Origin of the sequence: Pseudonocardia humida (assembly GCF_023898865.1) — a bacterium.
Taxonomy (GTDB): Bacteria; Actinomycetota; Actinomycetes; order Mycobacteriales; family Pseudonocardiaceae; genus Pseudonocardia; species Pseudonocardia humida.
In genome coordinates this window covers 1-55926 of the sequence record NZ_JAGSOV010000051.1, presented here as the reverse complement: position 1 = coordinate 55926, position 55926 = coordinate 1, and the positions used below count along the sequence as shown (strand labels likewise).

Annotated in this window: 55 protein-coding genes and 1 pseudogene (1 of these 56 only partly in view); 19 read left to right on the top strand and 37 right to left on the bottom strand. The window is 74.1% G+C overall.

Annotation, left to right across the window (positions count from 1 at the left end):
- A protein-coding gene (locus KDL28_RS24520; protein ID WP_252441872.1) for a CehA/McbA family metallohydrolase crosses the window boundary here: on the bottom strand, positions 1–729 show its 5' portion. It extends 519 nt beyond the left edge of the window; the window shows 729 of its 1248 coding nt (coding positions 1–729); its start codon is at positions 727–729; the stop codon falls past the left edge of the window.
- A gap of 199 nt (positions 730–928) precedes the next feature.
- Here KDL28_RS24520 and KDL28_RS24515 point away from each other — a divergent pair, with 199 nt between their 5' ends.
- The 3 genes and pseudogenes from KDL28_RS24515 to glgB all read left to right on the top strand — a co-directional run.
- Positions 929–1696, top strand: coding sequence for a pectate lyase (locus KDL28_RS24515; protein ID WP_252441869.1), 768 nt, complete (start codon positions 929–931; stop codon positions 1694–1696).
- A 2-nt stretch (positions 1697–1698) separates the two neighbouring features.
- A complete protein-coding gene (locus KDL28_RS24510; RefSeq protein ID WP_252441868.1) occupies positions 1699–2250 on the top strand; it encodes a sigma factor-like helix-turn-helix DNA-binding protein in 552 nt (183 codons plus the stop codon).
- A gap of 82 nt (positions 2251–2332) precedes the next feature.
- A pseudogene (gene glgB, locus KDL28_RS24505) lies at positions 2333–4522 on the top strand (1,4-alpha-glucan branching protein GlgB); the annotation flags it as partial.
- A 1013-nt stretch (positions 4523–5535) separates the two neighbouring features.
- On the opposite strand, the gene KDL28_RS24500 reads toward glgB, so the two are convergent.
- Entirely contained in the window at positions 5536–6738 is a 1203-nt protein-coding gene (locus KDL28_RS24500) for a glycosyltransferase family 87 protein (protein ID WP_252441867.1), read from the bottom strand.
- Positions 6739–7022: 284 nt separating this feature from the next.
- Between KDL28_RS24500 and KDL28_RS41145 the strand changes: the two genes are divergently transcribed.
- A complete protein-coding gene (locus KDL28_RS41145) occupies positions 7023–8381 on the top strand; it encodes a neutral zinc metallopeptidase (protein ID WP_308216055.1) in 1359 nt (452 codons plus the stop codon).
- Positions 8382–8420: 39 nt separating this feature from the next.
- Here KDL28_RS41145 and KDL28_RS24490 read toward each other — a convergent pair whose 3' ends face one another.
- A complete protein-coding gene (locus KDL28_RS24490) occupies positions 8421–9398 on the bottom strand; it encodes a tetratricopeptide repeat protein (protein ID WP_252441866.1) in 978 nt (325 codons plus the stop codon).
- 72 nt (positions 9399–9470) lie between these two features.
- Complete coding sequence (locus tag KDL28_RS24485; protein WP_252441864.1) at positions 9471–10352, bottom strand: SCO6745 family protein; 882 nt, start codon at positions 10350–10352, stop codon at positions 9471–9473.
- Between the two features lie 263 nt (positions 10353–10615).
- Between KDL28_RS24485 and KDL28_RS24480 the strand changes: the two genes are divergently transcribed.
- Positions 10616–10909, top strand: a complete 294-nt coding sequence (locus KDL28_RS24480; RefSeq protein WP_252441863.1) for a hypothetical protein — start codon at positions 10616–10618, stop codon at positions 10907–10909.
- Positions 10910–11067: 158 nt separating this feature from the next.
- Here the strand turns inward: KDL28_RS24480 and KDL28_RS24475 are convergent, their stop codons facing one another.
- Entirely contained in the window at positions 11068–11415 is a 348-nt protein-coding gene (locus tag KDL28_RS24475) for a thiamine-binding protein (RefSeq protein ID WP_252441862.1), read from the bottom strand.
- Positions 11416–11485: 70 nt separating this feature from the next.
- On the opposite strand from KDL28_RS24475, the gene KDL28_RS24470 reads away from it, so the two are divergent.
- The gene (locus tag KDL28_RS24470) at positions 11486–11989 is read left to right on the top strand and encodes a MarR family winged helix-turn-helix transcriptional regulator (protein ID WP_252441860.1); all 504 of its coding nucleotides are present in this window, start codon (positions 11486–11488) and stop codon (positions 11987–11989) included.
- 20 nt (positions 11990–12009) lie between these two features.
- Here KDL28_RS24470 and KDL28_RS24465 read toward each other — a convergent pair whose 3' ends face one another.
- Positions 12010–12201, bottom strand: coding sequence for a hypothetical protein (locus tag KDL28_RS24465; protein ID WP_252441858.1), 192 nt, complete (start codon positions 12199–12201; stop codon positions 12010–12012).
- Positions 12202–12282: 81 nt separating this feature from the next.
- Here KDL28_RS24465 and KDL28_RS24460 point away from each other — a divergent pair, with 81 nt between their 5' ends.
- Complete coding sequence (locus tag KDL28_RS24460) at positions 12283–13452, top strand: helix-turn-helix domain-containing protein (RefSeq protein ID WP_252441856.1); 1170 nt, start codon at positions 12283–12285, stop codon at positions 13450–13452.
- Positions 13453–13466: 14 nt separating this feature from the next.
- Here the strand turns inward: KDL28_RS24460 and KDL28_RS24455 are convergent, their stop codons facing one another.
- The 3 genes from KDL28_RS24455 to KDL28_RS24445 all read right to left on the bottom strand — a co-directional run bounded on the left by KDL28_RS24455 (position 13467) and on the right by KDL28_RS24445 (position 17233).
- Positions 13467–14957 (bottom strand): purine-cytosine permease family protein, encoded by a 1491-nt coding sequence (locus KDL28_RS24455; protein ID WP_252441854.1) that lies wholly within the window; start codon positions 14955–14957, stop codon positions 13467–13469.
- 80 nt (positions 14958–15037) lie between these two features.
- A complete protein-coding gene (gene meaB, locus KDL28_RS24450) occupies positions 15038–16012 on the bottom strand; it encodes a methylmalonyl Co-A mutase-associated GTPase MeaB (protein WP_252441852.1) in 975 nt (324 codons plus the stop codon).
- Between the two features lie 27 nt (positions 16013–16039).
- On the bottom strand, positions 16040–17233 hold the full coding sequence (locus KDL28_RS24445) for an acetyl-CoA C-acetyltransferase (RefSeq protein ID WP_252441848.1): 1194 nt from the start codon (positions 17231–17233) through the stop codon (positions 16040–16042).
- 155 nt (positions 17234–17388) lie between these two features.
- Between KDL28_RS24445 and mce the strand changes: the two genes are divergently transcribed.
- Positions 17389–17868, top strand: a complete 480-nt coding sequence (gene mce, locus KDL28_RS24440; RefSeq protein WP_252441845.1) for a methylmalonyl-CoA epimerase — start codon at positions 17389–17391, stop codon at positions 17866–17868.
- Positions 17869–18047: 179 nt separating this feature from the next.
- Complete coding sequence (gene ccrA / locus KDL28_RS24435; RefSeq protein WP_252441842.1) at positions 18048–19379, top strand: crotonyl-CoA carboxylase/reductase; 1332 nt, start codon at positions 18048–18050, stop codon at positions 19377–19379.
- A 57-nt stretch (positions 19380–19436) separates the two neighbouring features.
- Here ccrA and KDL28_RS24430 read toward each other — a convergent pair whose 3' ends face one another.
- The gene (locus KDL28_RS24430) at positions 19437–20078 is read right to left on the bottom strand and encodes a hypothetical protein (protein ID WP_252441840.1); all 642 of its coding nucleotides are present in this window, start codon (positions 20076–20078) and stop codon (positions 19437–19439) included.
- Between KDL28_RS24430 and KDL28_RS24425 the strand changes: the two genes are divergently transcribed.
- Complete coding sequence (locus KDL28_RS24425) at positions 20041–22083, top strand: hypothetical protein (protein ID WP_252441838.1); 2043 nt, start codon at positions 20041–20043, stop codon at positions 22081–22083. The two genes, KDL28_RS24430 and KDL28_RS24425, sit on opposite strands and share 38 nt — an antisense overlap.
- An 84-nt stretch (positions 22084–22167) precedes the next feature.
- On the opposite strand, the gene KDL28_RS24420 is transcribed toward KDL28_RS24425, so the two are convergent.
- From KDL28_RS24420 to nucS, 3 genes are all read right to left on the bottom strand, one after another.
- Positions 22168–22476, bottom strand: a complete 309-nt coding sequence (locus tag KDL28_RS24420) for an Rv1322 family protein (RefSeq protein WP_372497058.1) — start codon at positions 22474–22476, stop codon at positions 22168–22170.
- 44 nt (positions 22477–22520) lie between these two features.
- Complete coding sequence (locus KDL28_RS24415; RefSeq protein WP_252441837.1) at positions 22521–24305, bottom strand: 3-hydroxyacyl-CoA dehydrogenase family protein; 1785 nt, start codon at positions 24303–24305, stop codon at positions 22521–22523.
- A gap of 157 nt (positions 24306–24462) precedes the next feature.
- Positions 24463–25122 (bottom strand): endonuclease NucS, encoded by a 660-nt coding sequence (gene nucS / locus KDL28_RS24410; RefSeq protein ID WP_252441835.1) that lies wholly within the window; start codon positions 25120–25122, stop codon positions 24463–24465.
- 65 nt (positions 25123–25187) lie between these two features.
- Between nucS and KDL28_RS24405 the strand changes: the two genes are divergently transcribed.
- Positions 25188–25715 (top strand): NUDIX domain-containing protein, encoded by a 528-nt coding sequence (locus KDL28_RS24405; protein ID WP_252441833.1) that lies wholly within the window; start codon positions 25188–25190, stop codon positions 25713–25715.
- A 36-nt stretch (positions 25716–25751) separates the two neighbouring features.
- Here KDL28_RS24405 and KDL28_RS24400 read toward each other — a convergent pair whose 3' ends face one another.
- A complete protein-coding gene (locus tag KDL28_RS24400) occupies positions 25752–26972 on the bottom strand; it encodes a cytochrome P450 family protein (RefSeq protein WP_252441831.1) in 1221 nt (406 codons plus the stop codon).
- Between the two features lie 31 nt (positions 26973–27003).
- Positions 27004–27711 carry a TetR/AcrR family transcriptional regulator gene (locus tag KDL28_RS24395; protein WP_252441830.1) on the bottom strand — a complete coding sequence of 236 codons (708 nt, stop codon included), beginning with the start codon at positions 27709–27711 and terminating at the stop codon, positions 27004–27006.
- A 64-nt stretch (positions 27712–27775) separates the two neighbouring features.
- Here KDL28_RS24395 and KDL28_RS24390 point away from each other — a divergent pair, with 64 nt between their 5' ends.
- The gene (locus KDL28_RS24390; protein WP_252441829.1) at positions 27776–28549 is read left to right on the top strand and encodes an enoyl-CoA hydratase-related protein; all 774 of its coding nucleotides are present in this window, start codon (positions 27776–27778) and stop codon (positions 28547–28549) included.
- 99 nt (positions 28550–28648) lie between these two features.
- Positions 28649–29608 carry a methyl-accepting chemotaxis protein gene (locus KDL28_RS24385; RefSeq protein WP_252441827.1) on the top strand — a complete coding sequence of 320 codons (960 nt, stop codon included), beginning with the start codon at positions 28649–28651 and terminating at the stop codon, positions 29606–29608.
- An 873-nt stretch (positions 29609–30481) separates the two neighbouring features.
- Here KDL28_RS24385 and KDL28_RS24380 read toward each other — a convergent pair.
- The gene (locus KDL28_RS24380; protein ID WP_252441825.1) at positions 30482–32482 is read right to left on the bottom strand and encodes an ethylmalonyl-CoA mutase; all 2001 of its coding nucleotides are present in this window, start codon (positions 32480–32482) and stop codon (positions 30482–30484) included.
- Positions 32483–32614: 132 nt separating this feature from the next.
- Here KDL28_RS24380 and KDL28_RS24375 point away from each other — a divergent pair, with 132 nt between their 5' ends.
- Positions 32615–32944 (top strand): hypothetical protein, encoded by a 330-nt coding sequence (locus KDL28_RS24375; RefSeq protein ID WP_252441823.1) that lies wholly within the window; start codon positions 32615–32617, stop codon positions 32942–32944.
- Between the two features lie 3 nt (positions 32945–32947).
- Here the strand turns inward: KDL28_RS24375 and KDL28_RS24370 are convergent, their stop codons facing one another.
- From KDL28_RS24370 to KDL28_RS24360, 3 genes are all read right to left on the bottom strand, one after another.
- On the bottom strand, positions 32948–33769 hold the full coding sequence (locus KDL28_RS24370; protein WP_252441822.1) for a DUF1206 domain-containing protein: 822 nt from the start codon (positions 33767–33769) through the stop codon (positions 32948–32950).
- A 58-nt stretch (positions 33770–33827) separates the two neighbouring features.
- Entirely contained in the window at positions 33828–34505 is a 678-nt protein-coding gene (locus KDL28_RS24365) for a DedA family protein (RefSeq protein ID WP_252441821.1), read from the bottom strand.
- Positions 34506–34642: 137 nt separating this feature from the next.
- A complete protein-coding gene (locus KDL28_RS24360) occupies positions 34643–35254 on the bottom strand; it encodes a TetR/AcrR family transcriptional regulator (protein ID WP_252441820.1) in 612 nt (203 codons plus the stop codon).
- 66 nt (positions 35255–35320) lie between these two features.
- Between KDL28_RS24360 and KDL28_RS24355 the strand changes: the two genes are divergently transcribed.
- The gene (locus KDL28_RS24355) at positions 35321–35923 is read left to right on the top strand and encodes a peroxiredoxin-like family protein (protein WP_252441819.1); all 603 of its coding nucleotides are present in this window, start codon (positions 35321–35323) and stop codon (positions 35921–35923) included.
- Between the two features lie 96 nt (positions 35924–36019).
- Here the strand turns inward: KDL28_RS24355 and murA are convergent, their stop codons facing one another.
- Together murA and KDL28_RS24345 are read right to left on the bottom strand one after the other, a co-directional pair.
- Positions 36020–37288, bottom strand: coding sequence for a UDP-N-acetylglucosamine 1-carboxyvinyltransferase (gene murA, locus KDL28_RS24350; protein WP_252441818.1), 1269 nt, complete (start codon positions 37286–37288; stop codon positions 36020–36022).
- Positions 37289–37319: 31 nt separating this feature from the next.
- Positions 37320–37934: a TetR/AcrR family transcriptional regulator gene (locus KDL28_RS24345; protein WP_252441814.1), complete on the bottom strand. Its 615-nt coding sequence runs from the start codon at positions 37932–37934 to the stop codon at positions 37320–37322.
- Between the two features lie 53 nt (positions 37935–37987).
- On the opposite strand from KDL28_RS24345, the gene KDL28_RS24340 reads away from it, so the two are divergent.
- The 3 genes from KDL28_RS24340 (at position 37988) to KDL28_RS24330 (ending at position 41031) form a co-directional block, all read left to right on the top strand.
- Positions 37988–38728: an SDR family NAD(P)-dependent oxidoreductase gene (locus tag KDL28_RS24340; protein ID WP_252441812.1), complete on the top strand. Its 741-nt coding sequence runs from the start codon at positions 37988–37990 to the stop codon at positions 38726–38728.
- Positions 38729–38753: 25 nt separating this feature from the next.
- Positions 38754–39341 (top strand): cob(I)yrinic acid a,c-diamide adenosyltransferase, encoded by a 588-nt coding sequence (locus tag KDL28_RS24335; protein ID WP_252441810.1) that lies wholly within the window; start codon positions 38754–38756, stop codon positions 39339–39341.
- 85 nt (positions 39342–39426) lie between these two features.
- Positions 39427–41031, top strand: coding sequence for an SLC13 family permease (locus tag KDL28_RS24330; RefSeq protein WP_252441807.1), 1605 nt, complete (start codon positions 39427–39429; stop codon positions 41029–41031).
- Positions 41032–41035: 4 nt separating this feature from the next.
- On the opposite strand, the gene KDL28_RS24325 is transcribed toward KDL28_RS24330, so the two are convergent.
- The 13 genes from KDL28_RS24325 to glyA form a co-directional block, all read right to left on the bottom strand.
- The gene (locus tag KDL28_RS24325; protein ID WP_252441805.1) at positions 41036–41512 is read right to left on the bottom strand and encodes a DUF2550 domain-containing protein; all 477 of its coding nucleotides are present in this window, start codon (positions 41510–41512) and stop codon (positions 41036–41038) included.
- Positions 41513–41523: 11 nt separating this feature from the next.
- Entirely contained in the window at positions 41524–41907 is a 384-nt protein-coding gene (locus KDL28_RS24320) for a F0F1 ATP synthase subunit epsilon (RefSeq protein ID WP_252441804.1), read from the bottom strand.
- Between the two features lie 2 nt (positions 41908–41909).
- Positions 41910–43349 carry a F0F1 ATP synthase subunit beta gene (gene atpD, locus KDL28_RS24315; RefSeq protein ID WP_252441803.1) on the bottom strand — a complete coding sequence of 480 codons (1440 nt, stop codon included), beginning with the start codon at positions 43347–43349 and terminating at the stop codon, positions 41910–41912.
- Positions 43346–44332 carry a F0F1 ATP synthase subunit gamma gene (locus tag KDL28_RS24310; RefSeq protein WP_252441802.1) on the bottom strand — a complete coding sequence of 329 codons (987 nt, stop codon included), beginning with the start codon at positions 44330–44332 and terminating at the stop codon, positions 43346–43348. The genes atpD and KDL28_RS24310 overlap by 4 nt, the downstream gene beginning before the upstream one ends.
- 10 nt (positions 44333–44342) lie before the next feature.
- A complete protein-coding gene (gene atpA, locus KDL28_RS24305) occupies positions 44343–45998 on the bottom strand; it encodes a F0F1 ATP synthase subunit alpha (RefSeq protein WP_252441801.1) in 1656 nt (551 codons plus the stop codon).
- Between the two features lie 46 nt (positions 45999–46044).
- Entirely contained in the window at positions 46045–46923 is an 879-nt protein-coding gene (locus KDL28_RS24300) for a F0F1 ATP synthase subunit delta (protein WP_252441800.1), read from the bottom strand.
- Positions 46923–47495 (bottom strand): F0F1 ATP synthase subunit B, encoded by a 573-nt coding sequence (locus tag KDL28_RS24295; protein WP_252441799.1) that lies wholly within the window; start codon positions 47493–47495, stop codon positions 46923–46925. The genes KDL28_RS24300 and KDL28_RS24295 overlap by 1 nt, the downstream gene beginning before the upstream one ends.
- Before the next feature lie 38 nt (positions 47496–47533).
- Positions 47534–47752 carry an ATP synthase F0 subunit C gene (gene atpE, locus KDL28_RS24290; RefSeq protein ID WP_252441798.1) on the bottom strand — a complete coding sequence of 73 codons (219 nt, stop codon included), beginning with the start codon at positions 47750–47752 and terminating at the stop codon, positions 47534–47536.
- A 71-nt stretch (positions 47753–47823) separates the two neighbouring features.
- Entirely contained in the window at positions 47824–48603 is a 780-nt protein-coding gene (gene atpB, locus KDL28_RS24285) for a F0F1 ATP synthase subunit A (RefSeq protein WP_252441797.1), read from the bottom strand.
- Positions 48604–48661: 58 nt separating this feature from the next.
- Entirely contained in the window at positions 48662–48877 is a 216-nt protein-coding gene (locus tag KDL28_RS24280) for an AtpZ/AtpI family protein (RefSeq protein ID WP_252441796.1), read from the bottom strand.
- Positions 48878–49069: 192 nt separating this feature from the next.
- Positions 49070–49501, bottom strand: coding sequence for a Cg1360 family ATP-synthase-associated protein (locus KDL28_RS24275; RefSeq protein ID WP_252441795.1), 432 nt, complete (start codon positions 49499–49501; stop codon positions 49070–49072).
- A 66-nt stretch (positions 49502–49567) separates the two neighbouring features.
- Complete coding sequence (locus KDL28_RS24270) at positions 49568–50785, bottom strand: glycosyltransferase family 4 protein (protein ID WP_252441794.1); 1218 nt, start codon at positions 50783–50785, stop codon at positions 49568–49570.
- A 13-nt stretch (positions 50786–50798) separates the two neighbouring features.
- Positions 50799–52079: a serine hydroxymethyltransferase gene (gene glyA, locus KDL28_RS24265; RefSeq protein ID WP_252441793.1), complete on the bottom strand. Its 1281-nt coding sequence runs from the start codon at positions 52077–52079 to the stop codon at positions 50799–50801.
- A 101-nt stretch (positions 52080–52180) separates the two neighbouring features.
- On the opposite strand from glyA, the gene KDL28_RS24260 reads away from it, so the two are divergent.
- On the top strand, positions 52181–52855 hold the full coding sequence (locus KDL28_RS24260) for a TetR/AcrR family transcriptional regulator (protein WP_252441792.1): 675 nt from the start codon (positions 52181–52183) through the stop codon (positions 52853–52855).
- Positions 52856–53005: 150 nt separating this feature from the next.
- Here KDL28_RS24260 and KDL28_RS24255 read toward each other — a convergent pair whose 3' ends face one another.
- From KDL28_RS24255 to prfA, 3 genes are all read right to left on the bottom strand, one after another.
- Positions 53006–53656: an L-threonylcarbamoyladenylate synthase gene (locus KDL28_RS24255; protein ID WP_252441791.1), complete on the bottom strand. Its 651-nt coding sequence runs from the start codon at positions 53654–53656 to the stop codon at positions 53006–53008.
- A 125-nt stretch (positions 53657–53781) separates the two neighbouring features.
- A complete protein-coding gene (gene prmC / locus KDL28_RS24250) occupies positions 53782–54660 on the bottom strand; it encodes a peptide chain release factor N(5)-glutamine methyltransferase (protein WP_252441790.1) in 879 nt (292 codons plus the stop codon).
- A 91-nt stretch (positions 54661–54751) separates the two neighbouring features.
- Positions 54752–55813 (bottom strand): peptide chain release factor 1, encoded by a 1062-nt coding sequence (prfA, locus tag KDL28_RS24245; protein ID WP_252441789.1) that lies wholly within the window; start codon positions 55811–55813, stop codon positions 54752–54754.
- Positions 55814–55926: the final 113 nt, after the last annotated feature.

The following is a 55926-nucleotide window of genomic DNA, read 5'->3' as shown; positions in this document are numbered from 1 at the left end:
GACCCGCCAGCCCGAGTCCAGGCATTCGACCAGCGGTGACGTGCCCCCGACGTCGACCCGCTCGAACAGGTAGTCGTCGCCGCGGTTGAACATCTCCAGCCCGACCACCCGCTCGACGATCCGCCCGTCGAAGCGGAAGCGGCCGAAGCGGGCGCGCTCGCGGCCGGGGTGGTTGAACGACACCAGCGCGTCGCTGCCGCCCCCGGCGGCGTCGTCGGCGTCGGCGTGCAGCCAGTCGTAGAAGGCGGCGACGGCGGTCGGGTCCTCCGGCGGGCCCGCGGGCACCGCGTAGCCGCGGCGGGCGCCGTCGGCGGCCAGCGGGAGCGGGCGGGTCCAGTGCCGGCCGCCCCACACGTTCATGTGCCCGAGGGTCGGGCTGGTCCACTCGAAGCCGCGGATCGCGACGAACGCGCCGGGCTCGTCGGCGGCCTCGGCCAGCTCGCCGAGGTAGTGCCAGTCGGCGTCGTCGATGGTCAGCCTGGACACGCTCGGGCCGTGGGCGTGGTCGGTGAGCGCCGCGACGTCGAGCCCGGCAGCGCGCATCGACCCGAAGGCGTCCTCCGGGCGGCCGGCGCCGTCCGACAGGAGGGTGTGGTTGTGCAGGTCGGCGTGCAGCAGCCGCTCGCCGGAGCCGGGCAGCACGAGCGAGCGGCGATCGTCGTCGGCGTGCTCGGCCGGGGTGGCCGCGATCAGTAACCCGTCCGACGCGTCCTCCGGCCCGTTCACCACGGCCCCATCGTGCCTTGCAGCGTGCCGCACCCGGGACACCGGGAGGCCACCCGCACCCCTCTCGGAAGGCGCTGTCCGATCACGACAGCACCCGCGGGCAACCTTTCCGGCGCGCCGGTCGACCGGTCGGTGGGGCGCCCGGCCGGGCGCCCACCGCGCGGCCCTCGGCGCGGACCCACCCGATCGAAGGACTCCCCCCATGTCCCGACAGGCACGCGCCCGGCTGACCGCCGTGGCCAAGATCACCACGGTGGCGGCCCTGCTGGGCGGCTCGCTCGTCGGCCTGAGCGCCGTGGCCGGTGCCGCGGTGGGCGACGGCCCGCCCGCGGCGACCGGGCAGGTCGCGGTGGCCGAGACGATCGTGGTCGACGGCGAGTTCGACGGCGGGCTGCAGCAGTTCTCCGGCGTCGGCGACGGCGGGCAGGACGAGGGCCAGGACCCGCTGTTCGAGGTGGCCGACGGCGGCGTCGTGCGCAACGTGCTCATCGGCGCGCCCGGCGACGACGGCATCCACTGCCTGGGCAGCTGCACACTGGACAACGTGTGGTGGATCGACGTCGGGGAGGACGCGCTCACCGCCGTCGGCGACTCGGCGGACACCGTGGTGACGATCGAGAACGGCGGCGCGTTCCTGGCGTCGGACAAGGTGTTCCAGCACAACGGCGCCGGCACGATGATCATCCGCAACATGGAGTTCGCCGACGTCGGCAAGGTCTACCGCTCCTGCGGCAACTGCTCCACCCAGTTCGCCCGCACCGCGGTGATCAGCGACATCGTCGTGCGCGGTGAGGTCACCGCGGTGGCCGGGGTGAACACCAACCTGGGCGACCGGGCCACGCTGTCGGGCATCACCCTCGACACCGACGACGACGTCGACCTGTGCGAGCTGTTCCTCGGCAACGACACCGGCGACGAGCCCGAGCTGGTCGGCACCGAGCCCGACGGTGTGAGCTGCACGGTCTCCTGAGGGTGAACCGCCGCCCCGCGGCGGCGCGTGTGCCGGGTGTGCGCGGCGCGGAGTTCGAGGTCTTCTTCGCGCGCCACCGCGGCGAGCTCGACCGGCTCGCCCGCCGGCTCGCCGAGGACGGCGCGGCCGACGACCTCACCGGGGACACCGTGCTCGCCGCGTGGCGGCAGTGGGACCGGATCCGCTCGCTCGACCACCCGCTGGCCTACGTGCGGCGCATCATGCGCAACCTCGCCGCGACCCGGGTGCGCCGCCGCGTGCGCGAACGGCGGTCGCTGGAGGTGCTCGGCGCCGCGGCGGCGGGCGCCCCCGGGCCCGACCCGGTCGCCCTCGTCGCGGTCCGCGCGGCCCTCGCCGGCCTGCCCGCCCGCCGGCGCGCCTGCGTGCTGCTGCGCTTCGGCTACGACCTGCCCGAACGCGACGTCGCCGCGCTGCTCGGGATCGGGGTGGGGACCGTGAAGAGCCAGACCTCGCGGGGGCTGGTGCAACTGGCCGCCGCGCTGGGGCCGGGGACGGCGCCGGAGGACTCCCCTACCGGGCGAACAGCGGCCTGATCGTTGCGGCCAGGCTCGGCGACCATGGACCTGGCGCAATAGGGTGCCTTGCGTGGATCGCGAGGACAACCCGACCCAGACCCTGGACCAACCGGTCGACGCGTGCCCGCCCGATCCGGCGACAGTGGACCGCCTCCTGGGCGGCGCCCATCACGACCCCCACTCGGTGCTCGGCGCGCACCCCCACCCCACCGGCACGGTCATCCGGGCGCTGCGCCCGCACGCCGACGAGGTGCACGTCGTCCGCGAGGGCGGCCAGGGCTTCCCCCTGGTGCGGGTGCACGAGGCCGGGCTGTTCTCCGGCGTCGTCCCCGGCCCGCCCGCCGACTACCGGCTGGCCGTGCGCTACGGCGAGCGCGTCGACATCGTCGACGACCCCTACCGCTGGCTACCGACGCTCGGCGAGGTCGACCTGCACCTCATCAGCGAGGGCCGCCACGAGCGGCTGTGGGACGTGCTGGGCGCGCACATCCGCCGCTACGACACGCCGGCCGGGCCGGTCACCGGCACCAGCTTCGCCGTGTGGGCCCCGACCGCGCAGGGCGTGCGCGTCACCGGCGACTTCGACGGCTGGTCGGGCTGGGCGCACCCGATGCGCGCGCTCGGCAGCGCCGGCGTGTGGGAGCTGTTCATCCCCGGCATCGAGCCGGGCACCCGCTACAAGTTCCGGATCCTGGGCCAGGACGGGCGCTGGCGCGACAAGGCCGACCCGATGGCCTTCGCCACCGAGATGCCGCCGGCCACCGCGTCCGTCGTGCACGTGTCCACCCACGAGTGGGGCGACCAGGAGTGGATGCGGGCACGGGCCGGGCGGCAGGCGCACGCCGAGCCGATGAGCGTCTACGAGGTGCACCTCGGGTCGTGGCGGCTCGGGCTCAGCTACCGCGACATGGCCCACCAGCTCGTCGACTACCTCGACGAGACCGGCTTCACCCACGTCGAGCTGCTGCCGGTGGCCGAGCACCCGTTCGGCGGGTCGTGGGGATACCAGGTCACCTCGTACTACGCGCCGACGTCGCGCTTCGGCAGCCCCGACGACTTCCGCTACTTCGTCGACCACCTGCACCAGCACGGCTACGGCGTCATCGTCGACTGGGTGCCCGCGCACTTCCCCCGCGACGAGTGGGCGCTGGCCAAGTTCGACGGCACCCCGCTCTACGAGCACGCCGACCCGCGCCGCGGCGAGCAGCCCGACTGGGGCACGCTCGTGTTCGACTTCGGCCGCCGCGAGGTGCGCAACTTCCTCGTCGCCAACGCGCTGTACTGGCTCGACGAGTTCCACATCGACGGGCTGCGGGTCGACGCCGTCGCCTCGATGCTCTACCTGGACTACTCCCGCCCGGAGGGGCAGTGGCTGCCCAACATCCACGGCGGCCGGGAGAACCTGGACGCCGTGGCGTTCCTGCAGGAGATGAACGCGCTCGTCTACCGCCACCACCCCGGCGCGATGACCATCGCCGAGGAGTCCACGGCGTGGCCGGGCGTCTCGCGGCCCACCCACCTGGGCGGGCTGGGCTTCGGGCTGAAGTGGAACATGGGCTGGATGCACGACACGCTCGACTACATCGGGCGCGACCCGGTCTACCGGGGCTACCACCACAACCAGATGACGTTCTCGCTGATGTACGCCTTCAGCGAGAACTACGTGCTGCCCCTCTCGCACGACGAGGTCGTGCACGGCAAGGGTTCGCTGTGGGAGCGGATGCCCGGCGACGCCTGGAACAAGGCCGCGGGCGTGCGCGCGCTGCTGGCGTTCATGTGGGCCCACCCCGGCAAGCAGCTGCTGTTCCAGGGCGGCGAGTTCGGCCAGGAGCGCGAGTGGTCCGAGTCGCGCTCGCTGGACTGGCACCTGCTGGAGGACCCGCTGCACGCCGGGATCAAGTCGCTGGTCGGCGACCTGAACCGGGCCTACCGGGCCAACCCCGCGCTGTGGACGCGCGACACCACCCCGGACGGCTTCTCCTGGATCGACGCCAACGACGCCGCGGGCAACGTGCTCAGCTTCCTGCGCCACGGCGTCGACGCCGACGGCAAGCCGGTCGTGCTGGCCTGCGTCGCGAACTTCTCCGGCACCCCGAAGCGCGACTACCGCGTCGGACTGCCGTTCGCCGGGCGCTGGCGCGAGGTCGTCAACACCGACGCCGACGTGTACGGCGGGTCGGGGGTCGGCAACTTCGGCGCGGTCGAGGCCGAGCGTACGATGTGGCACGGCCGGCCCGCGTCCGCGGTGCTGCAGCTGCCGCCGTCGGGCGTGCTGTGGCTCGTGCCGGAGCCCTACGAGGGCGCGGTGCGGCGCTCCGCGGCCATCGCCACCGCCACCCGCGAGGACGTGCCCACCGAGGCCGAGGCGCGCGCCGGGGCGGGCGAGCTGCCCGGTACCGCCGCGGTCGTCGCGGCCGTCGAGCAGGCGCGTCCGGGGGCCGGGGTCACCGAGTCCGGCCCGGACGCGGAGCCGGCGGGCGAGTCGGCGCTGGACACCGACGCCGCCCAGGCCCCGCCGGCCACGGCGGGTGCCGCGGCCACCGACCGGATCCCGGTGCCCGCCGAGGCCGGTCCGGCCGCCGATACGGGTACCGGCACCGCGGGCGACCCGGCCGGCGCGACCGACCGGCTGGTCGTGGCGCCCGCCACCGCCACCGGCGCGCCGCGGCCCGGGGAGGACGTCGTCCTCGCCGACGACACGCCGACCGGCCCGATCCCGATCGTGCCGCCGCTGGGCGACCTGGAGCCCGACGGCCCCACCGGCACCGCCACCGAGCCGGTCGAGCGCCCGACGCCCGTCGTCGAGGACGAGGTGCGCCCGGTCGAGGCCGAGCCCGCGACGGCCGTGCCCACCGGGTCCGACGCCGAGGACGAGGCCGAGGCCGAGGCCGAGGCCACGGTCGCCGACGAGGCACCGCCCGCGGTCGAGGAGACCGCCGACGACGGTCCGGCGGCCGAGGAGCCGGGCGTCACGACCCCGACCGAGGCCGAGGAGGCCGCCGGGGTCGCAGCGCAGACCCGGTCCTGGGCCCGGCCGCCGGAGGCTGCCGCCGACACCGCGGGGCCCGCCCCGGCCACGGAGGCCGAAGCGGTCGCCCCGGTCGGCGCGGAGCCGGCGGCTCCTGGGGCGGCGGCCACCGACCCGGCGCCCGGGGCGGCACCGGAGGCGGAGCCGGCGACCGCGGTGGAGCCGCGGACCGAGGCCGTCGACGACGGCCCGGCGCCGAGGGCGGGCAACTCGTACACGCCGTGGCGGCGGTTCGGCACGGCCGAGCCGGACGAGCCGACGACGGAGGGCCCGGCTCAGCCGGGGACGCGCCCGTCGGAGGGGCCGACCTCGACCGGCTGGCGCCCGTCGCTGCGCCCGGAGAACGGCTCGTCGCCCCGCGGCGACGACGACGAGCCGCGCGCCGACGACAGCAGCAGGAACCAGTAGCCCAGCAGGATCGCGCAGTACAGGGACCCGGCCACGGCCGACACGGCCGGGCCGACGCTCTCCGGCGGCCACTCGGCCGCCCACGACACGGGCACGACGGCCACCGCCAGCGCGGCGGCGGCCGCCGACCCGCGCCCGAGCGCGACCAGGACCAGCACGCCCGGCCACAGCAGCATCAGGTAGTTGTGCCAGGCGATGGGGGCCAGCAGCAGCCCCGCGGCCAGCACCGCCCACGGCGCGGTGCCCGCCGGGTCGACCCGGTCCCGGTGGTAGCCGCACCAGGCCAGGGTGCCGACCAGTACGGCCGCCCCGAGCGCGGTGCCCAGCGTGGAGGGCAGGCCGAACCGGGCGACCAGACCGGGCAGCGAGGCGTTGTCCGGGACTTCCGGGGCGACCTGGTCGAGGGCCAGGTGCAGCCAGGCGAACGCGCTGGACGGCCCGGCGGCCAGCACCCCGACCAGGGTGGCCACCGCGGCGGAGGCGATGCCCGCGCGCAGCGCCGACCAGCGGAGCTGCACCGCGGGCAGCAGCAACACCGGGGCCAGCGAGGGCTTCAGCGCGACTGCGACGCCGTAGAGCACCGCGGCGGGCACCGGCCGCCCGCGCCGCTCGGCGATCCAGCCGGCCACCATCGCGGCCAGCAGCAGCGGGTAGATCTGCCCGAGCACCAGCGTGCCGTGCAGCGGCGACGAGGCCAGCACGGCCAGCGCCGCGCCCACCTGGACCACCGGGCGCAGCCGCAGCTCGCGGGCGACGGCGAGCAGCGAGACCAGCGTGGTCAGCAGCATGAGGGCGGCGAAGATCCGGTACCCGGTGAGCGCGTCGAGCCCGGCGAAGGGCAGCAGCAGCACCGACAGCAGCGGCGGGTTGAGGTTGGGCAGCTTGGCCGGGGTGGCGTAGATGTCGCCGCCCTGGGCCAGCGCGACCGCGGAGAAGCGGAAGGTGTCGAAGTCGACGTGCAGCTCGTGCATGTCCGGTGACGGCAGGAGCGTCACCAGGGCGTCCGGGTGACGCAGGGTGAGCACGACGGTCGTGACCAGCGCCGCGGCCACCAGCAGCCAGGCCGTCACCCTCGCCGGAGCACCCGACCACGCGCTGCGGGGCGTTTTTCCACCACCTGGCGGGTTCACGTCGCGCGGACGATCATCGTCGCCGGTCGGGCCGGGGGTCCCGACGCCCTCACCGGAACCCGTCCCGACGGCAGCCGTGCTGGTCGGAGCGTTGACGGCGGGGGTGTCCCCGGTCGCGGAGCGGGGCGGGTCGATCGACGGCACGGTAATCCACGGTATCCGCGGTACCGGTGGGTGTCGGAGCCCCTCCCCCGGCGGCGCACGACCGGGGGCATGATTGGTGCGTGCGCAGCCCCGCCCGACTCCGCCCGGTGACCGCCGCAGCCGCTCTGGCGCTCGCGTTCACCGCAGTGGCGGGGTGCACCCAGGTCGTCCCGGGGCGCGCGGTCGCCGCCGCCGGCGGTACCTCCGGGGTCGGGCAGACGCCCACCCAGGAGGAGATCGAGCTGGGCACGGCCGCGGTCCGGGCCGTCCAGGAGATCTGGCGCGACGAGTTCCCCCGGTCGTTCGACGAGCCGTGGCGGGACATCGCGATCACCGTCCCGGTCCACACCGACGACCCCCGCACCGACCAGCCGCCGTGCGTGCGCAACATCTCCGAGGTCGTCGGCCAGGCCTTCTACTGCCCCTCGGCCGACGCCATCGCCTGGGACGCCGACGGCCTGCTGCCCGACCTGAGCGAGCGCTTCGGCCAGGCCGGCGTGACCGTGGTGCTGGCCCACGAGATCGGCCACGCGGTGCAGAGCAGGCTCGGGCTCGACGAGCTGCAGGCCCGCTCCCCCGCGCAGTACCCGACGATCCTGCTGGAGGCCCAGGCCGACTGCTACGCCGGCATGGCCGTCGCGCAGCTGCGCGAGCGCTCGATCCCGGGCCTGCCGATGGGCCAGGTCGAGCTGGACGACGCGATGCTCGCACTGGTCGGCTTCCGCGACCCGCTGGGCGTCGCCCCGGACGACGAGGGCGCGCACGGCAACGCGTTCGACCGCGTCTCCGCCTTCCAGGACGGCTTCGTCGAGGGCGCGGTGCGCTGCGCGGAGATGACCCTGGACAACCGGCAGTTCACCCAGCGCCGGTTCGGCTCGGCGGCCGACCTCGCCCGCGGCGGCAACCTCCCGCTGACCGACCTGATCGACGCCGTCGAGACCGACGCGGGCGAGTGGTTCGGCTCCCTGGTCCCCGGGTTCGTCCCGCCCACGATCGGCGAGCCGCTCTCCTGCGACACCGACGACCTCGAGGCGCAGGGCCCCACCCGGTTCTGCCCGGACGACGACACGATCTCGATCGACCGCCAGGAGCTGGCCGTGCTGCACGAGCAGCTCGGCGACTACGCCACCGGCACCCTGCTGGCCAGCCGCTACGCGCTCGCCGCCCTCGACGCGGCCGGGGAGCCCACGACCGGAACACCGGCCAGCGAGACCGCGCTCTGCCTGGCCGGCGCCTACACGAGCCGGCTCATCGACCCCGTCGGCGACTTCTCGCTGTCGCCGGGCGACCTCGACGAGGCCATCACCGTGCTGCTCACCGACAGCTGGGCCGCCCGCGACACCGACGGCGAGTCGCCGCCCGACGAGTACGGCTTCGAGCGCGTCGCGCAGTTCCGGTCCGGCGTGCTGGAGGGCTCCACCGCCTGCCTGGCCTCCTGACCCGGCCGGCGGTGCCGCCGGCCGGGCCCGGGAGGACGGTCAGAACAACGCGCGCGCGAGCGAGCGCCGAGCCTTGGCGACCCGCGGGTCGTCCGGCGCGAAAAGCTCGAACAGCCCGACGAGGTGCTCGCGCACCCGGTCGCGGTCGTCGCCCGAGGTGCGGGCGACGGTGGAGACGAGCCGGTCGAAGGCGGCCTCCACGGAGTCGACGGCCACCTCGGCGTCGGACGCGGCCAGTTGCGCGTCGACGTCGTCGGGGGCCGCGTCGGCACGACCGACGGCCGCCGGGTCGGCCCGCTCGGCGCGGGCCAGGAAGCGCACCTGCCCCAGCGCCGCCTTGGCCTGCTCGTTCGCCGGCTCGACGGCGAGGATCTGCTGGTAGGCGGCCTCGGCTGCGGGGTAGTCGCCGCGCTCGAGCGCGTCCTCGGCCGCGGTGAAGCGCGGGTCCTCCGGCTCCTCGACCGGCTCGCCGCCCTGCGCGCCCTCCTCGGCCTGCCGGATGGCGGGCATGCGGTCGCGCAGCGCGTCCAGCAGCCGCGTGATCCACTCGCGGACCTGCGGCTCGGGCAGGGCGCCGTTGAACCCGTCGACGGGCTGCCCGCCCACGACGGCCATCACCATGGGTATGGACTGGACCTGGAACGCCTGGGCGATGCGGGGGTTGGCGTCGACGTCGACCTTGGCCAGCACCCAGGCGCCGTTGGCCGCCGCGGCCATCCGCTCCAGCACCGGGGACAGCTGCTTGCACGGGCCGCACCACTCGGCCCACAGGTCGACGACGACCGGGACCTGCAGGGAGCGCTCGAGGACCTCGGCCTGGAACGTCTCCTCGGTGACGTCGACGACGAACGGCGACGCGCCGTCGGGACCGCCGTCGCTCGTCTGCGGCGCCTGCGCGGCGCGCGCGGCGGCGGCCGCGGCCGCCTCGGATCGGGCCTTCACCGCGGCCAGGTCGACCGCGCCGGCCAGGGCCATCGCGGCCGCCGGGGCCGCCTGACGGGAGTTCGGTCGGGACACGCATCCATCCTGGCACGCCGGGGCGGGCCGCGTCGCGGGACGTCCGCTCCCGGCGCGGGTCGCGAACCCCGCTCAGCCGGCCGGTCGGGGCAGACCCATCGGGTTGCGGTCGAGGAACCCGCCGCCGGCCACGATCGCCGCGACCAGCGGCCCGGTCAGCTCGACGACGCGCTGCGCCCGCGCGTCGCCGACCTCGCCCCACGGCACGTCGGCGAGGGCGTCGGTGTGCGCCTCGACCTCGGCACGCAGCGCCCGCCCCTCGTCGGTGATGTCCTCCCCGCCGTCGCCGCCGACCAGCCCGCGGTCGGTGAGGCGCTCGACGGCGGCGGCCCACTCCGCTTCCGGCCAGCCGCGCCGCGTCCGCATCCAGTCCATGCCCAGGCCGGTGTCGGCGGTGAACAGGACGAGCGCCTCGGCCGGGTCGAGCCCCGCGGTCAGCAGGGCCGCGACGTGCCCGTCGCCGCGGTGCTCGCGCAGCACGGTCTGGGCGTGCCAGAGCACGAGGTGGGCGGGCTCGGGCCAGTCGAGGGCGCGGTTGGCCGCGGCGAGCGCCCGGCCGGCCGTCGGCGCCGACTCGGCCGCCGCCCTGGCGATCCCGGCGGCCTCGGCGACCGCGGCCGACCCGATCGCCTCCGGCCCGAGCAGGCGGCGCAGCACGGCGTCCACCGCGGTCAGCCGCACCTGCAGGAACCGCCCCGGCGGGGCCACCGCCCAGACGTCCGGCACCGCCCTGGCGACCAGCTGCGGGTGGAAGTTGTAGAACAGGGCCGTGACCAGCTCGGGGGGCGCCGCGCCCAGCGGTGCGGCGCGCTGGGCGAAGTAGCTCATCCAGAAGCCCTTGGTGCCGAGCTCCTGGCAGGCCGCCTGCGGCTCAGGGGCGAAGTAGGTGACCGCGTGGACGGGCTCCAGCGCCTGCCACATCCGCCGGGCCCGGGGGACGTCCTGGTCTGGCATGGGTCCTCCTCCGCAGGGTGGCCGCACCGCCGCCGCCACACCCCGAGGAATGTAGGACGTCCGAGTAAATCCGGTCGAGGTCCGGACGGCGGTGACGGTGCGCACACGGCGGAGCGGCCCGACCGGCGGATCGCCGCCCGACGATCACCGGACCGGCGGAGCACCGCGACCGGACCGGGCTCGTTGAGCAGGCGAGTGACCGAACGGTCGCTGAGCGTGCCGACCCGCGCCCGCGCGCGGCGTCCCTCACCGAAGGAACTGCCATGAGCTCGGACAACACCGTCGCAGACCGGCTGGTCGGCGACGCCCGCCGCAAGACGGCCCGCAACGAGAGCCCGACCCTGGGCAAGATCGCCATGATCGTCGGGATCGTGGCACTCGTGGTCAGCCCGATCTCGATCGCGGGCTGGGTGGTCGGCGCCACCGCCGTCGGCCTGGGCGTGACCGCGCTGCGCCGCACCGCGCCGCCGAAGCAGGCCAAGATCGGCATCTGGCTGGGCGCGGCCGCGATCCTGATCGGCGTGTTCTTCTACACGCTGGTCATCGCCCTGGGCTGACCGCCGGACCGGCCGGTCGGCGGCCCGGGCGGCGCCACGACGGCGCGCCCGGGCCGCGGCGGTCCTCGCAGACCCATGAGCCGGCGGACGGACCCGCCCGACCCGGCCCGCCGGCTGACCGGACGGGCCCGGCCGACCCCGCCGACGCGACCGACCGATCAGCCGCCGGCTGCGTCCCCGCCCTCCGCCGGGCCGCCCCGGCGCAGCGCCTGCTCGACCCGCTCGACCTTCGCCGTCAGCTGGCCGGTGTGGCCCGGGCGGATGTCGGCCTTGAGCACCAGGCTCACCCGCGGCGCCCTGGCCTGCACGGCCTCCACCGCCCGCCGGACGACGTCCATCCCCTCCTCCCAGGTCGGGGCCTCGATCGTGGTGAACATGGCCGTCGTCTCGTTGGGCAGGCCCGACTCGCGGACCACCCGGACGGCGTCGGCGACGACGTCGCCGACGCTGTCCCCGTCGGCGTCGGGGTAGGCACCCGAGGGAGCGATGCTGAAGGCGATGAGCATGGCCGCCAGCCTGCCCCAGTCCGCGCCGGGTGCGCGAGGTGCGCGCCCGGCACTGCTAACGTCGCAGCTCATGACGCCGCGAGACCCGCTGCCGTTCGATCCGATCCTGCGGGCAGCGTCGCTGTGGTCGGAGCGGATCGGTCCCGCGACGACCATGGCCGCCGTCACCAGCGTCATGCGCGTGCAGCAGATCCTGCTCTCGTCCGTGGACGCGATCCTGCGCCCGCACGGGCTGACCTTCGCCCGCTACGAGGCCCTCGTGCTGCTGACGTTCTCGCGCACGGGCCGGCTGCCGATGCGGACGATGGGCGAGCGGCTGCAGCTGCACCCGACCAGCGTCACCAACATCGTCGACCGCCTGCAGGCCGACGGCCTGGTCCGGCGGATCCCGCACCCCACCGACCGGCGGGCGACCCTCGTCGAGATCACCGAGGACGGCACCGGCCGCATGGAGCAGGCGACCAGGGCGGTGACCGCGGTCGGCTTCGGCATGACCGGGCTCGACGGCGCGGAGCAGGCCCAGCTGACCGAACTGCTCGGCAAGGTGCGCCACGCCGCGGGCGACTTCCACTGACCACGGCCCGCCCCGGCTGATCACACGTCCGCATCGCCGCCCTCCCCGGGAGGTCGCGGACGGGCGCGGCCGCCCGGCCACGTCCGACCCGTCCGCCCGCGCTCCCGCCCCCGGGCGTGCCAGCGCGCCCGCCGCCGGGCGGCGCACAGCCCGGCCACCGCGCCACCCATCGAGCCGGCCAGCACGCACACCGAGCACGTCGTCGGATCCATGGCCTCTCCTCGTCGATCGCTGTTGACGCCTGTTGCGGCAACGCAGTTGACAGTACGGCCGAGCACCGACACCCTGGGTCCATGACGCGCACCCGACCGCCCCGCCGCGGGCCAGCACCGGGCGGAGAGCCGACCGTGACGGCCCTGCGCGCGGCCCGGTCGGCCCGCGGTTGGTCCCAGAGCGAGGCCGCCCGCCGGCTCGCCGCGCTGGGCCGGGAGCGCGGGGCCCCGGTCGCCGCCGCGGCCAGCCTGAAGACCCAGCTGTCGCGCTGGGAGAACGGCCACGCCCTGCCCGACCCGCCCTACCGGGAGCTGCTCACCGAGCTGTACGGCCGCCCGGCCGCGGAGCTCGGCCTCGCCGCGCACGGCGCCGACATCCCCGACGCCGACGGCCCCGGTCGGCTGCGCACCGCGCTCGCCGAGGCCGCGGCCGCCGCCCGGGCCGGCGCCGCCCCGTGGTGGGACCAGCTCGCCGCGGCCGCACGGCTCGACGACGAGCTGGGCGCGGCCGGGGCAGGCGCGCTGGTCGACGCGCAGATCGAGCGCCTGTCCGAGATCGTGGCGCACGCGGTCGACCCCGGGCCGCGGGCCGGCCTGGCCGCGGTGCTTTCCGCCGCGGCGGCGCTGGGCGCCGCCCAGTCGCTCGACCGCGGCCACCACGACCTGGCCTGGCGCCGCTACGACCGCTCACTGGCCGCGGCCCGCGAGGCCGCCGTCCCGGAGGCCGTCGCGGCGGCCGTCGCCGGTCAGGCCGAGGTCCTGGTCGACGCGGGCGAGCCGGCCGCCGCCGTCGCGCTCCTGGGCAGCGCGGCGCCCGGCGCCGGCAGCACCGCGGAGGTCCGGTTGGCCGGGGCGATGGCCGTGGCCGCCGCGGCCGCGGGCGACCGGGCGGCCGCCACCCGCGCCATCGACGACGCGCGGCACCGGTGGAGCGAGGTCGTCGACGTGGTCACCCCGCTACCGGGGCTGCGCATCGACGTGGCCGACGTGCACCGCTGGCACGGCCACGCGCTGGCCGAGCTGGGCGACCGGGCCGCCGCCGCGCCGCTGCACCGCGCCCTCGACGTCCCGCAGCGCTCGGTGCGCCACCGCGCCGCCGTCCACGCCGACCTCGCGCGCGTGCTGGGCGAGGCCGAGCCCGCCCTCGCCGCCGAGCACGCCGCGACGGCCCGCGAGCTGGCCACCGGCATCGGCTCGGCGCGCGTCGCCGGGCGCCTCGCGCGCCCCCTCCCGACGGGGCGGGCGACGTGAGCGCCGCGGTGGGCTCAGCCGGCGCGCCGCTCCTGGGCGCGCACGGCGGCGCGCCCGCCCACGAAGGTCACCAGGAAGCCCAGCGCCAGCGAGACGAACACCCCGAGGTTCGCGTAGGCCCAGTCGCCCTCCGGGCCGCCCAGGCCGAACGGCCCGAGCAGGTAGCCCTGCCACGACAGCCAGCCCGCCGCCGAGTTGGTCACCAGGCCCCACCCGATGAAGGCGCACACGGCCAGCAGCAGGATCGGCATCAGCCGCACGTCGCCGTAGCGGCCGGCCGGGTCGAACAGGTCCTCCTCGTCGTAGTCGCGCCTGCGCAGCGCGATGTCGGCCAGCACGATCCCGCACCACGCGGCCACCGGCACGCCGAGCGTGATCAGGAACCCGGTGAACTGCCCGAGGAAGTCCTGCGCGACGAAGACCACGTACACCGTGCCCGCCACCATGATCAGGCCGTCCACCAGCGCCGCGACCGGGCGCGGGATCCGCAGCCCGGTGGCCATCAGCGCCAGGCCGGACGAGTAGATGTCCAGCACCGCCCCGCCGACCAGGCCGAGCACGGCCGTCAGCACGAACGGCAGCAGGAACCACGTCGGCACCGCCTCGGCCAGCGCGCCCACCGGGTCGGCCGCCAGGTTCTCGCTGAGCTCGGCCGAGGAGCCGGCCAGCAGCAGGCCGAGCACCAGCAGCACGATCGGGGCGATGGAGGCGGCGATCGTCGTCCAGGCCACCACCCCGGCCGCGGAGACCGAGCGCGGCAGGTAGCGCGAGTAGTCCGCGGCCAGGTTCACCCAGCCCAGGCCGAAGCCGGTGGCCAGGAAGATCAGCGCGCCGATCACCTGCTGGGTCGAGCCGCTCGGCAGGGCCGACACGGCGGCCCAGTCGATGCCGCCGGCCACCAGCACCACGTACACCACGGTCAGCACCGCGGTCACGATCGTGATGACGGTCTGCAGCCGCATGATGGTGTCGAAGCCCAGCACGCCCGCGGCGATCACCAGCCCCGCCACCACGACCAGTGCGATCAGCTGCACCGGGGTGCCCCCACCCCAGCCCATCCGCTCGAACACGGTGGCCGTGGCCAGCGTGGCCAGGATGGTCAGCGCCGTCTCCCAGCCGACGGTGAGCAGCCAGGAGATCGCCGCGGGCACCCGGTTCCCGCGCACGCCGAACGCGGCCCGGCTGAGCACCATCGTGGGCGCCGAGCCGCGCTTCCCGGCCAGCGCGACGAAGCCGCACAGCAGGAACGAGAACACGATCCCGACCACGCCGACGACGAGCGCCTGCGCGAACGAGATGCCGAAGGCCAGGGTGAACGCCCCGTAGCTGATCCCGAAGACCGAGATGTTGGCCGCGAACCACGGCCAGAAAAGGTCCCTCGGCCTGCCCTTGCGCTCGGCGTCCGCGATCACGTTGATGCCGTTCGCCTCGACCCGCAGGACCTGCTTCCCGCCACCGGTGGCGCCGGTGTCCCCACCCGCCTGCGGGTGTCGTGATGTCGTCACCGTGTCGCCTCCTCGTGCGCCCACCGCTGACCAGGGCGTTCGACGGGGGGAGCATAACGACCACCACCGACCGGAGTGGATCACCGCGACGGGTCGGGCCGCACCGCCCCGACCAGCTCGTCGGCGGCCCGGTAGGGGTCCAGCTCACCGGCCACCATGCGCTTGGCCAGTTCCGGCAGCGCCACCGAGCCGCGCAGGTCGCCGATCCGCACGCGCACGGCGTCGAGGGCCAGCGCCTCGATCTCGGCCCGCGCCCTGGCCAGCCGCCTGCGCTCGCGGCCGTCGCCGGCGTCGAGGTGCGCGCGGTGCTCGTCCAGGGCGGCCGCCAGGTCGGCCACGCCGTCGGCCCGGGTGGCCACCGTCGGCACCACCGGCGGCGTCCACCCGTCGGCGGCGTCCCGGTGGCCCATCGACAGCATCTGGCGCAGCTCCCGCACGGCGCGGTCGGCGCCGTCGCGGTCGGCCTTGTTCACCACGAACACGTCGGCCACCTCGAGGATGCCGGCCTTGGCCGCCTGCACGCCGTCGCCCATCCCCGGGGCCAGCAGCACCACCGTCGTGTCGGCCAGCGCCACGACGTCCACTTCGGACTGCCCCACGCCGACCGTCTCCACCAGCACGACGTCGCAGCCCGCGGCGTCGAGCACGCGCAGCGCCTGCGGGGTCGACCAGGCCAGCCCGCCCAGGTGCCCGCGGGTCGCCATCGACCGGATGAACACCCCCGGGTCGGTGGTGTGCTCGGCCATCCGCACGCGGTCGCCCAGCAGCGCCCCGCCGGTGAACGGCGAGGAGGGGTCAACGGCCAGCACGCCGACCCGCCTGCCGTCCGCCCGCAGGGCCGACACCAGCGCCGACGTCGTGGTCGACTTCCCGACCCCTGGCGGCCCGGTCAGGCCCACCACGTGCGCGCGCCCGGTGTGCGGGGCCAGCGCCGCGGCCGCCTCCCGCAGCCCCGGGCCGGCGTCCTCGACCAGCGAGATCAGCCGGGCCACGGCCAGTTGCTCGCCGTCGAGCGCGCGCCGCACCAGCCCGGCGACATCGGTGCGGCGCGCCACGGGCGGGAGTGGGGACGTCGCCGCGGCTCAGCCGGCCGCCGGCACTCGGAGGATCAGGGCGTCGCCCTGGCCGCCGCCGCCGCACAGGGCCGCCGCGCCGACACCGCCGCCGCGCCGCTTGAGCTCCAGCGCCAGGTGCAGCGCCAGCCGCGCCCCGGAGGCGCCGATCGGGTGCCCGAGGGCGATCGCGCCGCCGTTCGGGTTCACCTTCTCCGGGTCGACGCCGAGCTTGCGGGTCGACACCACGCCCACCGCGGCGAAGGCCTCGTTGATCTCGATGACGTCCAGGTCGGCGGCCTCGATGCCCTCCTTGCGGCAGGCGGCGGCGATCGCGTTGGCCGGCTGCTCGTGCAGGCTGGAGTCGTCCGGCCCGGCCACCATGCCCTGCGCTCCGATCTCGGCCAGCCAGGTCAGCCCGAGCTCCTCGGCCTTGGCCCGGCTCATCACCACCACCGCGGCGGCGCCGTCGCTGATCGGCGACGAGGAGCCCGCGGTGATCGTGCCGTCGGCGGAGAAGGCCGGGCGCAGCTTGCCGAGGGTCTCGGCGGTGGTGTCCGGCCGCACGCCCTCGTCGCTGTCGACCACCACCGGGTCGCCCTTGCGCTGGGGCACGTGCACCGGCGCGATCTCCTCGGCGAACAGCCCGCCCGCGATGGCCTTGCCCGCCCGCTGGTGCGAGGCCGCGGCGAACTCGTCCTGCTCGGCGCGGGTCAGCTCGTAGCGCGCGTTGTGCTTCTCGGTCGAGGCGCCCATCGACACCTGGTCGAACGAGTCGTGCAGTCCGTCGTAGGCCATGTGGTCGGTCATGGTCACGTCGCCGTACTTGAAGCCCGCGCGCGACTTCGCCAGCAGGTGCGGCGCCTGCGTCATCGACTCCTGCCCGCCGGCCACCACGATCTCGCACTCGCCCGCGCGGATGAGCTGGTCGGCCAGGGCGATGGCGTTCAGCCCGGACAGGCACACCTTGTTGACGGTCAGCGCGGGCACGTCCATGCCGATGCCGGCGGCCACGGCGGCCTGCCGCGCCGGGATCTGCCCGGCGCCCGCGGTGAGCACCTGGCCCATGATCACGTAGTCGACCTGGTCGGGCGACACGCCCGCCCGCTCCAGCGCGGCCTTGATGGCCACACCGCCCAGCTGCGCGCCGGTGAAGTCCTTGAGCTGGCCCAGCAGGCGCCCCATCGGGGTGCGAGCTCCGGCGACGATGACCGATCCGGACACGGTTCCTCCTGCGGCGGCGGTGGCGAGAGCCGTTCGACGATACCTGGCGGTCACGCCCATGTTGCCTGGTCGAAGGCCCGTCCCGGTCGTGACGCGGCGCACAGGCATCGATTCACGCCAGGGCGTGACCGACCACGGCCACTACATTCCCGCCCATGGCCGATCACGCGGGTACCGGGTCCGACTCCACCGTCCAGGCACTGGCCGAGCCGGGCGTGCTCGGCGTCGACCACGTCGGCATCGCCGTCCCCGACCTCGACGCGGCCATCGAGTGGTACGCCTCGACGCTGGGCCTGGCGGTCACCCACGAAGAGGTCAACGAGGAGCAGGGCGTGCGCGAGGCGATGCTGTCCGCGCCCGGTGGCATCGGCGGCGCCGCCGTCCAGCTGCTGGCCCCGCTGCGCGCCGATTCGGCCATCGGCAAGTTCATCGACCGCAACGGCCCCGGCATCCAGCAGCTCGCCTACCGGGTCGCCGACGTCGAGGCCGTGTCGGCGGCACTGCGGGCGAAGGGCCTGCGCCTGCTCTACGACGAGCCGCGCCGGGGCACGGCGGGCTCGCGGATCAACTTCGTGCACCCGAAGGACGCCGGTGGCGTCCTGGTCGAGCTGGTCGAGCCCGCGGCGGCGCACTGAGGCCGCTCGCGGGGCGCGTGCTGCGGCGCACGGTAGTGGCCCTCGTCACCCGGCACGATTCAGCGGGGCGACCGCCGGACCGGCGGCGGTTACCATACTGCGCAGTAACCGCCACTTGTTCGGGATAGCAAGCATCTGGCGGAGACCACGCAGCGACGAGCACCACCGGAGGCCCAGCCGTGCAGGAGATCCTCGACGCCATCCTCGCCGACCAGCTCGACGCCGTGGGCTCGCTCCCGGTCCCCGAGCACTACCGCGGCATCACCGTGCACGCCGACGAGGCCGAGATGTTCTCCGGCATGCCCACGCGCGACAAGGACCCGCGCAAGAGCCTGCACCTCGACGAGGTCGCGACCCCCGAGCTGGGCCCCGGCGAGGCGCTGGTCGCCGTGATGGCCAGCGCCATCAACTACAACACCGTCTGGACGTCGATCTTCGAGCCGGTGTCCACGTTCGGCTTCCTGCGCCGCTACGGCCGCGTCTCCCCGCTCACCAAGCGCCACGACCTGCCCTACCACGTCGTCGGCTCCGACCTGGCCGGCGTCGTCGTGCGCACCGGGCCGGGGGTGAACGCGTGGAAGCCCGGCGACCGCGTCGTCGCGCACTGCCTCTCGGTGGAGCTGGAGAGCCCCGACGGCCACAGCGACACGATGATGGACTCCGAGCAGCGGATCTGGGGCTTCGAGACCAACTTCGGCGGGCTGGCCGAGCTGGCCCTGGTCAAGTCCAACCAGCTGATGCCCAAGCCCGCCCACCTCACCTGGGAGGAGGCCGCCAGCCCCGGCCTGGTCAACTCCACGGCGTACCGGCAGCTGGTGTCGCGCAACGGCGCGTGCATGAAGCAGGGTGACGTCGTGCTGATCTGGGGCGCCTCCGGCGGCCTCGGCTCCTACGCCACCCAGTTCGCGCTGAACGGCGGCGCGATCCCGATCTGCGTGGTGTCCTCGCCGGCCAAGGCCGAGATCTGCCGCCAGATGGGCGCCGAACTGATCATCGACCGGAGCGCGGACGGCTACCGCTTCTGGAAGGACGAGCACACCCAGGACCCGACGGAGTGGAAGCGCTTCGGCTCGCGCATCCGCGAGCTCACCGGCGGCGAGGACCCCGACATCGTGTTCGAGCACCCCGGCCGGGAGACCTTCGGCGCCAGCGTCTACGTGGCCCGCCGCGGCGGCACCATCGTCACCTGCGCCTCGACGTCGGGCTTCGAGCACAGCTACGACAACCGCTACCTCTGGATGAACCTCAAGCGGATCATCGGCTCGCACTTCGCCAACTACCGCGAGTCGTTCGAGGCCAACCGGCTCGTCGACAAGGGCATGGTCCACCCCACCGTCTCCAAGGTGTACCCGCTGGCCGAGACCGGCCAGGCCGCGATGGACGTGCACACCAACAGCCACCAGGGCAAGATCGGCGTGCTGGCGCTGGCCCCGCGGGAGGGCCTCGGCGTCACCGACCCGGGCAAGCGGGAGCGCCACCTGCGGGGGATCAACCGGTTTCGGGGGGTGTGACCACGGGCGCGGCGGCTGCGGAGCGCGCTCACCGCGCTCCGCGTCACCCGCGGGGCCTCACGCCTCCGGGGTACGGTGGCCCGCATGCCACCAGACCCCGCTGCGGCGTCGTCCGGGTTCACCGTGGTCCGGAAGGGCTACGACCAGGCGCAAGTCGAGCGGCACCTGCGCAGGGTCGAGGCCGAGATGCGCATCCTGGTGCACGACCGCGACGCCGCGGTGGATCAGTCGGCGCAGCTCGCCCATGAGCTGGACGAGGCACGCGCCCGGTCCGAACGGCTGCGATCGCAGGTCCGTTCGCTGCTGAGCCCCCCGCAGAGCGTCCAGGGCATGAGCGAGCGCATGCGGTCGATGGTGCGGATGGCCGAGGACGAGGTCGCCGGCATGCTGGCCAGGGCCGAGACCGAGGTCGAGGACCGCAGGCGCGAGACCGAGCGCCAGGCCGCGCAGATCCTGGCCACCGCCAAGGCGCAGGCCGACGAGGTCGTGGCCGAGGCCGCCCGCCAGTCCCGGCTCGACGCCGACGAGCAGACCCGCGTCGCCGAAGCCGCCGAGGCGGCCCGCCGGCTGGTCGACGAGGACTTCACCATCGCCATGGACCAGCGCCGCTCCGAGGCGCTCGCCGAGCTGGCCGCGGAGCGTCGGCGCGGAGGCGCTGGCCGTGGGGGCGGCGGAGCGTCGGCGCGCCCGCACCGACATCGAGCGCGAGCGCGCCGAGGCGAGCGCGGCCGCCCGCGCCACCATCGCCGAGGCCCAGGCCGAGGCGAGGCAGATCGTCGGCGCCGCCGAGCGCGCCCTCATCGAGCTGCGCACCCTGCGCGGCCGCGTCAGCGACCAGCTCGACCACGCCCGCCGGTCGATCGAAGGCACCCTCGCCGGCCTCGACCCCCTGCCCGACGAGGACGCGGTCCTGGCGGCGACCTCGGCCGCTGAGCGGGCTCCGGCCCCGAAGTCCGGCCCGCCGACGACGGCGAAGGCCACCGACAGCGCGGCCTCGGCTCCGGCTCCGGCTCCGGCTCCGGCCCCACAGCCCAGCCCGATGACGGCGACGAAGGCCACCGGCAGCCCGGCTCCGGCTCCGCAGCCCGGCCCGACGACGGCGAAGGCGCCTGCCAGCCCGGCCCCGACCACCGACCCCGAGGCGAAGCCCGCAGTCCCGCAGGCGAAGTCCGCTGTGGAAGGGTCGAAGCCCGCGGCCCCCGAGGCGAAGTCCGCGGCCCCCGAGGCGAAGCCCGCGGCCCCCGAGTCGAAGTCCCCTACCCCCGAGGCGAAGCCCGCTGCCACCGAGGCCAAGCCCGCGGCCGCCACGCCGCCCCCGGCCGCCGAGCAGCCCGACTCCACCGAGCCTGCTCCGGCTGCCCAGCAGCCCATCTCCGCCGAGCAGCCCGTCTCGGCCGAGCCTGCTCCGGCCGCCCAGCAGCCGAACCCGCCCGCCCACCGGCCCGCGACAGCCGCGCCGCAGCCCGGCGCAGCCTCCACATCGCCGCAGTCCACCCCGGCCGCACCGGCGGCGAAGGCCACGACCGAGAGCCCGGCCCCGGCCGCCCCCGAGCAGAAGGCCGCGCCTTCCGCACCAGCACCGGCACCAGCGCCGTCCGACCAACCGGCCCGGGCCGCCCAGCCCAGCCCTGCCCCGGCCGCACCGGTCCCCGGCCCGCGGAAGACGGCATCGGGGAGCAGCACCCGCGAGCACACACGGTCCGTCGCGGCCTCGGCCGACCGGGCTGCCGCCGACGACCCGGCGAGCTCTCCCGCTCCGATCCCGACCGACGAACGCCCGACCTCCGCTCCAGAGCGTCCCTCCTCGGTGGTGCGCACCGCGTCGGACCAGCCGCCGACGACGTCTCTCCGCGCCGACAGCGCGCCGGAGTCGGCCACCCCCGAACCGGGGGCACCGGACACCGCCGCGTCGACACCCACGTCGCCAGACGCCCGCACGGACGAGGAGCCGAAGCTCGCCGCGAGCGTGGAGACCGGCGGCCCTGCCGTCGACAGCCCGACCGAGCGCCTCAGCGCGGTGAGCCCCGCGAGCGCCGCGCCCACACGACCCGGCACCCAGGCCGACGCGTCCGCGCAGCGCCCGGGCGCGGCCGCGCCGGCCCGTCGCGGCAGCGACTCCCGCGCGGGTGGCCGGTCGGGCGCGTCCCGCCGTCCGGTCCCCGCCGTCGAGGTCGGCCGGTCCCCGCGCCAACCCGACGCCCCGCAGCCCGCCCGTCCGCGGCCCCCCGCCCGCTCGGCAGGCGCCCCGTCCCGGCGCGCGGCCGCCGCGAAGGACCGGCCCACCCCTGCTCAGCCCGAGGCCGACACCCCGCAGGCGGCCCGCGCCGCGGCCCCGCGGCGCCCCAGCCCGACCGCGCGCCCCGCGGCTCCGGCCGCCCAGGCCGAGTCGCACAGCGCCGAGCTGACGGTCCGGTTCGAGGCGGTGCGCCCGCCGGCGGCCGACCAGCCCGGCCCGGCCCGGCCCGCCCGCACGACCGCCCGCTCCGGGTCGACCAGGCGCCCGAAGTCGGCCACCGGTCCGGAGGAGCCGCCGACCCCGGAGCGCACCGACACCCCGGCCGACGACTCCGCCGCCACCACCGAGCTCGCGGTCGCGGACCGCGGCGACGCCACGGCGGCCGACCCACCATCGGACAGGCCGTCCGACCCGCAGCCGGCGCCCCGCCCCCGGCGGCGCTCGGCCGCAGGCGCAACCCGCCGCTGACCCGCGACGAGCGCGGCTCTCGTGCGCTCCGGCGCACCGACAGCCGCACTCGTACCAGTCGGGCGCGGGTCGGTGCCGCGCCCGTCACCACCGTCCGCCGGGCCTGCGGCGGCCCCTCGCCGCCCAGCACGCGGTGTGCCAGTGCCGACGCTCCGTCACCGGGCCGTCGTCCGGCCAGCTCACGAGGTGCGCCGTGCCCGGGGCGATCGTCTGGTCGCACCCGGGGCAGCGGTACGCCTTGACCGCGCCCGATCCCGGCACCGGGCGCACCAGCCAGTCGCCGTCGGGGCCGCTCTCCCGGCGGGTCGGCGCCACCCCGCCGAGGGGGCGGTCGGGGACGCCGCGGTCGCGCGGGTCGGGGCGACCCCGCCGGGGCCGGTTGGAGCGGGGCACGAGCGGAAACGGTAGCGATCCGGTGGTGGTCGGGCCGGGGCCGGCTACCGGGCGGCGTAGTCGCGGAAGCCGTGCCCGGTCTTGCGGCCCAGCCTGCCCGCGGTCACCAGGTGCTCCAGCAGCGGGGCCGGGGCCAGGCCGGACTCGCGGAACTCCAGGTAGAGCGAGCGCTCGATGGCCAGCGAGACGTCCAGTCCGACGACGTCGAGCAGCTCGAACGGGCCCATCGGCAGGGCGCAGCCGGTCTTCATGGCGGCGTCGATGTCGTCGGCGGTGGCGTAGTGGGCCTCGAGCATCTTCACGGCGTCGTTCAGGTACGGGAACAGCAGCGCGTTGACGATGAAGCCGGCCCGGTCGCCGCAGGTCACCGGCACCTTGCCCAGCCGGTGGCAGAGCGCGATGCCGGTGGCGGTGGCGTCCGGCGCGGTGGTGATCGTGGAGACCACCTCGACCAGCTTCATGGCCGGGGCGGGGTTGAAGAAGTGCAGGCCCAGCACGTCCTGCGGGCGCGAGGTCGCGACGGCGCACTCGACGACCGGCAGCGACGACGTCGTGGTGGCCAGGATCGCGCCGGGCCTGCAGACCTCGTCGAGCGCGGCGAACACCGCCCGCTTGACGTCCAGGTCCTCGGCGACGGCCTCGATGACCAGGTCGGCCCGGGCGAAGTCCTCCAGGTCGGTGGTGCCGGTGATGCGGGCCAGCGCGGCGTCGCGGTCGGCCTCGGTGAGCCGGCCGCGGACCACCGACTTCTCCAGCGACTTGCGCAGCCCGGCCAGCGTCGCGTCCACCTTGGACCTGCTGCGGCCGCGGAAGACGACGTCGAGCCCGGCCTTGGCCAGCACCTCGACGATGCCCGCGGCCATGGTGCCGGTGCCGACCACACCGACGCGGGCCACGTCGCGCAGCGCGACGTCGGAGGGCAGCGCCTGGTCGGGGGTGAGGGCGTCGGGCACGACCTTGGAGCTGTGCGGGCCGTCGTAGGTGTAGAAGCCGCGCCCGGACTTCCGGCCCAGCAGCCCGGCGGTGATCATCTGCTTGAGCACGGGCGCCGGGGCGTGCGCCTGGTTGCGCGACTGCTTGTACATCGTGTCGAGGATCTCGTAGCTGGTGTCCAGCCCGATCAGGTCGAGCAGGGCCAGCGGACCCATGGGGTAGCCGCAGCCGTAGCGCATGGCGGCGTCGAGGTCCTCGCGGCTGGCGTAGCGCGACTCGAACATCCGGGCGGCGTGGTTGAGGTAGCCGAACAGCAGGGCGTTGGCGATGAAGCCCGCCCGGTCGCCGATGACGACCGGCACCTTGTCCAGGGTGGCCGCGAAGTCCTTGAGGTCGTCGATGACGTCCTGCTCGGTGACGACCGTGCGGACCAGCTCGACCAGCTTCTGCACCGGGGCCGGGTTGAAGAAGTGCATGCCGACGACGCGGCCGGGGCGGCCGGTGCGCACCGACAGCTCGGTGACCGACAGCGAGGACGTGTTCGACGCCAGGATCACCTCGGGCCGGCACACCTTGTCCAGCGTGGCGAACACCTCGGCCTTGAGCTCCAGGCTCTCCGGCACGGCCTCGATCACCAGGTCGGCGTCGGCCATGTCCTGCAGGGACGTGCTGGTGGTGATCCGGCCGAGCAGCTCGGCGGCGCCCTCCGCGGTCAGCTTGCCGCGCTCGACCGCGCGCGCCGTGGATGTCTCCAGGTGGTTGCGCCCGCGCTCGACGGCGGTGCTGTCCACGTCGACCGCGACGACCTGCAGCCCGTTGCGGGCGAACACCTCGACGATGCCCGCACCCATGGTGCCCAGGCCGACCACGCCGACCTTCCGGAACTCGCGTGCCACGCGTCCACCTCCGCCGTTGGGGATGGACCATCCTCGCATCCCCACCCCCGGCGACCAGCCCTCCTGTGACCGGGACCGCCCCGTCGAGAACGAACTCGTTGTCGTTTGGACCGGTCCAAAATGACGACAGGTTCGTTCTCGACGGGATCGGGCGGTGTCAGAACAGCCGCAGGTCCGTGGACTCGGTGCCGCGCAGTGCGTCGTAGTCGACGACGACGCAGCGGATGCCGCGGTCCTCGGCCAGCGTGCGGGCCTGCGGCTTGATCTGCTGGGCGGCGAACACCCCGGCCACCGGGGCCAGCAGCGGGTCGCGGTTCATCAGCTCGAGGTAGCGGGTGAGCTGCTCGACGCCGTCGATCTCGCCGCGCCGCTTGATCTCCACCGCGACGCTGCGGCCGGTGGCGTCCCTGCAGAGCAGGTCGACCGGGCCGATCGCGGTCATGTACTCGCGGCGCACCAGCGTGTAGCCCTCGCCCAGCGCCGTCGGGTGGGCGGCCAGCAGCTCCTGCAGGTGCGCCTCGACGCCGTCCTTGACCAGGCCGGGGTCGACGCCGAGCTCGTGGCTGGTGTCGTGCAGCACCTCGTCGATGGTGATCACCAGCGACTCGTCGGCCTTGTTGCGCACCGTCCACACGCCGGGCTGCTCCTCGAGCCAGCAGGGCGGGCTCATCCAGTTCAGCGGCTTGTAGGCCCGGTCGTCGGCGTGGATGCTGACCGACCCGTCCGACTTGACCAGCAGCAACCGCGGCGCCATCGGCAGGTGGGCGGTGAGCCGGCCGACGTAGTCGACCTGGCAGCGGGCGATGACGAGGCGCACGGCCCCGACCCTAGAGCGGCCCCCCGGCGGTCACCGGCGCGGGGCGGGCGGGCACCGTGGACGGCGTGGAGACGCTCAACACCCGCCAGGTCTACGCCAACCCGTGGATGACCGTCCGCGAGGACGACGTGCGCCGGGCCGACGGCACGCGGGGAATCTTCGGCGTGGTCGACAAGCCCACGGCGGCGGTGGTGATCCCGCTGGACGGGGACCGGCTGCACCTGGTCGAGCAGTTCCGCTACCCGGTGGGGGCGCGGCGCTGGGAGTTCCCGATGGGCACCGCGCCCGACCGGGCCGAACTCGACCCGGCCGAGCTGGCCGCCCGGGAGCTGGCCGAGGAGACCGGGCTGGTGGCCGGGCGGATGGAGCTGCTCGGCCACCTCGACATCGCCCCTGGTCTGACCAGCCAGCGCGAGCACGTCTTCCTGGCCACCGAGCTGAGCACCGGCGCGCTGGCCCGCGAGCACACCGAGCAGGACATGCGCGCCGGCTGGTTCACCGTCGCCGAGTTCGAGGACATGGTGCGCCGCTCGGAGGTCGTCGACGCGCAGACCCTCGCCGCCTACCTCCTGCTCCGCCTGCGTCGTGCGTGAAAGCGGGTGCCGGGGCACCCACTTCCACGCACGACCTCAGTGGCGGACGGGGAGGCGGGCGAGCCGGCGCATCGAGGGCATCGGCTCCCACTCCGGCTCGGCGGAGTCCAGCGCCAGGTCGGGGAACCGGTCGAACAGCGCCCGCAGCGCGATCTCGCCCTCCTGCCGGGCCAGCGCGGCGCCCAGGCAGTAGTGCGCGCCGTGCCCGAACCCGACGTGCCCCTCGCCGCGCCCGGCCGGGCGGCGGGTGACGTCGAACCGGTCCGGGTCGTCGTAGGCGCGCGGGTCGCGGTTGGCCGAGACGAGGATCGTCTGCACGGCGTCGCCGGCGGCGATGCGCGCCCCGCCCAGCTCGACGTCCTCGCGGGCGTAGCGGATGCGGGTGACCAGCACCGGCCCGGTCCAGCGCATCAGCTCGTGCACCGCGCCCGGCCACAGCTCGGGACGCTCGCGCAGCAGTCGCAGCTGGTCGGGGTGGGTGAGCAGGGCCTGCACGCCGTTGCCGACCAGGTGCGCGGTGGTCTCGTGCCCGGCCAGCACCAGGGTGAGCACCATCGTGACCATCTCGGTCTCGGAGAGCTGGTCGCCGTCGTCCTCGCGGGCCTGGATGAGCCCGGTCAGCAGGTCGTCGCGCGGATCCGCCCGCCGGGCCGCGATCAGGTCCTTGCAGTGCGCCACCATGTCCCGGATCGCGGTCGGGAAGTTCTTCCGGTCCATGGAGAACAGCTGCGTGGCCCACTCCCGCCACCGGTGCCGGTCGCCCTCGCCGACCCCGACCAGCTCGCAGATCACCGTGATCGGCAGCGGGTAGGCGTAGCCGGCCATCAGGTCGGCGCGCTCGGGCAGCCGGTCGAGCAGGTCGGCGGCGATCGCCTCGACCCGCGGGCGCAGCTCGGCCACCCGGCGCACGGTGAACGCCCGCGACACCAGCTTGCGCAGCCGGGTGTGCTCGGCGCCGTCGCGGTCGAGGATGGAGTCGGTGATGTAGCCGGTCAGCTCGTCGCTCAGCCCGATCGAGGCCATCAGCCGCCGGCGTACGTCGGTGGTCTCACCGGGCACCGAGTCGGGGTCGTTGACGAACCGCGGGTCCGACAGCACCGCGCGCACCTCGTCCTGGCGGGTGACGTACCAGGCGGGGCTGCCGTCCGGGGCCTGCCCGCGCAGCACCGGCGCCTCCTCCCGCAGCGCGCCGTAGCCGCCGTACGGGTCGGCGATGAGGGCCGGGTCGAGGATGTTCGGTCCGGTCGCGGTGGTCATGGTCTCCTCCTGACTGGCTCCGCCGGCGGGGTCACCGGACGCGGCGGCGCCACTCCTCGCGGAACTGGTCGAGCACGGGTGTGTAGAGGGCGATGACCGCCTCCACCGGGACCGCGTCCAGCGGCGGGTCCGGCACTTCGAGCGCGGCCGAGACGGTGCCGGCCAGCAGGTCCGCCCGGACCGCCTGCTCCACGGGTGATCCCGGCAGCGTGTCGATGAAGAAGAAGCCGATGCCGACGGCCTGCAGGACGTGCACCTGCGCGTCGACGTCCAGGTCCGTGCGCAGGCAGCCGGCCTCGCGCAGCAGCGCGATGTGGTCGCGCAGCGCCCGGCGGCGCAGCTCGGCGAGCGCACCGAGGGTGTGCGCGGCCTCGTGGGTCAGCCGACCGAGCACCTCGGCATCGCCGAGGTACAGCGCGCGCAGCACCGGGTCGGCCGCCACCTGGAGGTAGCCGGTCCGCAGCACCCGCGACGGCAGCGCCTCGGCGGCGTCGTCCCGGATCCGGCCGATGATCGGCGCGAGGCTGCGCCACTGCGCGCGCAGCAGCACCGTCAGGAACAGCGCCTCCTTGTTCGGGAAGTGCAGGTAGACCGTGCCCTTGCCGATGCCGGCCTGGCGGGCGACCTCGTCGATGGTGACCTTCTGGTAGCCCCACCGCAGGAGCAGCTCGGCCGCCGCGTCGAGCACGCGCTCCAGCCGCACGTCCGACGGCTTGACCAGATCGGTCCTTTCGGTCATAGAGTCACGCTACCCCGCCGATCGGATCGGGACAAGACCGCTCGGGACGGGCTACCGTCGAGGGGTGGGCGACTACGAGCACCTGCTGGTCAAGCAGGACGGCGACACGGTCCGGATCACCATGAACCGGCCGGAACGGCGCAACGCACTGTCCGAGCCGCACCTGCGCGAGCTGCTGCACGCCTTCGAGGCCGCGGGCGCGTCCGACGCCACCGGCATCGTGCTGGCCGCCGAGGGCAAGGCGTTCTCCGCGGGCCACGACTTCGCCGACGTCGCCGCGCGCGACCTCGCCGGCGTGCGCGACCTGCTTCGCCTGTGCACCCGGGTGATGCAGACGATCGAACAGGTCCCGCAGGTCGTCGTCGCCAAGGTCCAGGCCATCGCCACCGCCGCGGGCTGCCAGCTGGTCGCCTCCTGCGACCTCGCCGTGGCCGCCGAGTCGGCCGCGTTCGCGCTGCCCGGCGGCAAGGCGGGCTGGTTCTGCCACACCCCCGCCGTGCCCGTGGCCCGCAACATCGGCCGCAAGCGGCTCATGGAGATGGCGCTGACCGGCGACCCCGTCGACGCGGCGACGGCCGCCGAGTGGGGCCTCATCAACTACGTCGTTCCCGACGCCGACCTCGACGCCCGCACCGACGAGCTGCTGGCCCGGGCCACCCGGGGCAGCCGGTTCGGCAAGGGCGTCGGCAAGCAGACCCTCTACGCCCAGCTCGACCGGCCCGAGGCCGACGCCTACGCGATCGCCGTCGAGGTGATGGCGTCGATGTCGCAGAGCCCCGGAGCGCGCGAGGGCATGGCGAGCTTCCTGGAGAAGCGCCGACCGGTCTGGCCCGACTAGGGCTGCTCCGGACGGCCGCACGCGCCCGCCGCCCCGTCGCGACCCGGACACGCCGCGGGCCGACGGGCGCCCGCCATCCCGACGGGCCAGGATGGGGGGATGGTGCGCATCGCGGGGCTGCCCGTGTGGGTCAGCCCGTCCGACCTCGTGCAGGGAGCCCGCGCGGTGCTGGGCTGGACCGACGAGGCCGTCGGGGTGGTCGCGGAGCTGCCCAAGCGCGTCACCGGGCTGCTCGACGACGCCGACGGGCTCGTCCGGCGGATCACCACCCTGCTCGGCACGATCGACTCCCTCATCGGCACCGTCGACTCCCTGGTCGGCACGGTCGACACGCTCGTCGACGGCGTGCGCGAGGCGGTCGACCGGATCCGGCCGCTGATCGACGAGGTGCAGGGCGTCGCCGGGACGGCCTCCGGCCTGATCGCCAGGGTCGACGCCGTGGCGGGCGACGCCGCCGGGCTGGTCGCCCGCGTCGACGGGGTCGCCGACAGCGCGGGCGAACTGGTCTCCCGCGTCAACGGCGTGGCCGACAGCGCGGGCGAACTCGTCTCCCGCGTCAACGGCGTGGCCGACAGCGCGGGCGAACTCGTCTCCCGCGTCGACACGGTGGCCGGGAACGCCACCGCCCTCGTCTCCCGCGTCGACACCGTCGCCACCGACGCGGCCGGGATCGTCGACAGCGCCTCCGGCGTCGCCGACCGGGCCGGCGTGCTGGTGGGGCGCGCGGGCGAGCTCACCGGGAAGGCCGGGGAGATGCTCGCGGTCTACGAGCCGATCGCCGAGAAGGCCGCCCCGCTGGCCACCGCGTTCGTGAACGAGTTCTCCCGGGCCGAGATCGACGCCGCCGTCCGGCTGGTCGACCACCTGCCCAAGCTGGCCGACCACATGACGACCGACATCATGCCGATCCTGGCCACCCTCGACCGGGTCGGCCCGGACGTGCACGAACTGCTCGACGTCCTCAAGGACACCCGCCTGGCCATCCAGGGCATCCCCGGCTTCCGCATGCTGCGCCGCCGCGGCGAGGAGAAGGAAGAGGCCGCCGACGCCGAAGACTGAGCGGTCCCGGCGGTCTCGGCCTGGTCGGCGGCGTCCTACGGCCACGGGCCGAGCGAACGGCGCACTCGCCCAGCGCGGTGGGGTGAGCGCGCCGCTCGCTCGGCTCCGCGGGAGCGCGGGGCTCGTCGAGGTTGAGCGAGTGGCGCTGTCGCCCGAGCAGGTTGGGCGAGAGGCCCTCTCGCTCTGGGGTCGGACGAGAGTGGCTCTCGTCCGACTGGGCGGGACGAAAGCCACTCTCGCGCCACTCCCCCGGCCTCCTTCGCCGAGCCCGCCGCGAACGAGAGTGGCTCTCGTCCCGCCGGGCGAGACGAAAGTCGCTCTCGTCCCGCCGGGCCGGACGAAAGTCGCGCTCGTCCCGCCGCGGTGGTGCGCCAGCGCCGCGAGGCGGGGCGGCGGGGTGAGCGCCGAAGGCGGAGCCCTGGTGGGCGCGTAGCGCCACTCCTCTCCCGAGGCCCCTGCCCGATCAGAGGTCGCCCGCCGCGCAGGCGCCGCCGGAGGCGCTCTTCACCGTCACTGAGCTGGGCCTCGGGGTTGAGCTGAGCGCGTCGCCCACGACAGCCACCTGTTCAGGGCGCCTCCGGCGGCACCTCCGGTGAGGACCCCAGCTCCAGCAGGGGAGCACTTCCGGGGTGAGGTGGGCGCTGCGCGCCCCGTGCCTCGCCCGGCTCGCGGCGCTGCGCGCCGGATCGCCGGGGCGCGAGAGCGACTCTCGTCCCACCCGGCGAGCGAGTGGCGCGTCCGCCCAGCCCAGTTGGGCGAGGGCGCCGTTCGCTCACCTGGACGGGTTGGCCCAGCGGGACGGTGCGAGAGCGGCCTCGTCCCGCCAAGCGGCACGAAACCCGCTCTCGTCCGACCGGTCGCCCGGCTCCCCGTCTAGCTCTCGCGGTGGGCGGCCAGCACCAGGTCGACGATGGCGCCCATCATCTCGGTCAGCCGGTAGTCCTTGGGCGTGAACACCGCGGCGACGCCGCGCTCCCGCAGGACGGCGGCGTCCTCGGGCGGGATGATCCCGCCGACGACCACCGGGACGTCGTCGGCGCCCGCGGCGCGCAGGCCGTCGACCACGGCCGGCACGACCTCCAGGTGCGAGCCGGACAGCACCGACAGCCCCACCACGTGCACGCCCTCCTGCACCGCGGCGGCGACGATCTGCGAGGGCGTCAGCCGGATGCCTTGGTAGACCACCTCGAAGCCGACGTCGCGGGCGCGCACGGCGACCTGCTCGGCGCCGTTGGAGTGGCCGTCGAGGCCGGGCTTGCCGACCAGCATGCGCAGCTTGGAGCCGATCTCCTCGCCCGCGGCGCGGACCCGGTCGCGGACGGCGCCCATCTCGGTGGCGGCGTCGCCGTCGGCCCCGACGACGGCGGCCGAGACGCCGGTCGGGGCCCGGAACTCGCCGAACACCGCGCGCAGCACGCCGGCCCACTCGCCGGTGGTGACGCCGGCGCGGGCGCAGGTCAGCGAGGCTTCCATCAGGTTGGCGTCGGTCTTGGCCGCGTCGCGCAGCGCGTCCAGGGCGCTCTGCACGGTGGCCGCGTCGCGCCCGGCCCGCCACGCCCGCACGGCCTCGATCGCGGCCGCCTCGGTGGCGGGGTCGACGGTCTCGATCGCCGCGGCGCCCTCGGCCTGCAGCGGGCTGGGCTCGGTCGTCTCGAAGCGGTTGACCCCGACGACGACGGTGCGCCCCGACTCCATGGCCCGGCGCTGCTCGGCCAGCGAGGTGACCAGCCTGCCCTTCATGTACCCGGACTCGACGGCGGCCACCGCGCCGCCCATCTCCTGGACCCGGTCGATCTCGGCGCGGGCGCCCTCGACCAGCTCGGCGACCTTCGCCTCGACGACGTGGCTGCCGGCGAACAGGTCCTCGTACTCCAGCAGGTCGGTCTCGTAGGCCAGCACCTGCTGCATCCGCAGCGCCCACTGCTGGTCCCACGGCCGGGGCAGGCCCAGCGCCTCGTTCCAGGTCGGGAGCTGCACGGCGCGGGCGCGGGCGTCGCGGGAGAGTGTGACGGCCAGCATCTCCAGCACGATCCGCTGGACGTTGTTCTCGGGCTGGGCCTCGGTCAGGCCGAGGGAGTTGACCTGGACGCCGTAGCGCATGCGCCGCTGCTTGGGGTCCTGCACGCCGTAGCGCTCGCGGGTGATGTCGTCCCAGAGGCGGGCGAAGGCCCGCATCTTGCACATCTCCTCGACGAAGCGCAGCCCGGCGTTGACGAAGAACGAGATGCGCCCGACGACGTCGCCGAAGCGCTCCGGGGGCACCTGGCCGGAGTCGCGCACCGAGTCCAGGACGGCGATGGCGGTGCAGAGCGCGTAGGCCAGCTCCTGCTCGGGCGTCGCCCCGGCCTCCTGCAGGTGGTAGCTGCAGATGTTGATCGGGTTCCAGCGCGGCAGCTCGGTGACCGACCAGGCGACCATGTCGGTGATCAGCCGCATGCTCGGGCCGGGCGGGAAGACGTACGTGCCGCGCGAGAGGTACTCCTTGACGATGTCGTTCTGCGTCGTGCCGGCCAGCCGGGTGCGGTCGGCGCCGTTCTCGTCGGCGACGGCGACGTAGAGCGCCAGCAGCCACATGGCCGGCGCGTTGATGGTCATCGACGTGTTCGCGTCGGCCATCGAGATGCCGTCGAACAGGGTGCGCATGTCGCCGATGTGGCTGACCGGCACCCCGACCTTGCCGACCTCGCCCTTGGCCAGCTCGTCGTCGGGGTCGTAGCCGGTCTGGGTGGGCAGGTCGAACGCCACCGACAGCCCGGTCTGGCCCTTGGCCAGGTTGCGCCGGTAGAGCGCGTTGGACTTCTCCGCGGAGGAGTGCCCGGCGTAGGTCCGGATCACCCAGGGTCGGTCTCGCTCGCGGTCGCTCGGGTACGGCACCGGACACCTCCGCCATTGGGGGGCTGCGTGGTAAACCATGCTACTGGCGCGTAGGTCCGTGACCGGCACGAATGGATCGCCCGTCACACCTCGCGGGGAGCGGGGCCGCCGTCGCGGGCGGACAATGACCGGGTGGCTGACCAGGCGACCCGCTTCTTCGTCCTCTTCGGCGGGATGATGGTGCTGGGGCTGCTGGTCCTCGGGCTGCGCTGGACGTTCGGCACCGGCCGCGACCAGCCCGGTCCGCGGATCGCCGACCCCGACGACCCCACCGGCGACGGCCTGCTCGAGGAGGTGTCCCGGGTACCGACGGAGCCGGCCGCGCAGGTGCTGCGCGACCGGCTCCGGGAGGCGGGGATCAGGGCGACGGTGGGCCGCGTCGAGGGCGGCTACCGGCTGCTCGTCTTCCACCGGGACCTGGTGAACGCCCGGGTGGTGCTGAGCAGGGGTGCCCTGGAGTAGCGCTCAGACGCGGTGGTAGCGGGCGTCGAAGAAGCTGAACACGCCGAAGCAGATGAAGCCCAGCGCGACCAGGATCAGCAGGTAGGGCCCGAACGGCTGCTGGGCCAGCGTCTTCAGCGCGGCGTCGAGACCGGCGGACTCACCGGGGTTGAACCGCACGGCGGCCAGCACGACCAGGACGCCGACGATGGCGGTGGCGACGCCGCGGCCGATGTAGCCGGCCTGGCCGGTGCGGATGGCGAGCTGGCGGGACTTCTGGTCCGACGGAAGATCCATGTCCTCGGTGAACTTGGTCTTCCAGCCGCGGACGATCTTGTAGACGCCGACCCCGATGACGATCAGGCCGGCCAGCCCGACCAGGAACTGCCCGCCCGGCAGGCCCAGCACGCCTGCGGTTGCCTGCTGCTGCTGGCCGCCCCCGCCGCCGCTGCCCATGGCCGTGCGCCCGGCCAGGAAGGCCAGGATCACGAACAGGACGGCCTTCGCGGCGCTGACGCCCTTCTTGCGGACCTGCTTCTTCTTGTCGTCGACGTAGGAGTAGCCCCAGATGGCCTGCTCCGTGCGCCACAGCGCGGCGGCGATGAACCCGACGACCAGCACCCACAGCAGGAACTTGCCGAACGGCTGCTCGGAGATGGTCTGGAACGCGCCGTTCTGGTTGGCCTGCTCACCGCCCTGGCCGAAGGCGATCTGCAGGGCGAGCCAGCCGATCAGGAGGTGGGTGATGCCGTAGGCGAGGATCCCGATCCGGGCCCCGATCTTCACCGGGCGGCTGCGCGCAGCCTGCTGCGCGTTCTGGTTGGCACTCTGGGCTGCACTGGTCACGGGCGGGAGTTCCCACCGACGGGCCGTTTCATGCAGCCTTCACGAGGTCACGGAGTGATCACGGCGCGGGCGTCCGCCCGGTGGGCACGGCCGGTGTGACAGGCGGTGACGTCGGCACCGCGGCCTCCCGGCGCGACCGCCGCACCGCTCGGACGATCAGCACCACGACGACGACCGCGACCAGCACGCCGGTGAAGACCGGACCGATCAGGTGCGCGGAGTGCCGCACCGCGGCCGACGCCGCGCTGCCCAGCCCGACGTAGACCAGCCCCCACAGCACCGCGCCGAGCGCGGTGTAGGGCGCGAACCGGCGCAGTTGCATCCGCAGCGTCCCGGCGATCACCGGGACCAGCGAGTGCGCGACCGCCAGGAACCGCGACCCGACGATCGCCCGCCCGGCCCCGCCGCGCAGCACCCCCTCGGCGCGCACCCAGTGCGGCTCCCCGATCTTCCGCCCGGCCCACGACCCCCGGATCCGACCGCCGAACCGCCGCCCGATCAGGTAGCCGCCGGTCTGCCCGGCGAGGCTCGCCCCGGCCGCCACCGTGACCATCACCGCGTACTCCCCCGCGCTGCCCACCGTCGTCGCCGCGGCCAGCAGCACCACCTCGCCGGGCGTGACCAGCCCGACGAGCACGGTGGTCTCCAGCACGAGCATGACCCCGACGATGAGGCAGAGCTGCCAGAACGGGATCGCGTCCAGCGCCCCGAGCAGCGACATCATCCAGTTCTCCACGCGCCCCAGCGTCACGGCGGCGACCGGTCGAACCCATCCGGGTAGCCACTGAACGTGCTGGGGGTTCTCCCCCGGTGATGCCCTAGCCCGAACGCCGCCGGCAGCCCTGCCAGCGAGGGCCCGGGCGGACCGGACACTCAGGACAGTCCGCGCAGCAGGACGTCGAGACCGCCGTCGAACTCCTCGTCGGCGCCGATCGAGCGGGCGTGGCCGGCGGTGTCGGCCAGGTGGGGGAACTGCGCCTGCGGCAGCGCGGCCATGGCGGCGGTGCCGGCGCCGGTCAGCGGTCCCAGGTGCTCCAGCTGGATCGCGCCGATGACGTATCCGAGCAGGCAGCGCAGGGCGATGGCGCGGTGACGGCCGCCGAGGCCGCCCTCGGCGAGGACGGCGAGCACGGTCTCCGACCACCGCATCAGGCTGGGCGAGCTGTGCCGGTGGGTGAGCGTCAGCGGGACGATCTCGGGGTGGGCGGCGGCGGCGGCGCGCACCCTGCCGACCATGGCCCGGACGCGCTCGCGCCAGTCCGTCCCGCCCGGGGGCGGGGTCGTGTCGACGGCGTCCAGCACCAGCTCGACCACCAGCGCCTCCAGTTCGCGGCGGTCGTGCACGTAGCGGTAGAGCGCCATCGTGCTCGTGCCCAGCTGGGTCGCGACGGCCCGCATGGTCAGCCCGGCCAGGCCCTCGCGGTCGATGACGGCGAGGGCCGCGGTGGCCAGCTGGGTGGGGGTCAGCGAGCGGGGGCGTGGCATGGCGGTTGACAGCGTACGCGATACGCCTAACATCGTTGGCGTATCGCGTACACCTACGGAGGTCGCATGAGCACCCGATCGGGCCGGATCGCAGTCGGAGCCGTCGTCGCGCCGCGGGCGCTGGCGGGCGTCGATGGCGTGCCGGTCGCGCTGCCGGACGGAGAGCACCTGGTCCACCTGCAGTTCCGCCGGTTCGCCGGCTGCCCGGTGTGCAACCTGCACCTGCGCTCGGTGGTGGTGCGGCACGCGGAGATCACCGCGGCCGGGATCCGCGAGGTCGTGGTCTTCCACTCCCCGGCCGACGAGCTGCGCGAGCACGTGGCCGGTCTCCCGTTCGCCGTCGTCGCCGATCCGGACAAGCGGCTGTACCGGGAGTTCGGTGTGGAGTCGGCCCCGCGCGCGCTGCTCGATCCCCGGGCGTGGGCGCCGATCGCGCGGGCCGTCGCGCGGGCCGCCTGGACCGTCGCCCGCGGCCGGGAGCGGGCGCCGGCGGCCCGGCCGCACGGCGGGCGCACCGGTCTGCCGGCCGACTTCCTGATCGACGCCGACGGGCGCGTGGCCGCCGCCCACTACGGCGAGCACGTCTACGACCAGTGGTCGGTCGAGGACCTGCTGCGGCTGGCCGCGCGGGCCCGGCGCCCGGCAGGCCACCCGGAGCCGCAACCGTGAGCCTGGCCGCGATCGTCGCCGTCGCCGGCGGCGTCCTGGCGTGAGCGGTCCGCACCCCTGGTGACCACGGGGGTGCACCAGGGGCAGCCGCTGCCCTCAGCGCTCCGGGTCGGTCGTCACCCGGGAGATGTCGGCGCCCAGGCCGCGCAGGTTCTCCACGAAGCGCGGGTAGCCGCGGTCGATGTGCTCGACGTCCCAGACCTCGGTCTGGCCGTCGGCGCACAGGGCGGCCAGCACGAGCCCGGCCCCCGCGCGGATGTCGCTGGCCCACACCGGGGCGCTGGACAGCCGCTCCACACCGCGGATGACGGCGTGGTGGCCGTCGGTGCGGGCGTCGGCGCCGAGCCGGACCATCTCGTCGACGAACCGGAAGCGCGACTCGAACACGTTCTCGGTGATCATCGAGGTGCCCTCGGCCACCGCGGACAGCGCGATCGCCATCGGCTGCAGGTCGGTGGCGAAGCCGGGGTAGGGCAGCGTCACGAAGTCGACGGCCTGCGGCCTGCCGTCCATGGTCACGGTGAACTCGTCCGCGGCGATGTCGGTCTGCGCGCCCGCGCTGCGCAGCTTGTCCAGCACGAGGTCGATGTGGTGCGGGTCGATGCCGCGCACGGTCACCTGGCCGCGGGTCATCGCCGCGGCGAAGCCCCAGGTGGCACCGACGATCCGGTCGCCGATCACGCGGTGCTCGGTGGGCGCCAGCTCGGCGACGCCGTTGACGGTCAGCGTGGACGAGCCGACGCCGTCGATCTTGGCGCCCATCTGCTGCAGCATCGTGCAGAGGTCGACGATCTCCGGCTCGCGGGCGGCGTTGTCGATCACCGTGGCGCCGTCGGCGAGCACGGCGGCCATCAGGATGTTCTCGGTGGCGCCGACGCTGGGGAAGTCGAGCCAGATCTGGGCGCCGCGCAGCTCGTCGGCCTGGGCCACCACGCGGCCGTGCTCGATCTCGGTGGTCGCGCCGAGCTTGCGCAGGCCGGCCTGGTGCATGTCCAGGGGGCGCGAGCCGATGGCGTCGCCGCCGGGCAGCGGCACGACGGCCCGCCGGCACCGCGCGACCAGGGGCCCGAGCACGCACACCGAGGCCCGCAGCTTGGACACCGACTTGTAGTCGGCCTGGTTGCCCGGTTCGGCCGGCACGTCGATGGTGACGGTGCCGCCGTCGACCTCGACCGTGCAGCCCAGGCTGCGCAGGACGTCGGCCATCAGCGGCACGTCCAGGATCTCCGGGCAGTTGGTGAGCGTCGTCGTGCCCTCGGCGAGCAGCGCCGCGGCCATCAGCTTCAGGACGCTGTTCTTGGCGCCGACCACGTCCACCGAGCCGACCAGGCGGGCGCCTCCGCCCACCGCAAAATGCTGTGCCACGACTCGCGACGCTATCCCCCCGCCCCGTCCGTCACTGCAGCGGCCGGAGCCGCTGCGCGCAGGCGAGCACCGCGAGGTCGACGACGGTCGACAGCTCCTCGGCGCTCGCACCGTCCCGGGCCTGCAGGGACATCCCGAACTGCACCGACGTGACGTACGCGGCGAGCCCCCGGATGTCGGCGCCAGGCGGCACGTCCCCGGCGGCCCGGCCGGCGACGAGCCGGTCGTGGACGGCGGCGGTGGACCCCCGGCGCTGCTCGGCGAGGAAGTCCCGGACGCCCTCGGTCGAGGGCGTGTAGGTGGTGGCGGCCAGGACGACCATGCAGCCCTTCGGCTTCGCCGGGTCGGTGTAGTCGGCCACGTTCGCCCGCAGCAGGGCCTCGATGCCCGCCAGGGCGGTCGGCGCCTCGCGCAGGGCCCGCAGGGGCGGTCCGCCCTCGATCTCCTCGTAGCGCGCCACGGCCTCCCGGAAGAGCTCCTCCTTGCTGCCGAAGGCGGCGTAGAGGCTCGGCGGGCGGACGTCCATGGCCGCGGTGAGGTCGGCGATCGAGGTGCCCTCGTAGCCGTGCTCCCAGAAGACCTCCATGGCCCGCTGCAGTGCCGCGTCGCGGTCGAAGCCGCGCGGCCGCCCCCTTTTCTGTAGCACTCGCTAAGGATAGCGGCTATGTTCTGTATCGACCCCTACAGAAAGGATCGGACATGTCCGACCTGACCGGCCGCGTGGCCCTCGTGACCGGCGGCAGCCGCGGCATCGGCGCGGCCATCGCCCTGCGGCTCGCCGCCGACGGCGCCGACGTGGCCATCACCTACCTCACCGCCGACGACCGGGCCGCCGCGGTGGTCGCGGCGATCGAGCGGACCGGGCGGCGGGGCCTGGCGCTGCGCGCCGACAGCGCCGACACCGCCGCCGTCGCGCGTGCCGTGGACGACACCGCCGCCCGCCTCGGACGCCTCGACGTACTGGTCAACAACGCCGGGGTGTTCCCGTACGGCCCGTTCGAGGAGGTCGGGCGCGACGAGCTCGACCGCGTGCTGGCCATCCACGTCGGCGCCGCCTTCACCGCCGCCCAGGCCGCCTCGCGGCACATGGGGCCCGGCGGCCGGATCATCTCCATCGGCAGCAACCTCGCCGAGCGCGCCGGCCAGCCCGGCATCGCGCTGTACTCGATGTCGAAGGCCGCGCTCACCGGGCTCAGCCGCGGCCTGGCCCACGACCTCGGCCCCCGCGGCATCACCGTGAACGTCGTGCACCCCGGCTCGACCGACACCGACATGAACCCCGCCGACGGCCCGGACGCCGACGCGCAGCGCGCCCGCACGGCGTTGGGCGCCTTCCAGACCGCCGACGACGTGGCCGCCACCGTCGCGCACCTGGCCGGCGAGGGCGGGCGCACGATCACCGGCGCGGCGCTGCTCGTCGACTCCGGAGCGAACGCCTGAGGCCCGGCCGACCTAGGCTGGCCCCATGGCCGTGCACCTGACCAGGATCTACACCAAGACCGGCGACGACGGGACGACCGGGCTCGGCGACTTCAGCCGGGTCGCCAAGACCGACGTCCGGCTCGCGGCCTACGCCGACACCGACGAGACCAACGCGGCCGTCGGGGTGGCGGTCACCGTCGGCGGCCTCGCCGACGACGTGCTGGTCCCCCTGCGGCAGGTGCAGAACGACCTGTTCGACGTCGGCGCCGACCTGTGCGCCCCGATCGTCCCCGATCCGGAGTACCCGCCGCTGCGGGTCACCGAGGACTACGTGACCCGCCTCGAGGGCTGGTGCGACGAGTTCAACGAGGGCCTGCCCAAGCTCGACTCGTTCATCCTGCCGGGCGGGACGCCGGGCGCGGCGTACCTGCACGTCGCGCGGACCGTCACCCGGCGCGCGGAGCGGTCGGTGTGGGCCCTGCTGGAGCGGGACGCCGAGCGCACCAACCCGCTCACCGCGAAGTACCTCAACCGCCTCAGCGACCTGCTGTTCATCCTCGGCCGCGTGGCCAACCCGGCCGGTGACGTCCTCTGGCGGCCCGGCGGCCCCGCAGGCCGTGCCGGGCGCTGAGCGCGTACGACGATCGGACCAACCGGACCGGAGGCACGTCGGCCAGCGTTGGCGTTCGCGCCGTGATCGGTGTCACCCTTGATCCATGGCGACCGACAGCGAGCCGACCCGCACCGATGTCGACGCGGCCCTGCTGGGCCACGCCACCTACCGCAGCCTGGGAGAGCAGCAGCTCTCCCCCGCCGAGGAGCGGTTCGAGCGGGGGCGGCGCACGGTCGGGCTGTTCCTGGCCCCGGCGGTGACGATCGTCTTCCTGCTGCTGCCGCTCGGGCTGGAGCCGGCCCAGCAGTCGCTGGCCGCGGTGCTGCTCGGGGTGATCGTGCTGTGGGTGACCGAGGCGGTGCCGATCCCGATCGGTGGCCTGATCGGCGTCGCGGTGATCGTCTTCCTGCAGGTCGAGCCGGCCGACGACGTGCTGGCCCGGTTCGGCTCGTCGACGATCTTCACCTTCATCGGGGCGTTCATCCTGGCCCAGGCGATGCTCAAGCACGGGCTCGCCCGGCGGTTCGCCTTCCGGATCCTGTCGCTGCCCCGGGTCGGGCGGTCGACCTACGGCGTGATCATCGCGTTCGGTGCGATCACCGCGCTGCTCTCGGCGTTCGTGTCCAACACGGCCACCGTCGCCATGCTGCTGCCCACGGCGCTGGGCATCCTCGGGGTGATCGCCAAGCTGCTGCAGGAGCGCGGGATGGTGGCCGCGGACTTCGACCCGCTGCGGCTGCGGGTCGGTGCGGCGATCATGCTGATGCTGGCCTACGGGGCCAGCGTCGGCGGCCTGCTCACCCCGGTCGGCAGCCCGCCCAACCTGATCGGCCGCGGGCTCATCGAGGAGGCCACGGGCGAGACCATCACCTTCGCCCAGTGGATGGCCGCGGCCGTGCCGATCTGCCTGCTCATGTTCCTGGCGCTGGCCGCGGTCCTGCTGCTGCTCAACCGCCCGGAGCTGCGCCGCATCGACGGGGTCGAGGACTACATCGCCGAGCAGCGCGCCGACATGGGTCCGCTGTCGCGCGCCGAGAAGAACACGCTGGTCGCCTTCGGGGTCACCGTGTTCCTGTGGATCCTGCCCGGCGTGGTCGCCCTGGTCGCCGGGAACGAGTCCGACCTCTACGGCGCGGTCAGCGACCGCCTCGACGAGGGCATGGTCGCCGTGCTCGGCGCGTCGCTGCTCTACCTGCTGCCCATCGACTGGCGGGCCCGGGAGTTCACGCTGCGCTGGCGCGACGCCGCGGAGATCGACTGGGGCACGATCGTGCTGTTCGGCACCGGGATCATCTTCGGCGGCCTGCTCGCCGCCACCGGGCTGGCCGAGCGGCTGGGCAACGCCGTGTCCGACGGGCTCGGCCTCACCAGCACCCTGGCCATCACGATCTTCGCGGTGGTGCTGGCGATCATCGTCTCGGAGACGACGAGCAACACCGCCTCCGCCGCGGTCGTGGTGCCGATCGTGATCCCGGTCGCCGTGGCCGCCGGGGTGAACCCGTTCGTGCCCGCGCTGGCCGCCACGTTCGCCGCCTCGTTCGGGTTCATGCTGCCGGTCTCGACGCCGCAGAACGCCGTGGTCTACGGCTCCGGCGCGGTCCCGATCACGACGATGATCCGGTCCGGGGCGAGCTTCGACGTGCTCGGCGCGATCTTGATCATCGTCGTCCTGCCGCTGATGGTCGGCCTGCTCGGCCTGGGCGCCTGAGCGGTCAGGAGGCTTGGCGGTAGCCGGTGCTGCGGCCGGGCGGGGCCGACTCCAGCCAGGACAGGAAGCCGGTCAGCACCCCCGGCGCCATCGCCAGCTCGATGACGACCTCGCCGATGCGGCAGTCCAGCACGACGTCGGCGGTGGGGATGGCGTAGCTCTCCGCGGCCGTCGGCGGCCTGCGGTCGACGATCTCCAGCTCGGTGCGGTCGAGCACCACGGAGGCGCCGGGGCGGAAGCTGGTCAGCCGGAACCAGGCCAGCTGGTCGCCCCGGTAGCGGCCGACGCCGAAGTGCCAGCCCGCCGAGGTGTCCTTGGCCAGCGTGCGCTCGCCCAACCGGCCCACGAACGCCGAACGGCGGCGCAGACACACGTCCACGCCGCCGCCCCGCATCAACGTCAGCCTGCGGTAGGCCAGGTACCCGAGGCACAGACAGGCGCACACCAGCACGATGGTGATGACCACCGCCGACGCCTGCACCGCCGCCTCGGCTACTCGGCCGCGCCGGCGGCTCTCAGCCGCACGTTCGCCCGCTCCGCCGCGGCCGCACCCTCGGCGCCCTCGCCCTCGGCGCGGCGCAGGGCATCACGGGCCCGCGACACGTCGATCTCCTCGGACAGCTCGGCGAACTCGGCCAGCACGGTCACCCCGTCCGGGGTGACGTGCAGGAAGCCGCCGTGCACCGCCAGCGTGGTCTTGCTGCCGTCGGTGCCGTCGACGCGCACGACGGCGGCGTCGTCGAGCTGGGCGAGGGTGGGCTCGTGCCCGGGCATGACGCCGATCTCGCCCTCGGTGGTGCTGGCGAGCACGAAGGAGGCCTGGCCCGACCAGATCTTCCGCTCGACCGCGACCAGGTCGACCGTCATCTCAGCCAACGTCAGCCGCCCTGCTCGAGCTTCTTGCGGTTCTTGTCCAGGTCCTCAAGGCCGCCGCAGAGGAAGAACGCCTGCTCCGGGACGTCGTCGAAGTCGCCCTTGGCGATCTTGTCGAACGACTCGATGGTCTCCTTGAGCGGGACCGTCGAGCCCGGCTGGCCGGTGAACTGCTCGGCGACCAGCAGGTTCTGCGACAGGAACCGCTCGATGCGACGGGCCCGCCCGACCAGCTGGCGGTCCTCCTCGGAGAGCTCGTCGATGCCCAGGATGGCGATGATGTCCTGCAGGTCGGAGTACTTCTGCAGGATCCGCTTGACCTCGTTGGCCACCCGGAAGTGCTCCTCGCCGATGTACTGCGGGTCGAGGATGCGGGAGGTCGAGGTCAGCGGGTCCACCGCCGGGTAGATCCCCTTCTGGGAGATCGGCCGGGAGAGCTCGGTGGTCGCGTCGAGGTGGGCGAACGTGGTGGCAGGCGCCGGGTCGGTGTAGTCGTCGGCGGGCACGTAGATCGCCTGCATCGAGGTGATCGAGCGGCCGCGGGTCGAGGTGATCCGCTCCTGCAGCTCGCCCATCTCGTCGGCCAGGGTCGGCTGGTAGCCCACCGCGGACGGCATGCGGCCCAGCAGCGTGGAGACCTCGGACCCGGCCTGGGTGAACCGGAAGATGTTGTCGATGAAGAGCAGCACGTCCTGGTTCTGCTCGTCGCGGAAGTACTCCGCCATCGTCAGCGCCGACAGCGCGACCCGCATGCGGGTGCCCGGCGGCTCGTCCATCTGCCCGAAGACGAGCGCGGTGTCGTTGATGACGCCGGACTCGGTCATCTCCGTGATGAGGTCGTTGCCCTCACGGGTGCGCTCGCCCACGCCGGCGAACACCGAGGTGCCACCGAAGTTCTTGGCCACGCGGGTGATCATCTCCTGGATGAGCACCGTCTTGCCCACGCCGGCGCCGCCGAACAGGCCGATCTTGCCGCCCGTCACGTAGGGGGTCAGCAGGTCGATGACCTTGATGCCGGTCTCCAGCATCTCGGTGCGGCCCTCGAGCTGGTCGAACGCGGGCGCCTTGCGGTGGATGCCCCACAGGTCGCCGGTGATCTCCAGGTCGGGCTTGTCCAGGCAGTCGCCGAGCGCGTTGAACACGTGCCCCTTGACCTGGTCGCCGACCGGGACCGAGATCGGCCGGCCCAGGCTGACCACGTCCTGGCCGCGGACCAGGCCGTCGGTGGGCGCCATGGAGATGGCCCGGATCATGTTGTCGCCCAGGTGCTGGGCGACCTCCAGGGTCAGCGTCTTGGCCAGTGCCTCGAACGCGATCTCGACCTGCAGCGCCGTGTAGAGCGCCGGCAGGTTGTTGCGCGGGAACTCGACGTCGACGACCGGGCCGGTCACGCGAACGACCCGCCCGGTCGTGGTCTGGGTCTCGGTGTCAGCGGTGGCGGTCATCGGTCCTCACTCCCCGCACTCACGAGCGCGTCGGCACCGCCGACGATCTCGCTGATCTCCTGGGTGATCTGCGCCTGACGAGCCTGGTTGGACTCCAGTGTCAGACTACGGATCAACTCGTTGGCATTGTCGGTCGCGGCCTTCATCGCGCGCTGCCGGTTCGCCGACTCCGAGGCCGCCGACTCCAGCAGCGCGGCGAACAGCCGCGCCCCGATGTACTTCGGCAGCAGGGCGTCGAACAGCGTCTCCGGGTCGGGCTCGAACTCGTAGAGCGGCTTGACGTCGCCCGCCGTCGCCGGACGGGCGTCGCCGGCGTCGCCGGACTCCTCGGCGTACTCGACCTCCATGGGCGCCATCCGCCGGGACGCCGGCGTCTGCGTGACCATGTTCTTGAACTGGGTGTAGACCAGGTGCAGCTCGTCGACCGACTCCACCTTCTCGACCGGGGCGTCGGCCTCCTGCGCGGCCTCGGCGGTGTCGCGCTCGCCCGCGCCGGCCATGAAGGCCGCCACCAGCGTGCGCGCCACCTCGGCGGCGTCGGAGTAGCTGGGCTGCTCGGAGAAGCCCGTCCAGGACGCGGCCACCTGGCGGCGGCGGAAGCGGTAGTAGCCCACGCCCTTGCGCCCGATGACGTAGAGCACCGGCTCCTTGCCCTGCTCGCGCAGCAGCGCCTGCAGCGACTCCGCCTCGCGCAGCACGTTGGCGTTGTAGCCGCCGGCCTGGCCGCGGTCGCTGGTCACGACCAGCACCGCGGCCCGGCGCGCGTTCTCCCGCTCGACGAGCAGCGGGTGGTCCAGCGCCGAGTTGCTCGCCAGCTCGCTGAGCATCTGGGTCATCTGCTCGGCGTAGGGCTTGGCCGCCTCGACCCGGGCCCGCGCCTTGACGATCCGCGACGTGGCGATGAGCTCCATCGCCCTGGTGATCTTCTTGATGGACTGCGTCGACCGGATCCGCCTCCGCAGCACCCGGATCTGTGCGGCCATGACCTACCGCCTAACCCGCGCTCTTGGAGGGAGCCGGCTTGTTGACCTTGACGGTCTCCTGGTCGACGTCGTCCTCGTCCAGGGCCTCGGCCTGGGCCTCCTTCGGCACCACCGAGGAGCCGTCGGAGGCGGTGAAGCCCTCCTTGAACTCCTTGACGACCCGGGTGAGCCGCTCGATGTTGTCGTCGGAGAGCTTGCCGGTGTCGCGGATCTCGCCCAGCGCGCCCTCCTCGTTGCGGCGCACGTGGTCGAGGAACTCCGACTCGAACTTGCGGACGTCGGCGACCGGGACCGAGTCGAGCTTGCCCGAGGTGCCCAGCCACAGCGAGACGACCTGCTCCTGCACCGGCTGCGGCTGGTACTGCGGCTGCTTGAGCAGCTCGACCAGCCGGCTGCCCCGGCCCAGCGCCGCCGCCGATGCGGCGTCGAGGTCGGAGCCGAACGCGGCGAAGGACTCCAGCTCGCGGTACTGCGACAGGTCGAGGCGCAGCGAGCCCGACACCTGGCGCATGGCCCGGATCTGGGCGGAACCACCCACGCGCGACACCGAGATGCCGACGTTGATCGCCGGCCGGACGCCCTGGTTGAACAGGTCGGACTCCAGGAAGACCTGGCCGTCGGTGATCGAGATGACGTTCGTCGGGATGTAGGCCGACACGTCGTTGGCCTTGGTCTCGATGATCGGCAGACCGGTCATCGAGCCGCCGCCGAGCTCGTCGGACAGCTTCGCGCAGCGCTCCAGCAGCCGGGAGTGCAAGTAGAAGACGTCGCCCGGGTAGGCCTCGCGGCCCGGGGGACGGCGCAGCAGCAGCGAGATCGCGCGGTAGGCCTCGGCCTGCTTGGACAGGTCGTCGAAGACGATCAGGACGTGGTTGCCCTGGTACATCCAGTGCTGGCCGATGGCCGAGCCGGTGTAGGGGGCCAGCCACTTGAACCCGGCCGGGTCCGAGGCCGGGGCCGCGACGATCGTCGTGTACTCCAGCGCGCCTGCGTCCTCCAGCGACTGCCGGATGCCGGCGATCGTGGAGCCCTTCTGCCCGATCGCGACGTAGATGCAGCGGACCTGCTTGGCCGGGTCGCCGCTCTCCCAGTTGGCCTTCTGGTTGATGATCGTGTCGACGCAGACCGCGGTCTTGCCGGTCTTGCGGTCGCCGATGATCAGCTGGCGCTGGCCGCGGCCGATCGGCGTCATCGCGTCGATGGCCTTGATACCGGTCTCCAGCGACTCGCTCACGCTCTGGCGCTGGACCACCGTGGCGGCCTGCAGCTCCAGCACGCGCCGCTCGTCGGCCTGGACCTCGCCCAGGCCGTCGATCGGGGCGCCCAACGGGTCGACCACGCGGCCGAGGTAGCCGTCGCCGACCGGCACCGAGAGGATGTCGTTGGTGCGGCGGACCTGCTGGCCCTCCTCGATACCCGCGTACGGGCCGAGGACGACCGCACCGATGTCGTGCTGGTCGAGGTTCAGCGCCACGCCCAGCACGCCGCCCTCGAACTCCAGCAGCTCGTTGGTCATGACCGAGGGCAGGCCCTCGACGTGGGCGATGCCGTCACCGGTGTCGGTGACCGTGCCGACCTCCTCGCGGGAGGTCTCCGTGCTGAGCGACGACACGTAGCTCGAGATCGCGCTCCGGATCTCCTCGGAGGAGATCGTCAGCTCTGTCATGGCTGTCGGTTCCTTCTTGTTCGTGGGGTACGGGTTCCGGCAGCGGTCAGCTCGGCAGAGCGCGACGGGCGGCGGCCAGCCTGCCCGCCACGCTACCGTCGATGACCTCGCCGCCGACCCGCACGACGAGCCCGCCCAGCAGGCCCTCGTCCAGCTCGACGTGCAGCGACATCGGTCGGCCGTAGAGCCGGGTCAGCGATTCGGTGAGCCGGGACTCCTGCTCGGGGGTCAGCGCCACCGCGGTGGCCACCCGGGCGACGTAGCGCTCGCGGCGCTCCGCGGCCAGATCGGCCAGCTCCTCGGCCACCTCGTCCATGTGGCGCCCGCGGGGCAGCCGCACCGACTGCTGCAGCAGCGCCGTCGCCACCGCGGACGTCCGACCGGCCAGCACCTGGTCGAGCAGGCCGATGCGGCCCTGCTCGGGGGTGGCGCGGTCGGACAGCAGCGTGCTCAGCTGCGGCTCGCGGTCGAGCACCCGGCCGAAGCGGAACAGCTCGTCCTCGACGTCGTCGAGGCTGCCGTCCTTCTCGGCGGGGCCCAGGGTCGCCCGGCGAGCCAGCGCCTCGGCCGCGTCGAGCAGGTCGAGGCTGCGCGACCAGCGCGCCGACACCAGCACCCGGACCATGTCCATGGTGGTGTCGGAGAGCTGCCCGCCGACCAGCCGCTCGGCCAGCTGCACGCGGGACGCCTCCGGGGCGGTCGCGTCGCCGAGCAGGCGGCGCACCGCGGGCTGCTCGGCGAGCAGCCGGGTGAACGCGAACAGCTCGTCGCCCAGCTGGGCCAACGTGCCCGGGCCGGTGGTGACGCCGACCTTCTCGCCGATCCTGGCGACGGGCCCGGTGTGGCTGCTGTCGATGACCTCGTCGAGCCGGGCACCGGCGGCGGCCAGCGCCTCCCGGCTCGACGCGGACAGGGCCAGCGCCATCAGCTCGCTCCGCCGGCCGGGGTCGCCTGCTCGCGGCGCGGCGCCAGCTGGTCGAGCTCGGCCAGGAACGAGTCGACCGTGGCCGACCGGCGCGCCGGGTCGGCCAGCGACTCGCCGACGATGCGCTCGGCCAGCTGAACGGACAGCCCACCGATCTCACCGCGCAGCTCGCGCACGGCCTGCTCGCGGGCCGCGGAGATCTGCTCCTCGCCGCGCTGGCGGATGCGCGCGGCCTCGGCCTCGGCCTCCGCCCGCAGCTCGGCCTTGATCTGCTGGCCCTCGGCGCGGGCGTCGTCGCGGATGCGCGCGGCCTCCGCGCGCAGCCCGGCCAGCTGGTCCTCGTACTGCTGCTTGAGGGCCTGGGCGTGCTCCTGGGCCTCCTCGGCCCGCTTCAGCCCGCCCTCGATCTTGTCGGTGCGCTCGGCGTAGATCCGCTCGAACTGCGGGAAGGCGGTCCGGCGCAGCACCAGGAAGAGCAGGATGAACGCGATGGTGCCGACGATGATCTCGGACCAGTGCGGGACGAGGGGGTTGAGCTCCTCGGCCGCGAGGATGGTGATCTGGGTGGTCATGGCTGTCTCCTCGGCCTACGACCGGCTGCCGGGCTTGGTCACACCTGGTAGGGCAACGCGAAGGCGAGGACCAGGCCCAGGATCGCGAGCGCCTCGGACAGCGCCATGCCGATGAACGCGATGCCCTGCAGCTGGCCGCGGGCCTCCGGCTGGCGGGCGACGCCGTTGATGAAGGCGGCGAAGACGATGCCCACGCCGATGCCCGGGCCGATGGCGGCGAGGCCGTAACCGACGACGTTCAGGTTACCGAGAACCATTGCAAACTTTCCTTTCGTTCGGTCCGCGGTGCGTCCCGGCGGACCCTCAGTACGGGGGGAGGCGGGACGACCTAGTGGTCGTCGGCGAGCACGGTGCCGATGTAGGACGCCGTGAGGATGGTGAACACGTAGGCCTGCACCACCTGGATGAAGGCCTCGAAGAAGGTGAAGACGATGCCCATCGCGAACGCGAACGGGGAGAGCAGGTTCACCACGAGCGACTCGGAGTGCAGCAGCATGTACTCGCCACCGAGGATGAACACCAGCAGCAGGAGGTGGCCGGCGAACATGTTGCCGAACAGTCGCAGCGACAGCGTGACCGGCCGCAGGATGATGTTCGACAGGAACTCGATCGGGGTCAGGATGATCCGCACCCACCACGGCACGCCGGCCGGCCAGGTCGACACCCGCAGGTAGCCGCCGAAGCCGTGCTTCCGGATCCCGATCGCGTTGTAGATCAGCCACGACATGGCGGCCAGCGCGTAGGCCATGCCCGGGTGGGAGAACGACGGGAACTGGATGAGCGGGATGATCCCGAAGAGGTTGTTCACCAGGATGAAGGCGAACAACGTGGTCAGGTAGGGCACGTACTTGAGGTAGTCGTGCCCGATGTTGTCGCGTGCGATCGCGTTGCGGACGATCCCGTGGAACGACTCGCCGAGGAACTGCGCCTTGCCGGGCACGAGTTGCGGCCGTCGCGCCGTGATCGTGAAGAACGCCCACACCAGGACGGCAGCGAGCACGAACTGCAGGACCGGCTTCGTGACGTCGCCGAAGATCGGCGGCAGGTTGAAGTCCTCGACCCCGGGTGCGTCGAAGCCCGGACTGGGGGCGGTGGCCAGGATGGTCACCCAGTGCTCCTTCCGGTTCCGCCGGCCGGGTGGCCCGGGCCTGGCGGAATCGTGACGATCAGGACTTAACGTACCTGATGTAGATCAAGTACAACGAGGCGGCCCCACCGACCAGCAGGCCGATCAGCGTGAACGCCCCCGTGCCCGACAGCCGGTCCAGACCCCAGCCGATCCCCCCGAACAGCAGGAACCCCGACAGCAGGTAGGACAGAGCTGTCCATGCGTCGCCGGGCGGCGGTACGGGCTCGCGCCCTGGCGGACGGTCCGACTCCATCGGAACGGACCATATCAGGCACTTTGGCGGGGCTTGACCTGGGACGACTACCTGTCAGGTCATCCGATCGGAGACGGCCCCCCGGCGGCACCCGCAACCCCGCTCCGACCTGGCTCTATCGGTCGTAGAAGACGGATCGATAACGGTCGCGTCAACCGTGAGGAGGTCGACGTCACACCCCAGGGGGATGGGTCAGAGGTCGATGACGGGGGTCTTGGCCCGGACGAACCCGATGACCTCGCCGGTGATGTAGGCGACGGTCACCGCGAGCATCGTGAACGCGAAGGCCTGGTTGTCGAACAGGGTGGTGTCGCGCAGCAGCAGCAGGAAGACCAGCAGGAAGAGCAGCTTGCCCGCGAACGCCGCCATCGCGCCCACCATCACCCCGGCCGGGGTGGCCCGTGCGGTGCGCGCCATCACGACCGTGCCCAGCAGGCCCAGCCCCAGCGCGACCACCCCGCCGACCACCGCGCCGATGCCGCCGGGGCCCCCGCGCAGCGCGAACCCGACGGCCAGGGCGATGACGGCGGTGGCGCCCGCGATGATCAGCGCGATCCGCTGCATCGTCGCGGCCAGCCGGAGGACCGACGCCACGTGCGGCGCGTCCTGGCTCGGTTCGGTCATCGTGCCCCTCGCTTCTCGTCGCGGCCGGTCTCCGGCCGCTCGTGTGCTCGTGCCCAGGGTTCCACGTCAATCCCCGGCGGTGGGCGCGCCGGGTAGCGGCCGCCCCGCGGGGCGGCGGGCCGCCGCGCGCCGGCGTTCCCTCGGCACCACGGTAGCGATGACCGCGACCAGCAGCCCCGCCCCACTCGTCCACAGCACCAGCGACACGTCGTCGATGAGCGCCAGCGCGACCGCGCCGAAGGCCAGCACCCCCGCCCACAGGTAGATCAGCAGCACCGCGCGGCGGTGGCTGTGGCCGATCTCCAGCATCCGGTGGTGCAGGTGCATCTTGTCCGGGCTGAACGGGCTTCGGCCCTTGCGGGTGCGGCGCACCACCGCGAGCAGCAGGTCGAGCAGCGGCACGAACCCCACCGCGGCCAGCACCACCAGCGGGGCGAACAGGCCGATGAAGTCGGTGCCCGCCAGCCCGGTGTTCGCCATCCGCCCGGACGCGCTGGTGGTGGCCGCGGCCAGCAGCAGCCCGATGAGCATCGAGCCGGAGTCGCCCATGAAGATGCGCGCGGGGTTGAAGTTGTGCGGCAGGAAGCCAAGGCAGGCCCCCGCGAGCACGACGGCGATCAGCGCGGGCGAGTACGCCGTCGGGTCGTTGCCGACCCGGTGCACCAGCCCGATGGCGAACAGCCCGATCGCCGTCGCCGCGATCATCCCGATGCCGGCGGCCAGCCCGTCCAGGCCGTCGACGAAGTTCATCGCGTTGACCAGCGCCACGGTGAGCAGCACGGTGAGCAGCGCGCTCTGGTTGGTGCCCAGCACCAGGATCGAGCCGGAGATCGGGCCCGGCCCGCCGCCGCCCCACGGGATGTAGAACACGTAGAGCTGGATCCCGAAGATGACCAGCACACCGGCCGCGGTGATCTGGCCGGCGAACTTGGTCAGCGCGTCGAGGTCGTACTTGTCGTCAAGGGCGCCGACCAGCACCAGCAGCGCCGCCGCCCCCATCACCGCGATGACCTCGAACGAGTCGAAGGCCAGCCGCAGCGCGGGCAGCTGGTAGGCCATGCCGACGCCGGCCAGGACGCCGCCGAGCATCGCCACCCCGCCCCAGCGCGGGGTCGGGGTGACGTGCACGTCGCGCCCGCGCGGCCAGGCCACCGCGCCCAGCCGCAGCGCCAGCACCCGCACCGGCCCGACCAGCAGGAAGGTGATCACCGCCGCGGTGAACCCGGCCAGCAGGTACTCCCGGAACGGGAGGATCAGCTGGGTGGCGAACTCGGGTGGGGTCACGGGCGGGGGGTGGTCAGCCCTGCGGGTACGCCGGGAAGCGCGCCACCAGCGCGGAGACCGACTCGGCCACCGCGGCCAGCTCGGCGTCGCCGGCCGGGGTGCCCTGCTCGGCCTTGACCGCCCGCCCCAGCAGCGAGCCGACCTCGGCCATCTCGATCTCGGTCATCCCCTGGGTGGTGCTGCTCGGCGAGCCCACCCGCAGCCCCGACGGGCGCAGCGGCGGGGCCGGGTCGTAGGGGATGGAGTTCTTGTTCAGGGTGATGCGGGCGGCGTCGCAGCGGCTCTCGGCCTGGTCGCCGGTGACCCCGATCGGACGCAGGTCGACCAGCGCCAGGTGGGTGTCGGTGCCGCCGGAGACGGCCCGCATGCCCTCGGCCTCCAGGCTCTTGGTGAGCGCCTGGGCGTTGGCGATGACCTGGTTGGCGTAGGCCTGGTACTCGGGCTGGGCCGCCTCGCGCATGGCCACGGCCTTGGCCGCGACGGCGTGCATCAGCGGGCCGCCCTGGGAGAACGGGAACACGGCCTTGTCGATGGCCTTGGCGTGCTCCGCGCGGGCCAGGACCATCCCGCCGCGGGGGCCGCGCAGGACCTTGTGCGTGGTCGCCGTGACGACGTCGGCGAACGGCACCGGCGACGGGATGGCCTTGCCGGCCACCAGCCCGATGAAGTGGGCGGCGTCGACCATGAGCTTGGCGCCGACCTCGTCGGCGATCTCCCGGAACGCCGCGAAGTCGATCAGGCGGGGGTAGGCGGTGGCCCCGGCGATGATCATCTTCGGCCGGTGCTCGCGGGCCAGGTCGCGGACCTGGTCGTAGTCGATGAGCTCGGTGTCCTGGCGGACCGTGTAGGAGACCGCGTTGAACCACTTGCCGGAGAAGCTGACCTTGCTGCCGTGCGTCAGGTGGCCGCCCTGCTTGAGGTCCATCGCCAGCACCGTGTCGCCGGGCTGGGCGAACGCCGCGTAGACCGCGAAGTTGGCCTGCGCGCCGGAGTGCGGCTGGAGGTTGACGTGCTCGGCGCCGAAGAGCTGCTTGGCCCGCGCGTTGCCGATCTCCTCGGCCTGGTCGACGACCTGGCAGCCGCCGTAGTAGCGGCGGCCGGGGTAGCCCTCGGCGTACTTGTTCGACAGGGTGGACCCGAGCGCGGCGAGCACCGCCGGGCTGGTCAGGTTCTCGCTGGCGATCAGCTGCAGCCCGCCGCGGAGGCGCTCGAGCTCGTCCAGCACCACTCCGGCGATCTCCGGGTCCTGGTGCTGGAGCGCGGCGAAGTCGGGGCCCCAGAACGGTGTCGTCACGGTCGTCAACCGTACTCGCGCCGCCTCCGCCGCACGTCCCAACCCGCAGATCGCCGCTCTCGATTGTTGCCACTGCTCTGCGCATCTGCGACACTCGGCCGATGACCGCTGCCGGAACCCGCGCCCGGGTGCGCGCCGAGCTGACCCGCGAGATCGCCGACGTCGCCCGCAGGCACCTCGCCTCCGCCGGGGCGGCCGCCCTGTCCCTGCGCGCCGTCGCCCGCGAGCTGGGCATGGCCTCCTCCGCGGTCTACCGCTACTTCCCCAGCCGCGACGACCTGCTCACCGCCCTCATCCTCGACGCCTACAACGCGCTCGGCGAGGCCGCCGAACGCGCCGAGGCCGCCGTCACCCGCGACGACCTGCGCGGCCGCTGGCACGCCGCCTGCCGCGCCGCCCGCGAGTGGGCCGTGGCGCACCCCCACGAGTACGCGCTGCTCTACGGCTCCCCGGTCCCCGGCTACGCCGCCCCCGAAGCCACCATCGCCCCCGGGACGCGGGTGGGGCTGCTGCTGTGCCGCGTCGTCGCCGACGGGGTGGCCCGCGGCGAGGTGACCGCGATCGCCGACGACTCCGACACCACCCTCGTCCCCGGCCTCGGCGACCAGCTCGGCCTGCCCCCCGGGGTGGCGGCGCGCGCCCTCCAGGCCTGGAGCGGCATCTACGGCGCGATCAGCTTCGAGCTGTTCGGGCAGACCCACAACGCCGTGATCGAGCACGCCCGGTTCTTCGGCGGGGCGGTCGACCGGCTCGCCGACCTGGTCGGGCTGCCGTAGGGCTCGGCCGGCGCCGCCCGCGGGTGATCGACATCGGTCGAGCGGCACCTCAGCGGGGTCACCACCCCTCCGAACCCCGCTGACGTACCACTCACCCGCCAACACCGGCAGGCCGCGCCACCGAAGCGAACTCCGGACCAGCTCAGCCCGTCAGGCGACGGCGACCTCGCGGCCCAGGACCTCGGCGACCTCCGCCGTCGACACCGCGCCCTCCCGCAGCACCCGCGGCACGTCCCCGGTCAGGTCCACCACCGTGGAGGCCACCGGCTCCCCCGACGGCCCCCCGTCCAGGTACACCGACACGCTCGCCCCCAGCTGCGCCTCCGCCTCCGCGGCGTCGGAGGCCGGCGCCTGCCCGGAGACGTTCGCGCTGGACACCGCCATCGGGCCCACGTCGCGCAGCAGCTCCAGCGCCACCGGGTGCAGCGGCATCCGCAGCATCACCGTGCCGCGGGTCCGGCCGAGGTCCCAGGCCAGAGACGGCGCGTGCGGCAGCACGATGGACAGCCCGCCGGGCCAGAAGGCCTCGATCAGGTCGCGGGCGGTCTTGGGGACGCCGAGGACCAGGCCGTCGATGGTGGTCCAAGAGCCGACCAGGACGGGGACGGGCATGTCGGGGCCGCGGTTCTTGGCCTTGAGCAGCGCCGCGACGGCGGTCGCGGAGAACGCGTCGCAGCCGATGCCGTAGACGGTGTCGGTGGGCAGCACCACGAGCCTGCCGGCGCGCACGGCGCGGGCGGCGGCGGCGAGCCCGGCGGTGCGGTCGTCCGGGTCGGAGCAGTCGTACGTCGTGCTGGCCACCGGCCGAGCCTACGAGCGCCCCCGCTCGCCCGATCGCTCGCCCCTCCCCACCTCCGAGTTCAGGAAAGCCACGATCCTGCCCGCACAGTTCCGGAACGTGGCTTTCCCGAACTCGCGGGCGGGGGTCAGGAGGTGGCGGGCGAGCGGCGGCGGGCGGTGGCGAAGCGGGGGCGACCGGCCAGGTCGTGGTGCTCGGCGACGTCGGTGAGCACCTTGCGCCTGCGCAGAAGCGCGGGCACGACCTCGCCGTGGGTGTCGTCGTGCTCGATCGCCATCGCCCCGCCGTAGCGCAGCAACCCGGCGGAGGCGGCGATGACCGGGCGGATGACGTCGAGGCCGTCGGGGCCGGCGAAGACGGCGACGCGCGGGTCCCAGTCGGTGACCTCGGGCGGCAGCACGGCGCCGTCGGGTACGTACGGCGGGTTGCAGAGCACCAGGTCGACCTGCGACTCGAGCTCCAGCAGCAGGTCGGGCCTGCGCACGTCGGCGTGGTGCAGCGTGACGGGGCTGCCCCCGGACTCGACGTGCTCGGCGATGTTGCGCCGGGCCCAGGTCAGGGCGGCGGCGTCGGCCTCGACGGCGTGCACCACGGCGTCGGGCCTGCGGGTGGCGACGGCCAGCGCGATGGCCGCCGTGCCCGTGCACAGGTCGACGACCAGCGGTCTCGGGCGCTCCGCGATCTGCGCGAGGCCCCATTCGACCATCAGCTCGGTCTCCGGGCGCGGGGTGAACACCCCCCGCCCGACCGCCACCGTGACCGGGCCGAGCGCCGCGACGCCGAGCAGGTGCTGCAGCGGTTCCCGGGTGGTCCGGCGCTCGACCAGGGCGTTCAGCTCGTCGACCGCGGTGGGCTCGACCATCGGGTGCATCAGCAGCTTGCCCCGCTCGATCCCGAGCACGGACGCGGCGAGCACCTCGGCGTCGACGCGCGGGGTCGCGATGCCCGCCTCGGCCAGCACCTGCTCGGCCCGCATGAGCGCCAGCCGCAGCGGCTGCCTCTTCACCGCACCCTCCCCCGCCCGGACGTCAGGAAAGCCACCATCCTGGCGCCCGGCGTCCTGATGGTGGCCCTCCGGACGCGGCGTGGCGGCCGGATCAGCCGACCGCTTCGGCCCGCTCGGCGGCGGTGAGGGCCTCGACGACGCCGTCGAGCTCGCCGTCGAGGACGGCCGACAGGTTGTAGGCCTTGTAGCCGACGCGGTGGTCGGAGATCCGGTTCTCCGGGAAGTTGTAGGTGCGGATGCGCTCGGAGCGGTCGACCGTGCGCACCTGCGACTTGCGGTCGGCGGAGGCCACCTCGGCCGCCTCGGCCTCGGCCTGCGCCTGCAGCCGCGAGCGCAGCACCTCCATCGCCCTGGCCTTGTTCTGCAGCTGGGAGCGCTCGTTCTGGCAGCTCACCACGATGCCGGTGGGCAGGTGGGTGATCCGCACGGCGGAGTCGGTGGTGTTGACGCTCTGCCCGCCGTGCCCGGAGGAGCGGAACACGTCGACGCGCAGGTCCTTCTCGTCGATCTCGACCTCGGCGTCGTCGGCGACGTCCGGGTAGACCAGGACCCCGGCCGCGGACGTGTGCACGCGGCCCTGCGACTCGGTGACCGGCACCCGCTGCACGCGGTGCACGCCGCCCTCGAACTTCAGCGCCGACCAGACGCCGTCGGCCGTCGGGGTGCGCGACTTGATGGTCAGCGTGATGTCCTTGACTCCGCCCAGGTCGGAGGGGACGGAGTCGAGGACCTCGGTGGTCCAGCCGCGGCGCTCGGCGAAGCGCAGGTACATGCGCACGAGGTCGCCGGCGAACAGAGCGGACTCCTCGCCGCCCTCCCCGGACTTGACCTCCATGACGAGGTCGTCGGCGTCGTGCGGGTCGCGCGGGACCAGCAGCCGGGCGAGCTTGGTCTCCAGCTCGGGGATGCGCGCGGCCAGCTCGTCGGCCTCGGCGGCGAACGCCGGGTCCTCGGCGGCCAGCTCGCGGGCGGCGGTGTGGTCGTCGCGGACGGCGGCCAGCTCGCGGGCCACGGCGACGATCGGGTCGAGCTCGGCGTAGCGCCTGCCGAGCTTGCGGGCCTGCCCGGCGTCGGCGTGCACGGACGGGTCGGCGAGCCGGAGCTCCAGGTCAGCGTGCTCGGACAGCACCGAGTCGACGGTCGATGCACTCACGGGCCCCTCCTCCTTCCGGTTCCACGACACCCCGCTGCTCCAGACATGCGGACGGGGGGCCCCCCGCCCCCGGGGGGGCGGGGGGGGGGGCGGGGGAGGGCGTCGGGGGCGGC

Excerpts from the sequence above, each read along its gene's own strand:
- KDL28_RS24515 (WP_252441869.1), top strand. The coding sequence starts at position 929 with ATGTCCCGACAGGCACGCGCCCGGCTGACCGCCGTGGCCAAGATCACC.
- KDL28_RS24485 (WP_252441864.1), bottom strand. The coding sequence starts at position 10,352 with ATGCCAGACCAGGACGTCCCCCGGGCCCGGCGGATGTGGCAGGCGCTG.
- KDL28_RS24480 (WP_252441863.1), top strand. The coding sequence starts at position 10,616 with ATGAGCTCGGACAACACCGTCGCAGACCGGCTGGTCGGCGACGCCCGC.
- KDL28_RS24475 (WP_252441862.1), bottom strand. The coding sequence starts at position 11,415 with ATGCTCATCGCCTTCAGCATCGCTCCCTCGGGTGCCTACCCCGACGCC.
- KDL28_RS24470 (WP_252441860.1), top strand. The coding sequence starts at position 11,486 with ATGACGCCGCGAGACCCGCTGCCGTTCGATCCGATCCTGCGGGCAGCG.
- KDL28_RS24465 (WP_252441858.1), bottom strand. The coding sequence starts at position 12,201 with ATGGATCCGACGACGTGCTCGGTGTGCGTGCTGGCCGGCTCGATGGGT.
- KDL28_RS24460 (WP_252441856.1), top strand. The coding sequence starts at position 12,283 with ATGACGCGCACCCGACCGCCCCGCCGCGGGCCAGCACCGGGCGGAGAG.
- mce (WP_252441845.1), top strand. The coding sequence starts at position 17,389 with ATGGCCGATCACGCGGGTACCGGGTCCGACTCCACCGTCCAGGCACTG.
- KDL28_RS24430 (WP_252441840.1), bottom strand. The coding sequence starts at position 20,078 with ATGTCGGTGCGGGCGCGCCGACGCTCCGCCGCCCCCACGGCCAGCGCC.
- KDL28_RS24400 (WP_252441831.1), bottom strand. The coding sequence starts at position 26,972 with ATGACCACCGCGACCGGACCGAACATCCTCGACCCGGCCCTCATCGCC.
- KDL28_RS24395 (WP_252441830.1), bottom strand. The coding sequence starts at position 27,711 with ATGACCGAAAGGACCGATCTGGTCAAGCCGTCGGACGTGCGGCTGGAG.
- KDL28_RS24385 (WP_252441827.1), top strand. The coding sequence starts at position 28,649 with ATGGTGCGCATCGCGGGGCTGCCCGTGTGGGTCAGCCCGTCCGACCTC.
- KDL28_RS24360 (WP_252441820.1), bottom strand. The coding sequence starts at position 35,254 with ATGCCACGCCCCCGCTCGCTGACCCCCACCCAGCTGGCCACCGCGGCC.
- KDL28_RS24355 (WP_252441819.1), top strand. The coding sequence starts at position 35,321 with ATGAGCACCCGATCGGGCCGGATCGCAGTCGGAGCCGTCGTCGCGCCG.
- KDL28_RS24340 (WP_252441812.1), top strand. The coding sequence starts at position 37,988 with ATGTCCGACCTGACCGGCCGCGTGGCCCTCGTGACCGGCGGCAGCCGC.
- KDL28_RS24335 (WP_252441810.1), top strand. The coding sequence starts at position 38,754 with ATGGCCGTGCACCTGACCAGGATCTACACCAAGACCGGCGACGACGGG.
- KDL28_RS24330 (WP_252441807.1), top strand. The coding sequence starts at position 39,427 with ATGGCGACCGACAGCGAGCCGACCCGCACCGATGTCGACGCGGCCCTG.
- atpD (WP_252441803.1), bottom strand. The coding sequence starts at position 43,349 with ATGACCGCCACCGCTGACACCGAGACCCAGACCACGACCGGGCGGGTC.
- KDL28_RS24310 (WP_252441802.1), bottom strand. The coding sequence starts at position 44,332 with ATGGCCGCACAGATCCGGGTGCTGCGGAGGCGGATCCGGTCGACGCAG.
- atpA (WP_252441801.1), bottom strand. The coding sequence starts at position 45,998 with ATGACAGAGCTGACGATCTCCTCCGAGGAGATCCGGAGCGCGATCTCG.
- KDL28_RS24300 (WP_252441800.1), bottom strand. The coding sequence starts at position 46,923 with ATGGCGCTGGCCCTGTCCGCGTCGAGCCGGGAGGCGCTGGCCGCCGCC.
- KDL28_RS24295 (WP_252441799.1), bottom strand. The coding sequence starts at position 47,495 with ATGACCACCCAGATCACCATCCTCGCGGCCGAGGAGCTCAACCCCCTC.
- atpE (WP_252441798.1), bottom strand. The coding sequence starts at position 47,752 with ATGGTTCTCGGTAACCTGAACGTCGTCGGTTACGGCCTCGCCGCCATC.
- KDL28_RS24280 (WP_252441796.1), bottom strand. The coding sequence starts at position 48,877 with ATGGAGTCGGACCGTCCGCCAGGGCGCGAGCCCGTACCGCCGCCCGGC.
- KDL28_RS24275 (WP_252441795.1), bottom strand. The coding sequence starts at position 49,501 with ATGACCGAACCGAGCCAGGACGCGCCGCACGTGGCGTCGGTCCTCCGG.
- KDL28_RS24260 (WP_252441792.1), top strand. The coding sequence starts at position 52,181 with ATGACCGCTGCCGGAACCCGCGCCCGGGTGCGCGCCGAGCTGACCCGC.